At 65.6% G+C, this 57,671-nt stretch carries 49 protein-coding genes (2 of these 49 cut by a window edge); 15 read left to right on the top strand and 34 right to left on the bottom strand.

Going from position 1 to position 57,671, the window contains the following annotated elements; translation table 11 throughout:
• The 4 genes from ABIA70_RS09950 to ABIA70_RS09935 form a co-directional block, all read right to left on the bottom strand.
• Positions 1–375 carry the beginning of an RNA polymerase sigma factor gene (locus tag ABIA70_RS09950; RefSeq protein WP_354147447.1) on the bottom strand. The gene continues 945 nt to the left of window position 1, outside the view, so 375 of the gene's 1,320 nt are visible here — the first part of the coding sequence; the start codon lies at positions 373–375; its stop codon lies beyond the left edge, outside the window.
• Between the two features lie 238 nt (positions 376–613).
• Entirely contained in the window at positions 614–1,930 is a 1,317-nt protein-coding gene (locus ABIA70_RS09945) for a DUF4192 domain-containing protein (RefSeq protein WP_354147446.1), read from the bottom strand.
• 76 nt (positions 1,931–2,006) lie between these two features.
• Positions 2,007–3,365 carry an MFS transporter gene (locus ABIA70_RS09940; RefSeq protein WP_354147445.1) on the bottom strand — a complete coding sequence of 453 codons (1,359 nt, stop codon included), beginning with the start codon at positions 3,363–3,365 and terminating at the stop codon, positions 2,007–2,009.
• 84 nt (positions 3,366–3,449) lie between these two features.
• Positions 3,450–4,388, bottom strand: coding sequence for a proteasome assembly chaperone family protein (locus tag ABIA70_RS09935; RefSeq protein WP_354147444.1), 939 nt, complete (start codon positions 4,386–4,388; stop codon positions 3,450–3,452).
• A gap of 264 nt (positions 4,389–4,652) precedes the next feature.
• Here ABIA70_RS09935 and ABIA70_RS09930 point away from each other — a divergent pair, with 264 nt between their 5' ends.
• The 5 genes from ABIA70_RS09930 (at position 4,653) to ABIA70_RS09910 (ending at position 10,779) form a co-directional block, all read left to right on the top strand.
• Positions 4,653–6,170, top strand: coding sequence for a leucyl aminopeptidase (locus ABIA70_RS09930; protein WP_354147443.1), 1,518 nt, complete (start codon positions 4,653–4,655; stop codon positions 6,168–6,170).
• A 194-nt stretch (positions 6,171–6,364) separates the two neighbouring features.
• Positions 6,365–7,750, top strand: a complete 1,386-nt coding sequence (lpdA, locus tag ABIA70_RS09925; RefSeq protein WP_354147442.1) for a dihydrolipoyl dehydrogenase — start codon at positions 6,365–6,367, stop codon at positions 7,748–7,750.
• Between the two features lie 128 nt (positions 7,751–7,878).
• Positions 7,879–9,663: a 2-oxoglutarate dehydrogenase, E2 component, dihydrolipoamide succinyltransferase gene (sucB, locus tag ABIA70_RS09920; protein WP_354147441.1), complete on the top strand. Its 1,785-nt coding sequence runs from the start codon at positions 7,879–7,881 to the stop codon at positions 9,661–9,663.
• Positions 9,664–9,823: 160 nt separating this feature from the next.
• Positions 9,824–10,174, top strand: coding sequence for a hypothetical protein (locus ABIA70_RS09915; RefSeq protein WP_354147440.1), 351 nt, complete (start codon positions 9,824–9,826; stop codon positions 10,172–10,174).
• A 176-nt stretch (positions 10,175–10,350) separates the two neighbouring features.
• Positions 10,351–10,779: an OsmC family protein gene (locus ABIA70_RS09910; protein ID WP_354147439.1), complete on the top strand. Its 429-nt coding sequence runs from the start codon at positions 10,351–10,353 to the stop codon at positions 10,777–10,779.
• 66 nt (positions 10,780–10,845) lie between these two features.
• Here the strand turns inward: ABIA70_RS09910 and ABIA70_RS09905 are convergent, their stop codons facing one another.
• Positions 10,846–14,367, bottom strand: a complete 3,522-nt coding sequence (locus ABIA70_RS09905; RefSeq protein WP_354147438.1) for a S41 family peptidase — start codon at positions 14,365–14,367, stop codon at positions 10,846–10,848.
• A gap of 73 nt (positions 14,368–14,440) precedes the next feature.
• Here ABIA70_RS09905 and ABIA70_RS09900 point away from each other — a divergent pair, with 73 nt between their 5' ends.
• Positions 14,441–15,334: a TIGR01777 family oxidoreductase gene (locus ABIA70_RS09900; RefSeq protein WP_354147437.1), complete on the top strand. Its 894-nt coding sequence runs from the start codon at positions 14,441–14,443 to the stop codon at positions 15,332–15,334.
• An 85-nt stretch (positions 15,335–15,419) separates the two neighbouring features.
• On the opposite strand, the gene ABIA70_RS09895 is transcribed toward ABIA70_RS09900, so the two are convergent.
• Positions 15,420–17,369, bottom strand: a complete 1,950-nt coding sequence (locus tag ABIA70_RS09895) for a protein kinase domain-containing protein (RefSeq protein ID WP_354147436.1) — start codon at positions 17,367–17,369, stop codon at positions 15,420–15,422.
• A gap of 151 nt (positions 17,370–17,520) precedes the next feature.
• Between ABIA70_RS09895 and lipB the strand changes: the two genes are divergently transcribed.
• The 4 genes from lipB to ABIA70_RS09875 all read left to right on the top strand — a co-directional run bounded on the left by lipB (position 17,521) and on the right by ABIA70_RS09875 (position 20,523).
• Positions 17,521–18,189, top strand: a complete 669-nt coding sequence (gene lipB, locus ABIA70_RS09890; RefSeq protein ID WP_354147435.1) for a lipoyl(octanoyl) transferase LipB — start codon at positions 17,521–17,523, stop codon at positions 18,187–18,189.
• Complete coding sequence (gene lipA, locus ABIA70_RS09885; RefSeq protein ID WP_354147434.1) at positions 18,186–19,193, top strand: lipoyl synthase; 1,008 nt, start codon at positions 18,186–18,188, stop codon at positions 19,191–19,193. The genes lipB and lipA overlap by 4 nt, the downstream gene beginning before the upstream one ends.
• Positions 19,194–19,279: 86 nt before the next feature.
• Positions 19,280–20,050 carry a DUF4191 domain-containing protein gene (locus tag ABIA70_RS09880; RefSeq protein WP_354147433.1) on the top strand — a complete coding sequence of 257 codons (771 nt, stop codon included), beginning with the start codon at positions 19,280–19,282 and terminating at the stop codon, positions 20,048–20,050.
• Positions 20,051–20,154: 104 nt separating this feature from the next.
• The gene (locus tag ABIA70_RS09875; RefSeq protein ID WP_354147432.1) at positions 20,155–20,523 is read left to right on the top strand and encodes a DUF3817 domain-containing protein; all 369 of its coding nucleotides are present in this window, start codon (positions 20,155–20,157) and stop codon (positions 20,521–20,523) included.
• A 16-nt stretch (positions 20,524–20,539) separates the two neighbouring features.
• Here the strand turns inward: ABIA70_RS09875 and ABIA70_RS09870 are convergent, their stop codons facing one another.
• On the bottom strand, positions 20,540–20,977 hold the full coding sequence (locus tag ABIA70_RS09870; protein WP_354147431.1) for an RDD family protein: 438 nt from the start codon (positions 20,975–20,977) through the stop codon (positions 20,540–20,542).
• A 298-nt stretch (positions 20,978–21,275) separates the two neighbouring features.
• Here ABIA70_RS09870 and glnA (ABIA70_RS09865) point away from each other — a divergent pair, with 298 nt between their 5' ends.
• Complete coding sequence (gene glnA / locus ABIA70_RS09865) at positions 21,276–22,700, top strand: type I glutamate--ammonia ligase (protein WP_354147430.1); 1,425 nt, start codon at positions 21,276–21,278, stop codon at positions 22,698–22,700.
• 282 nt (positions 22,701–22,982) lie between these two features.
• Here the strand turns inward: glnA (ABIA70_RS09865) and ABIA70_RS09860 are convergent, their stop codons facing one another.
• From ABIA70_RS09860 to glnA (ABIA70_RS09845), 4 genes are all read right to left on the bottom strand, one after another.
• Entirely contained in the window at positions 22,983–23,528 is a 546-nt protein-coding gene (locus ABIA70_RS09860) for a GNAT family N-acetyltransferase (protein WP_354147429.1), read from the bottom strand.
• The gene (locus ABIA70_RS09855) at positions 23,515–23,952 is read right to left on the bottom strand and encodes a VOC family protein (RefSeq protein WP_354147428.1); all 438 of its coding nucleotides are present in this window, start codon (positions 23,950–23,952) and stop codon (positions 23,515–23,517) included. The genes ABIA70_RS09860 and ABIA70_RS09855 overlap by 14 nt, the downstream gene beginning before the upstream one ends.
• Before the next feature lie 69 nt (positions 23,953–24,021).
• Entirely contained in the window at positions 24,022–27,033 is a 3,012-nt protein-coding gene (locus ABIA70_RS09850; protein WP_354147427.1) for a bifunctional [glutamine synthetase] adenylyltransferase/[glutamine synthetase]-adenylyl-L-tyrosine phosphorylase, read from the bottom strand.
• Between the two features lie 8 nt (positions 27,034–27,041).
• Positions 27,042–28,382 carry a type I glutamate--ammonia ligase gene (gene glnA, locus ABIA70_RS09845; RefSeq protein WP_354147426.1) on the bottom strand — a complete coding sequence of 447 codons (1,341 nt, stop codon included), beginning with the start codon at positions 28,380–28,382 and terminating at the stop codon, positions 27,042–27,044.
• A 220-nt stretch (positions 28,383–28,602) separates the two neighbouring features.
• On the opposite strand from glnA (ABIA70_RS09845), the gene panB reads away from it, so the two are divergent.
• Entirely contained in the window at positions 28,603–29,508 is a 906-nt protein-coding gene (gene panB, locus ABIA70_RS09840; RefSeq protein ID WP_354147425.1) for a 3-methyl-2-oxobutanoate hydroxymethyltransferase, read from the top strand.
• Between the two features lie 43 nt (positions 29,509–29,551).
• On the opposite strand, the gene ABIA70_RS09835 is transcribed toward panB, so the two are convergent.
• The gene (locus tag ABIA70_RS09835; protein ID WP_111906938.1) at positions 29,552–29,716 is read right to left on the bottom strand and encodes an SPOR domain-containing protein; all 165 of its coding nucleotides are present in this window, start codon (positions 29,714–29,716) and stop codon (positions 29,552–29,554) included.
• 119 nt (positions 29,717–29,835) lie between these two features.
• On the opposite strand from ABIA70_RS09835, the gene map reads away from it, so the two are divergent.
• Both map and ppgK read left to right on the top strand, forming a co-directional pair.
• Positions 29,836–30,714, top strand: coding sequence for a type I methionyl aminopeptidase (gene map / locus ABIA70_RS09830; RefSeq protein WP_354147424.1), 879 nt, complete (start codon positions 29,836–29,838; stop codon positions 30,712–30,714).
• Between the two features lie 59 nt (positions 30,715–30,773).
• The gene (ppgK, locus tag ABIA70_RS09825; protein ID WP_354147423.1) at positions 30,774–31,577 is read left to right on the top strand and encodes a polyphosphate--glucose phosphotransferase; all 804 of its coding nucleotides are present in this window, start codon (positions 30,774–30,776) and stop codon (positions 31,575–31,577) included.
• A 67-nt stretch (positions 31,578–31,644) separates the two neighbouring features.
• Here the strand turns inward: ppgK and nrdR are convergent, their stop codons facing one another.
• The 3 genes from nrdR to ABIA70_RS09810 all read right to left on the bottom strand — a co-directional run bounded on the left by nrdR (position 31,645) and on the right by ABIA70_RS09810 (position 34,214).
• Positions 31,645–32,151 (bottom strand): transcriptional regulator NrdR, encoded by a 507-nt coding sequence (nrdR, locus tag ABIA70_RS09820; protein WP_354147422.1) that lies wholly within the window; start codon positions 32,149–32,151, stop codon positions 31,645–31,647.
• Positions 32,152–32,291: 140 nt separating this feature from the next.
• Positions 32,292–33,668, bottom strand: coding sequence for a histidinol dehydrogenase (hisD, locus tag ABIA70_RS09815; RefSeq protein WP_354147421.1), 1,377 nt, complete (start codon positions 33,666–33,668; stop codon positions 32,292–32,294).
• Positions 33,669–33,677: 9 nt separating this feature from the next.
• Entirely contained in the window at positions 33,678–34,214 is a 537-nt protein-coding gene (locus tag ABIA70_RS09810; protein ID WP_354147420.1) for a hypothetical protein, read from the bottom strand.
• Positions 34,215–34,351: 137 nt separating this feature from the next.
• On the opposite strand from ABIA70_RS09810, the gene ABIA70_RS09805 reads away from it, so the two are divergent.
• Complete coding sequence (locus ABIA70_RS09805; RefSeq protein WP_354147419.1) at positions 34,352–34,849, top strand: flavin reductase family protein; 498 nt, start codon at positions 34,352–34,354, stop codon at positions 34,847–34,849.
• Here the strand turns inward: ABIA70_RS09805 and dnaE are convergent.
• From dnaE to ftsL, 19 genes are all read right to left on the bottom strand, one after another.
• Positions 34,846–38,403 carry a DNA polymerase III subunit alpha gene (gene dnaE, locus ABIA70_RS09800; protein ID WP_354147418.1) on the bottom strand — a complete coding sequence of 1,186 codons (3,558 nt, stop codon included), beginning with the start codon at positions 38,401–38,403 and terminating at the stop codon, positions 34,846–34,848. The genes ABIA70_RS09805 and dnaE overlap by 4 nt on opposite strands.
• Before the next feature lie 50 nt (positions 38,404–38,453).
• Positions 38,454–39,380 (bottom strand): RluA family pseudouridine synthase, encoded by a 927-nt coding sequence (locus tag ABIA70_RS09795; RefSeq protein ID WP_354147417.1) that lies wholly within the window; start codon positions 39,378–39,380, stop codon positions 38,454–38,456.
• The gene (gene lspA, locus ABIA70_RS09790) at positions 39,373–39,951 is read right to left on the bottom strand and encodes a signal peptidase II (protein ID WP_354147416.1); all 579 of its coding nucleotides are present in this window, start codon (positions 39,949–39,951) and stop codon (positions 39,373–39,375) included. The genes ABIA70_RS09795 and lspA overlap by 8 nt, the downstream gene beginning before the upstream one ends.
• 93 nt (positions 39,952–40,044) lie before the next feature.
• On the bottom strand, positions 40,045–40,740 hold the full coding sequence (locus ABIA70_RS09785; RefSeq protein ID WP_354147415.1) for a DivIVA domain-containing protein: 696 nt from the start codon (positions 40,738–40,740) through the stop codon (positions 40,045–40,047).
• Between the two features lie 179 nt (positions 40,741–40,919).
• Positions 40,920–41,207, bottom strand: a complete 288-nt coding sequence (locus ABIA70_RS09780; protein WP_354147414.1) for a YggT family protein — start codon at positions 41,205–41,207, stop codon at positions 40,920–40,922.
• Between the two features lie 121 nt (positions 41,208–41,328).
• The gene (locus ABIA70_RS09775; RefSeq protein ID WP_354147413.1) at positions 41,329–41,859 is read right to left on the bottom strand and encodes a cell division protein SepF; all 531 of its coding nucleotides are present in this window, start codon (positions 41,857–41,859) and stop codon (positions 41,329–41,331) included.
• Between the two features lie 88 nt (positions 41,860–41,947).
• Positions 41,948–42,688 (bottom strand): YggS family pyridoxal phosphate-dependent enzyme, encoded by a 741-nt coding sequence (locus ABIA70_RS09770; protein ID WP_354147412.1) that lies wholly within the window; start codon positions 42,686–42,688, stop codon positions 41,948–41,950.
• Positions 42,681–43,370 (bottom strand): purine nucleoside phosphorylase YfiH/LACC1 family protein, encoded by a 690-nt coding sequence (locus ABIA70_RS09765; protein ID WP_354147411.1) that lies wholly within the window; start codon positions 43,368–43,370, stop codon positions 42,681–42,683. The genes ABIA70_RS09770 and ABIA70_RS09765 overlap by 8 nt, the downstream gene beginning before the upstream one ends.
• Before the next feature lie 8 nt (positions 43,371–43,378).
• A complete protein-coding gene (ftsZ, locus tag ABIA70_RS09760; protein ID WP_354147410.1) occupies positions 43,379–44,605 on the bottom strand; it encodes a cell division protein FtsZ in 1,227 nt (408 codons plus the stop codon).
• A gap of 186 nt (positions 44,606–44,791) precedes the next feature.
• Positions 44,792–45,724 carry a cell division protein FtsQ/DivIB gene (locus ABIA70_RS09755; RefSeq protein ID WP_354147409.1) on the bottom strand — a complete coding sequence of 311 codons (933 nt, stop codon included), beginning with the start codon at positions 45,722–45,724 and terminating at the stop codon, positions 44,792–44,794.
• Positions 45,717–47,093, bottom strand: a complete 1,377-nt coding sequence (murC, locus tag ABIA70_RS09750) for a UDP-N-acetylmuramate--L-alanine ligase (RefSeq protein ID WP_354147408.1) — start codon at positions 47,091–47,093, stop codon at positions 45,717–45,719. Before murC ends, ABIA70_RS09755 begins: the two co-directional genes overlap by 8 nt.
• Positions 47,090–48,190, bottom strand: coding sequence for an undecaprenyldiphospho-muramoylpentapeptide beta-N-acetylglucosaminyltransferase (murG, locus tag ABIA70_RS09745; protein ID WP_354147407.1), 1,101 nt, complete (start codon positions 48,188–48,190; stop codon positions 47,090–47,092). The genes murC and murG overlap by 4 nt, the downstream gene beginning before the upstream one ends.
• A 6-nt stretch (positions 48,191–48,196) precedes the next feature.
• Positions 48,197–49,486: a putative lipid II flippase FtsW gene (gene ftsW / locus ABIA70_RS09740; RefSeq protein WP_354147406.1), complete on the bottom strand. Its 1,290-nt coding sequence runs from the start codon at positions 49,484–49,486 to the stop codon at positions 48,197–48,199.
• A 2-nt stretch (positions 49,487–49,488) separates the two neighbouring features.
• Positions 49,489–51,066: a UDP-N-acetylmuramoyl-L-alanine--D-glutamate ligase gene (gene murD / locus ABIA70_RS09735; protein WP_354147405.1), complete on the bottom strand. Its 1,578-nt coding sequence runs from the start codon at positions 51,064–51,066 to the stop codon at positions 49,489–49,491.
• The gene (mraY, locus tag ABIA70_RS09730; RefSeq protein WP_354147404.1) at positions 51,048–52,157 is read right to left on the bottom strand and encodes a phospho-N-acetylmuramoyl-pentapeptide-transferase; all 1,110 of its coding nucleotides are present in this window, start codon (positions 52,155–52,157) and stop codon (positions 51,048–51,050) included. Before mraY ends, murD begins: the two co-directional genes overlap by 19 nt.
• Positions 52,154–53,620, bottom strand: coding sequence for a UDP-N-acetylmuramoyl-tripeptide--D-alanyl-D-alanine ligase (locus tag ABIA70_RS09725; RefSeq protein ID WP_354147403.1), 1,467 nt, complete (start codon positions 53,618–53,620; stop codon positions 52,154–52,156). The genes mraY and ABIA70_RS09725 overlap by 4 nt, the downstream gene beginning before the upstream one ends.
• A gap of 6 nt (positions 53,621–53,626) precedes the next feature.
• Positions 53,627–55,279: a UDP-N-acetylmuramoyl-L-alanyl-D-glutamate--2,6-diaminopimelate ligase gene (locus ABIA70_RS09720; RefSeq protein WP_354147402.1), complete on the bottom strand. Its 1,653-nt coding sequence runs from the start codon at positions 55,277–55,279 to the stop codon at positions 53,627–53,629.
• Positions 55,280–55,366: 87 nt separating this feature from the next.
• The gene (locus tag ABIA70_RS09715; RefSeq protein WP_354147401.1) at positions 55,367–57,091 is read right to left on the bottom strand and encodes a peptidoglycan D,D-transpeptidase FtsI family protein; all 1,725 of its coding nucleotides are present in this window, start codon (positions 57,089–57,091) and stop codon (positions 55,367–55,369) included.
• Positions 57,092–57,274: 183 nt separating this feature from the next.
• Positions 57,275–57,671, bottom strand: the 3' portion of a protein-coding gene (ftsL, locus tag ABIA70_RS09710; protein ID WP_354147400.1) for a cell division protein FtsL. Its footprint extends 305 nt past the window's final position; only the last 397 of its 702 coding nucleotides appear in the window; its start codon lies beyond the right edge, outside the window — the gene reads right to left on this strand; it ends in the stop codon at positions 57,275–57,277.

Below are 57,671 nucleotides of genomic sequence, written 5' to 3'. Positions count from 1 at the left end.
GTCATCATCGGCATCGGAGTAAACGAAGCCCTTGCCCGTGGCCGCGGAGGCAGCTTTGGCGGCATCGATCTCGCTGTCGTCGCCGGCACCTTCAATGATGATGTCGTCGAGATCCTCATCGGCGTCATCTTCGTCAGAGTCCGAGGCGCTGCGTCCCGACTTTCCGGCGGCTTCGGCCGCGGCTTTGGCGCCGGGCTTGGGCCCGCGCTTCTTGGGCTCAGGCTTACCGTCCGCGGCTGCATCACCGGCGGCATCCTTGACGGCTTTATTGGCTGCCCGCGTCGCTGCTCGCTTGGCGTTCGTTGCAGCCTGCTTCTCCTCAGGGGACAACTCGTCCTGAGTGGCGGGTTCCTTCTTCGCGGAAGACGGGGTCACAGAAAACCTTTCTAGCGGCGGTCTGTGGAATCACCATACGGGCAACACCACTATGACCCTGTCAAGTCCGTGATGAATATCAGGTGCAACCACGGCCAGCAGAGTCTACAAGTAGAACTGCCGGAGCGGCCGTAATGTTCCCGGAAAGGGCCAATTACAAGCACTTGATTCACGGACCCAACCGGGTCTCGGCAACCATTGTCTCACGGTTTTGCTGCCAGGACCTCAAGGACTGCGGCTAGGCCGCGTCCGGTTCGAACCTTTGCCAGGCTGCTTCCCTGCGTGCAGCCCAGCCGCAGAGCGTGCCCCGCCGGACCAGCTCGAGCATCAGTTCCGCCAGCCGGTAGCCCGGCTCTTCCTCCAGCGCTCTGGCGAGATATGCCGCCGCGTAGGAGCCCCGGCCCCTGCACCACGCGATCCACCCCTGGCCGGTCAGTGCGGCGGCACCGGCCTCGCCGCCGCAGGCCCAAAGCTGCTCGAGGGCCTGGTCCAGGCTGTTCAGCCTGGACCAGGCCGGAAGCACGGGCTCGCGCCCGAGCAGCACCTCGCCGTATCCCGGAACGTCGGGACCGTCGTCGGCATCAGCGCCAGGTTGCGGGCCCGGAAGCCAGGATCCAGGCAGCGGTGTGCCCGGAGGCTCCAGCCCAAGGGGTGCCGTTCCTGGTGGCTCCTGCTCAAGGGGTGCCGGTCCAAGGGGTGCCGGTCCAAGGGGTGCCGGCCCAAGGGGTGCCGGGCCCACGGGGTCCAGCGTGCAACCGGCGTCGAAGATGCCGAACGCAACAGCGCCCGCCAACGCTGCCGGTGTGCCCGCCGCTGCCATCACCAGGACGGCGTCCCGCCACGCGGGGACCGCCAGCGAGGCCCGAAGGTAGGCGACGTCACTTGGGGCCAGCGGTTCCGCGGGAAGGTTCGCCAGCAATGCCTCCCAGTGCACCATGAGCCTGCAGAACTGCGCCCTGCTCCCCCGGCGCCGGTCAAGCTGCGCGGCCCAGGTGGCTTCGGAGGCCAGGATGGCAGCCCGGTCCGCGTCCGACACCGTTGCCCGGTGGGAGCCGTCCGCAGGCGCGGGTCCCACGCTGCTTCCGCGGAAAACCATCTCTGCGTTGAGCATGCTGTCCCGGATCGTTTGGACGGGCCGGCCAGGCGACGGACAACAGGCCGGGCCGGTGCAGTGCGCGTCGCGCCAGTAGGCATCGCCGACGTACCACGCATCCCGAACGGGTATCCCCGCTGAGTCCAGGACGCTGCCCAGGGCTGCCAGAAGACCGTCATAGGTTCCGGGTGGTTCCATCCAGCCTTCGTTGGTGAAGAGTGCCAGGAGGGCGGCGTCGGCATGGTGGTCCGCCAGCAGGTAGTCGCGCACTGTTAGGGCGTAGTCGCGGGGGTCGGCGAGGGTTTCGGGACCGGGCAGGTCAAGCCTGAGGGTAGCTCCCAGCCGGCTCCCCTGCAGGGTCATGGCAACCAGGCTGTCCGCCGGCCAGTACCCCAGGGAATGCGGAATGAACCCGAGGATGTCTTCGGGGCCTCGGACGGTCAGGTGTTCTGGAGATGTCATGACTCCAGCTTTGGCCTACCGCAGGCACAGGCAAAGGGGCCGGTGCCGGTATGTGGAAAAGCCGCCCCGCGTTGTACTAGTTGTCCTCCGCGTCCCCCGGACGCGGCGGCTGGCGCCGGTTGGCGAGGTTCACCCGGCGCTGCTGCGCCATGGCTTGCAGTAGGGGCGCCACCACAACGCCCTGGGCTGCCATCTGGCGCCGGACCTTGCGGCGGCAGGCAAGCATCATGACCGAACCGAAGCCAAGGAGCAGGAACTGGACGCTGAGGGCGATACGGAACGGGTCCAGCCCGTAGAGGACGCCCTGCGAAAAACCGGTGGCCAGCAGCACATCGAGGACAAGCCCGATCAGGAAGATGGCCACGAGCGCGGCGATGAAGCCGCCCACGTTCACGATTCCCGTCGCGGTGCCGATTCTGTGTGCCGGATTGAAGGTCCTGGCAAAATCAAATCCGATCATCGACCCCGGCCCGCCGATGGCCAGGACCATCACCAGGCAGGCCAGGAGCCACAGCGGGGCGGGGCCGGGTGTCAGCAGGACCGCGGCCCAGGCCGAAGCCGTGGACCCGGCGATGAGCAGGACCATGGTGGACCGGCGAAGCGGGTGCCTGGACACAAACCGGCCGAAAAAGGGGCCCACGGCCATGGCCGACGCCACATACAGCGACATCAGGGCGGCCACGGTTGGGGCGTCCAGCCCCTGTCCCGAGATGAGGAAGGGATAGCCCCAGGTCATGGCGAACACGGTGCCGCTGAACTGGATGGTGAAGTGGCTCCACATCCCCAGCCGTGTTCCCGGCTGCCGCCAGGCCCTCGCGAGGGTCGCACCGGTTTCCCGCAGCCCCTGCTGCTTCCCGTGGACGGGCGCTCCGGGCGGGTGGTCCTGGAGGAGCACCACGACGAGCACCACAGCCAGTCCGGACAGGCCGGCGAGCATCAGGAAGCCCGGGGTCCAGCCGAAGGAGTGCAGCACAAACGCGAAGGGCACCACGCTGATGAGCTGCCCCAGCTGGCCGGACATGCCGGTCAGCTGCGTGACCAGGGGAACCCGCGCCGGAGCGAACCACAGGGGAATCAGGCGGATCACGGAGATGAAGGTCATGGCGTCGCCGGCGCCCACAAGGACGCGCCCTGCCACTCCCCCGGGGATGTTGTCGGCAAAGGCCAGCTGCAGCTGCCCGAGTCCCATCAGAACGGCCCCGCCGGCGATCATCCTCCGCGAACCGAACCTGTCCACCAGGAGGCCAACCGGAATCTGCAGGGCCGCGTAGACCAGCAGCTGCAGCACGGTAAAGAAGGAGATGGCGGAGGCCCCGGCGTGGAACCTCTCGGTGGCTTCAAGCCCCACCACACCGAATGACGTGCGCTGGGAGACGGCAACCAGATACGCAAAGATTCCGATGGTCCAAATCAGCCAGGCGCGGGGTGCAGTCACCCCCACATTATGCCCGGGCGGACGGATGCTGCGCCGCAGAGGTCTGCCAGGCGGACGCCGCAGGCAGACCTTCTGACGTGCAGATTACGTGCCGGGGTTCTCGCGGGCCAGGTAGGCCTCGACCGCAGCCCCGAGCTCGTCCCCGTTGGGCAGTTCGTCGTTTTCATCGGCGAGAAGTGAACGGCGGACTGTGCCTTCAGCCTTTTCGTCGTACCGGGCTTCGAGGCGGGCAACCACCTGCTGGACGTCCTCAGAGGCTTCGATCTGTTCAGCGATCTGGCGGCCCACTTCCCTGCCGGCTTCGCGCAGCCTGTCCGTGGGCATCATCAGCGACGTAGCCGCGCCGAGGAATTCAAGGCCGGCCACGGCAGCCGTTGGGTATTCCGCTTCAGCGAGGTAGTGCGGGACGTGGATCACGTATCCGGCAACATTCCGTCCGGCTTCCAGCAGCCGCAGCTCCAGGATGTGGCCCACCGCCGCCGGGACCTCCACGGTGGGTTTCCAGACCGAAATCCCCTCGATCAGTTCCGGCCGGTTGCCATGGACGGTCACGCCCACTGGGCGCGTGTGCGGCACAGGCATGGGAATGGAGTGGATCCACGTCACCAGGTTCACATCCAGTTTTTCCACAATGCCGACGACCGCGCGGGCAAAGCGCTCCCATTGCAGGTCAGGCTCGAAGCCGGCCAGCAGGAGGAACGGGCTGCCGAGGCCATCCGTCAGTTTGTAGAGCGCAAGCCTGGGCTCCTGGTAGTCCTGCAGATGGTCCTCCACAAAGGACACGTGGGGCCTGCGGGACCGGTAGTCGATGAGCTGGTCGGCGTCGAAAACAGCCACCGTCTCGGCGTCGAGCGTGTCCAGCAGCTCCGCGTTGATCTGCTTAACCACGTGGCCGGCATCGGCGAAGCCGGTGAAACCCATCACCAGGTTCAGCCCGCGGAGCGCCGGGCTGTGGAACAGTTCGATGTTGCTCGCATATAGCGCATCGGGGTCCAGCAGGGAGCCGGAAATCCGTTCAAGCACGGCGTCTTCCTTTCGTGGGTTCGGGTGGATATCTTCTACAACGCGGCCGGGCAGCCCCGCATTCCGCCCATCCCGGATGTGGCGCAGGTCTCCCGCAATACCGGCAGCGGGCGTCCACAGCGGCTACGATCGACAATGGCGTGCCGGACGGACTTAGCCGGCACCCGGTCCCGTCCCCGATCGGACGGCCGCCAGATTTCCATGGCCGGGCGCCTGGCACACCTCCAGCGCGGACAGCCTTTTCGAGAATTGAGGACTTGCACCATGGTCAAAAATACTGAAATCAACCTTAGTACCCTCTCGAAGGACCTGAGGAGGACCCCCAGTGACGCCGTCGTCATTGGTGTGGGACAAGGCACGGACGGCCCGGTGCTTCTCAGTAACCCCCTGACCGGAAAATCGGCCGAGGCCCTGGCCGATTCCCTTAAAGCCCTTGGTGTCACCGGCGCGGCGGACCAGATCGTCCGGCTCCCCGGCCTGCCGGAAACGGGAGCCGGGGTCCTTGTCCTCGCAGGTGTGGGCAAAATCTCCGCTGACCGTCCGCTGACCGCGGAGGCGCTCAGGCGTGCCGCGGGTTCCGCCGTTCGCCAGCTGGCCGGGCTGCCCACCGTTGTCCTGGCACTCCCGACGGCGGAAACGTCCGACGTCGCGGCGGTCGCCGAAGGTGCCGCACTCGGCGCCTACTCCTTCACCGAGTACCGGTCATCGGCCGACGGGCTGAAGGACCCGGTCCGCAGCGCTGTGATCTGGACCTCGGTTCCGGAAAGCCAGGAACTGGGTGCCGCACTGACCCGGGCAGGCCTGATCGGCAAAGCCGTCAACGCCACGCGTTCCCTGGTCAACCAGCCACCCAGCCACCTTTACCCGGAATCCTTCGCCGAGGCAGCGAAGGAGCTGTCCAAGGGCCTGCCGGTCAAGGTGACGGTCTGGGACGAGAAGCGCCTGGAGAAGGAAGGGTTCGGCGGCATCATGGGCGTGGGCAAGGGCTCCTCCCGCCAGCCGCGCCTGGTCAAGGTGGAGTACTCCCCCGCCAAGGCGGCCGCGAAGATCGCGCTCGTTGGCAAGGGCATCACCTTCGACACCGGCGGCATTTCCCTCAAGCCGGCCCTGGGCATGGGCGACATGAAGAGCGACATGGCCGGAGCCGCCGTCGTCCTTAATACTGTGTTGGCGATCGCCGGACTGGGCCTGCCCGTGAAGGCCACGGCCTGGCTCTGCATCGCCGAAAACATGCCCGGCGGTGCCGCGTCACGGCCCGCGGACGTCCTGACGATGTTCGGCGGAAAGACCGTCGAGGTCCTGAACACCGATGCCGAAGGCCGCCTGGTGATGGCCGACGGAATCACCGCCGCCAGCCGCGAATACCCGGATGCCATTATCGACGTCGCCACGCTGACCGGCGCACAGCTCATTGCGCTGGGGAACCGGACCGCAGGCCTGATGGGCTCGGAGAGCGTCACGGGTCCCCTCAAAGCCGCCGCAGACCGCGCGGGAGAACTTGTCTGGCCCATGCCGCTGCCGGAAGAACTGCGTCCGAGCATCGATTCCCAGGTCGCGGACCTGGCCAACATCGGCGAACGGCACGGCGGCATGATGACCGCCGCCGTTTTCCTCCGCGAGTTCGTGGGTAAGGGGAAAGACGGGGAACAGATTCCCTGGGCCCACATCGACATCGCCGGTCCGTCCTTCAACAACGGGAGCCCCTATGGCTACACCCACAAGCAGGGCACGGGCTGCACCGTCCGGACCCTGGTCGCCTATGTGGAGGACCTCCTGCCCTGAGGCCGCGTGAGACTGGACACAAGCGCTCCACAAACGCGGCAGCAAGGTGGAGCATGGATAAGTGGTTCGCTAAGGTGAACAACGGTAGTCACAAATGCAAGAGAACCTGCCTGCTGGCATAATCACGGCAGTACAAGTTCCAAGACCAGATGATGCGTACTCTCGCGTCATCATTCACGCGAGGGAGCGTCTAAGTGGCCGATCAGGCAACTGCGCAAGAATTCGACATCCTGGTACTCGGTGGCGGCAGCGGCGGATACGCCGCCGCCCTGCGTGCCGTACAGCTCGGCCTCACGGTCGGCCTCGTGGAGAAGGGCAAGCTGGGCGGCACGTGCCTCCACAACGGCTGCATTCCCACCAAGGCCCTCCTCCACTCGGCAGAACTGGCCGACCACGCCCGCGACTCCGCCAAATACGGCGTGAACGTGACACTGGACAGCATCGACATCACCGCCGTCAACGCTTACAAAGACGGCATCATCGCCGGCAAGTTCAAGGGCCTGCAGGGTCTGATCAAGGGCAAAAAGGGCATCACCGTCATCGAGGGTGAAGGCAAGCTGCAGGGCACGGACACCATCGTTGTGAACGGGACCGCCTACAAGGGCAAGAACATCATCCTCGCAACGGGTTCCTACTCCCGGACCCTGCCGGGCCTGGAAATCGGCGGCAAGGTCATCACCTCCGACGAAGCGCTCACCATGGACTTCATCCCCAAGAGCGCCATCATCCTCGGCGGCGGCGTCATCGGCGTCGAGTTCGCTTCCGTCTGGAAGTCCTTCGGCGTGGACGTCACCATTGTTGAGGGCCTGCCCTCGCTGGTTCCCAACGAGGACGCTGCGATTATCAAGAACTTTGAGCGCGCCTTCAAGAAGCGCGGCATCAAGTTCTCCACCGGCGTCTTCTTCCAGGGAGTCGAGCAGAACGACGACGGCGTCAAGGTCACCCTCGTTGACGGCAAGACCTTCGAAGCGGACCTTCTCCTCGTGGCAGTGGGCCGCGGGCCGGTCACCGCCAACCTTGGCTACGAAGAAGCCGGCGTCACCATCGACCGCGGCTTCGTCATCACCAACGAACGCCTGCACACCGGCGTCGGCAATGTCTACGCCGTGGGCGACATCGTCCCGGGTGTCCAGCTGGCACACCGCGGTTACCAGCAGGGCATCTTCGTCGCCGAGGAGATCGCCGGCCTGAAGCCGGTCGTCGTCGAGGACGTCAATATCCCCAAGGTCACTTACTCGGAACCTGAAATCGCGACCGTTGGCTACACCGAAAAGGGTGCCAGGGAGAAGTTCGGCGAGGACCAGGTGGAGATCCAGGAGTACAACCTCGCCGGCAACGGCAAGAGCTCCATTCTCGGCACCGGCGGGCTGGTCAAGCTGGTCCGCCAGAAGGACGGCCCCGTCGTAGGCGTCCACATGATCGGCTCCCGAATGGGCGAGCAGATCGGTGAGGCCCAGCTGATCGTGAACTGGGAAGCCTACCCGGAGGATGTGGCCCAGTTGCTGCACGCCCACCCGACCCAGAACGAAGCCCTGGGTGAGGCACACCTGGCGCTGGCCGGCAAGGCCCTGCACGGCTGATCAGCCCCGCCCGCACCACCGCAAGACCCTTGAGCCTTAGTGCGCCCGGCCCGAACTGCCGGGTGCACTAAGCTCAAAACAAGGCAGCAACCATCCGCACTAAGATCAATAAGGAGAACGGGGACGACATGTCTGAATCCGTTAACTTGCCCGCCCTCGGTGAGAGTGTCACCGAAGGAACCGTCACCCGCTGGCTCAAGCAGGTAGGTGACCGGGTAGAGGTGGACGAGCCGCTGCTCGAGGTCTCCACCGACAAAGTAGACACCGAAATCCCCTCTCCGATAGCCGGCATCATCGAAGAAATCCTCGTCGCCGAGGACGAGACCGCCGAGGTCGGCGCTCCCCTGGTCCGCATCGGCGACGGCTCCGGCGGTAGCGCAGCCCCTGAGGCAGCAGCCCCCGAAGCAGCCGCACCGGCCGAAGAGGCCCCGGCGGCTCCCGCAGAAGCAGCCCCGGCCGAGGCTCCCGCAGAGCAGGCACCCGCCGAAGAGGCCGCCCCTGCCCAGCAGGCACCCGCTGCTTCCGGTGGCGAAAGCCACGATGTCACCCTGCCTGCGCTCGGCGAAAGCGTTACCGAAGGCACCGTGACCCGCTGGCTCAAGGCCATCGGCGACACCGTCGAGGTCGACGAGCCGCTGCTGGAGGTATCCACCGACAAAGTGGACACCGAGATCCCCTCCCCGGTTGCTGGAACCCTGCAGGAAATCCGTGTCAACGAGGATGAAACCGCCGAAGTAGGCGCTGTCCTCGCGGTCATCGGCTCCGGTGCAGCTGCCCCCGCGGCAGCAGAGCCCGCCGCCCCGGCTCCCGCAGCCGAGGCTAAGCCGGAGGCGCCCGCCCCGGCCCCCGAGGCAGCAGCCGCCCCCGCTCCCGAAGCGCCCAAGGCTGAAGAGCGCAAGGCTGAGGCTGCCCCCGCTCCCGCGGCTGCGCCTGCCGCCGCTGCGGCTCCTGCCCCGGCCACGGAATCAGTTGCCGGCGGTGAGTCCGGCTACGTCACGCCTTTGGTCCGTAAGCTCGCGAACCAGCACGGCGTGGACGTCACCTCCCTCTCCGGCACCGGCGTGGGCGGCCGCATCCGCAAACAGGATGTCATCGCCGCCGCTGAAGCCAAGGCCGCCCCGGCTGCATCGGCTCCCGCGGCATCGGCACCGGCAGCATCCGCTGCCCCGGCCGGCCCGGCTGCCTCCTCGCTGCGTGGCACCACGCAGAAGGCCCCCCGCATCCGCCAGGTCATCGCCCGCCGCATGCGCGAGTCCCTCGAGGTCTCCACCCAGCTCACGCAGGTGCACGAAGTGGACATGACCAAGGTGGCCAAGCTCCGCCTCAAGGCCAAGAACTCCTTCCAGGCCCAGAACGGCACCAAGCTCACGTTCCTCCCCTTCATCGCCAAGGCTGTTGCCGAGGCACTGAAGCAGCACCCCAAGCTCAACGCTGCGTACGACGAAGGCAAGCAGGAGATCACGTACCACAACGCCGAGCACCTGGCGATCGCCGTGGACACGGACAAGGGCCTGCTGGTTCCGGTCATCACGGACGCCGGCAACCTGAACCTGGCAGGACTCGCCGGCAAGATCGCCGACGTCGCCGGCCGCACCCGCGACGGCAAGATCGGTCCGGACGAACTGTCCGGCGGCACGTTCAGCATCACCAACATCGGCTCCGTCGGCGCACTGTTCGACACCCCGATCATCAACCAGCCGCAGGTTGGCATCCTGGGTACCGGCGCGATCGTCAAGCGCCCGGTAGTGGTCTCGGATGAGAACGGTGACGACTCGATCGCCATCCGCTCCATGATGTACCTGTCACTCACGTACGACCACCGTCTGGTGGACGGCGCGGACGCAGGACGCTTCCTGCAGACCCTGAAGGCCCGCCTCGAAGAAGGCGCCTTCGAGGCAGACCTCGGGCTCTAGCCTCAAGGATTCCAGAAGCTCCAACGGCGACGGCGGCGCGGACACGGTGGGAAACCACCGGAGGCCGCGCCGCCGTCGCCGTTTTGTTCCCCGAGCAGGCAGGGTTGAAGCCGCGCGGGTCTTACTACGTTGCGTAGAAACTTCTGGCTAGACTGGGGCCATGCAAATTGTCTATAACATCGTGGTTTTCCTGCACATCGTCGGCGCCGCCATGATCGTGGGCATCTGGATCGGCCAGATGAAGAAGCCCACCGTCCATCCGCGCCAGTTTGACGGTGCGATGCTGCAGCTCCTGACCGGCATTGTGCTGATGGGCCTGATCCCGGCGCTGGACATGGATGCGAACTACTTCAAGCTCGGCGTCAAGTTTGCCATCGCCCTGGCCGTGGGTGTGCTCGCCTTCATCGGCCGCCGCAAGTACAAGAAGGGCGAGGACATCAGCAAGGGACTCGCCCATGGTGTCGGCGGGCTGGCGTTGCTCAACGTGGCCATCGCCACCCTCTGGAACTGACCGGCCACCGAACAACCGACGACGGCGCCGCACCCCGCATGTGGGGAGCGGCGCCGTCGTTGTTTATCCACTGAGAGCGGACACGCCGTGCGTAGCCGTCGGGGAATCCCTAGGATGGGAACCGGCGGGGCCAGGCAGCGGCCAGCCCCGGTTCGAACCGACATCAAGGAGTGGACATGGCAGCAACACGCACAGCGCACACAGTATGGAACGGCGACCTCATGGCAGGGTCGGGTCAGACCACGCTGGACAGCTCCGGCCTGGGCACTTTCGACGTTACCTGGAAGGCACGCACCGAAGCCGCCGAGGGTAAGACCAGCCCGGAAGAGCTCATTGCCGCGGCCCACGCCAGCTGCTTTTCGATGGCTTTCAGCAACATGCTCGCCCAGGCCGGCCACACGCCCGAAGAGGTGCGCACCAAGGCCGACGTGACATTCGTTCCCGGCACCGGCATCACCGGAAGCCACCTGACCGTCGGAGCACGGATCCCCGGGATCTCCGAAGAGGACTTCCAGCGGATCGCCGGCGAGGCCAAGACCGGCTGCCCGGTCTCCGGAGCCCTGGCAAGCATTGACATCACCATGGACGCCACGCTCGACGCCTAAAAGGCGACAGAGAAGGCCCTGTCCCTCCCGGATCATCCGGGCGGGGCAGGGCCTTCTGCGTTGGCGTCAGTGGCCCTCGGGTGCGTTGGCCCGCGCAGGAAGCGGCGCAGGCTTGAGGCGACGGTAACCTTCCCGTGCCGGCGGCATGTCCGTGGGCAGCTCCTGGATCATTTCCTTCAGGGCCCCGATGCCGTACTCCAGCTGGGGGTCCCGGCCTGCGGCGTAAGCGTGCGGCGGGTAGGCCACCTCGATGTCGGGGTCCACGCCGTAATTCTCCACTGACCACCCCACGCCGCCGCTGAACCAGTTGGCGTACCGCGGCTGGGTTACGCCCGTACCGTCGGCGAGGGAGAACCTGTTGTCAATGCCCACCACCCCGCCCCAGGTCCGCGTCCCGATGACCGGTCCGATGCCCCGGAGCTTGGAAACCTGGGTGATGATGTCGCCGTCGGACCCGGCAAATTCATCCGCGAGGATGACGACCGGTCCGCGCGGGGCATGGTGGGGATAGGTCCGGGGGCGTTCGCCACGCGGCATGCTCCAGCCGGTGACTTTTCTGCCGATCAGCTCTGCGACCAGCTGGGACGTATGGCCGCCACGGTTCCGGCGGACGTCCACGATCAGGCCGTCGAGTGCGGTTTCGGTATCGAGGTCCCGGTGCAGCTGCGCCCAGCCATTGGCCATCATGTCCGGGATGTGGAGGTAGCCGTAGCGGCCTCCGGACGCCTCACGGACGGTCCGGCGGTTCGCGGCGACCCACTCCTGGTAGCGGAGGCGTTCCTCATCCCTGGCCGGGATGACGGCAATCCGCCGCTGCCCGCCGGCTTTGTCCCCGTGACCAGGCCCGTTGCGGAGCGTCAGTTCGACTGCCCGTCCTGCGGCGCCCACAAGCTGCATGGCCGGCGTCAGGGTAGCTGACAGCGGCACCCCGTCGATGGCCAGCAGCACGTCCCCTGCCAGGGCCCCGGCACCGGGCCGCGTCAGCGGGGACGTGGCCAGCGGATCCGATGATTCGCCGGCAAGGACGCGGCTGATCTCCCAGCCGGCCGCAGTGAGCGTAAGGTCGGCCCCGAGCCGCCCCTGGCCGTTGCTGCCGTTTTCGGTCACAGCCGCAGGCTTGACGTAGGCATGGGAAGTACCCAGTTCACCGTGCAGCTCCCACAGCAGGTCCACCAGATCATCGTGGGACCCCAGGCGGTCCACCAGCGGACGGTACCTCTTGTGGATCGACGCCCAGTCCTGACCGGCCATATCCTCGGTCCAGAAGAAGTCGCGCTGCAGGCGCCAGGCTTCGTCAAAGGCCTGGCCCCAGACACTGACGGGGTCCATCATCACCCGTATCCTGCCCAGATCGACCTTGACCAGCTGGCCGGATTCTTCGTCCGCCTTGGCCGTAGAGGGGACCACGCTGACCTGTTTGTCGTTGATCAGCACCACCTTCCTGCCGTCACCCGAGAGCCGGTAGCTGTCCAGTGCCTCCACCAGCGTGGCGGACTTCCGCCGTGCCAGGTCGAACCGGACCAGGCTCGGACGCGAGTCCTTGTCATCCTTGCTCGCTTTGCCGTCGCCGGTAACGCCCGCAAGGGCCCAGTCCAGCCAAAGCAGCGAATCCTCAGTGGACGTCAGGGAGGTGTAGTTGCCCTGCGGAACGGGGACCCCGATGACCCGGTGGGCCAACCCTTCCGGATCCACCTGGACCCGGGCCGTGCCGGCGGCAGCGTCCGGGGCGTCCCCACCCTCCGGGGTCACGGCCGGCTCCAGGTCAACGGCCGGACCAAAGGGCGACGGCGTTGTGGCGGCCAGTGCCACGAGATAGGGCTTGATGGGGCTCGGGAAGGACAGGTCGAAGGAATGCCCGTCATAGACCGGGTCAAAGCTGCGGTTGGAAAGGAAGGCCAGGAACTTGCCGTCCGGGGTAAAGCTGGGTGACTCATCGCGGAAGCGGCCGTCAGTGACCTCCACGATGCCGTCGGCGAAGCCCGTGACGCCGGCCAGCCTCAGCCTGCTCCGGGAGCCGAACGAGGTGACAGGTTCGGACCAGGCCAGCCATTGAGAATCGGGCGACCACGCCAACTCCTCGATCGCACCCTCGCCGATGGTGGTGACCAGGGAAAGTACGCCCGAGGCCGTATCCGCCAGGTACACGTCGCCGAAGGAAGTGCCCAGCGCCAGCCACCGGCCGTCCGGACTCGCTTCCATGGCACTGGTGCGTGACGGCTTCGGGAAGTCGATGCGTGACCCTGGTGCCGTTGCTGCGGCATCCGCTGCAACCTGCGCCGGGCTGTCCCCCACGTCGGCCGCCGGCACCTCGGCACGTGGACCCTCGGCACCGGAATCACCGGCACCGGAGACGACGGCGGGGGTCGCCACGGGCGCGGACGTCGTGGCTGGAACCGGCCGGGGCAACTGTGCTTCCGCGGTGTCCGGCCCGGTGTCGGGCGTGGTGTCCGGACCGGGCGCCGGTGCTGCCTGCGGAGCCGGAACTGCCAGGCCGGGAAGCTGTGCGGCAATTTCCTTGATGTGGATTGCTTCGACGCCGTCGTGATCGGCAATGTATGCGAGGCGGCCGCCGTCGAGCACTCTGGGGAGCCGCGCACGGACGCCCGGGGTGGCCTCCACAATGCGGGAAGGCCCGTCCTTGTGCCGGATCCAGTGAATCGTGCCGTGGGCTTCCACGGCGCTGGCGGAGCCGCTGGAATCAGGCACGACCTCGCCCAGGTGTTTGGTGGTCTTCAAGAGGCCGGGCCGCCGCGACTGCGAGGCAGAGCCCAGGGAGATGTCCAGCCGGACCGCGTCCGAGGCCAGGTCATGCAGGATCCAGAGCTCACCGGCGGATTCGAAGATGACCCGCTCGCCGTCGGTTGCGGCGTGCCTGACGTAGAAATCCTCGTGGTCCGTGTGTCGACGGAGGTCCCCACCGCCCGGAAGCACGGAGTAAAGGTTGCCGTATCCCTCATGGTCGGAGAGGAAGGCGATCCGGCCTCCAACCCACAGGGGATCGGTGAGGTTTCCGTCAAGGTCCGGAAGCAGGCGTTCGAACTCGCCGTTCCCGTCAGCGTCGATCCAGAGCTTGCCGGCCGTGCCGCCGCGGTACCTCTTCCACCAGGCGGGCTCCCGCGAGAGCACACTGGCCAGGACCACCGGACGTTCGTCGCCGATCTCCGGGCCGAAGGCCACAGATTCCACCGGTCCGAACGGAAGTTCCTCGGCCCAGCCCCCGTCAACCGGAACGCGGTAGGCGTAGGTGTGCCGGCTTTCGGCCTGCCGGAAGGCGCTGGTCACCACAACCTCGCCACGTGCGGTGAAGCCCTTCACCCTGGTGGTGGCGTGGCCGAAGTACGTCAGCTGGCGGTAACCTCCGCCGTCCACCTCGGCCGAAACCACTTCGGGGGACGTCCCCTGGACGACGGTCCATACGAGCCGTTTGCCATCCGGGGTGAACCGCGGGTTACGGGCGGGCAACTGCAGGGACGAAACGCGCCACGCCCTGCCACCGCCCAGCGGAGCTATCCAGACATCGTCCTCAGCCACAAACGTGACCAGATCGCCGTGGACGTGCGGAAACCGGAGGTAGCTCGAAGAAGTCATCGTTCGATCATAGTCAAAGTCAGCAGGCCGGACGGGAGGTGCCGCCGCCGTGCCGGGCGTGGTGAGATGGATCATGCGAATCATCATGGCCGGAGCTTCAGGCCTCATCGGAAGCGATCTGGCCGCACACCTGAGTTCGAGCGGCCACGAGGTCATCCGCCTGGTGCGGCGTGCCCCGGCTTCGCCGCTGGAACGTCGCTGGGACCCGGACTCCGGAGAGCTTGATCCAGCCCATCTTGAGGGCGCGGACGCCGTGATCAACCTGTCCGGAGCCGGTATAGGGGACCGCCCCTGGACCCGCCGACGCATCGACGAACTGTTCAGTTCACGGCTGGACCCCACCCGGACCCTGGCCGCAGCGATGGCCAAGGTGGACAGCCCGCCCAGGGTTTTCGTCAGCCAGTCGGGCTCCAACTATTACGGCGATTGCGGGGCCGCCGCCCTTCGCGAGGATTCCCCGAACGGCAGAGGAATCATGGCGCAGATCTGCAGCGAGTGGGAAGCTGCCGCGCATGGCGCCCCGGCAGGAGTCCGGGTAGTCACGCCCCGGACGGGGGTCGTCCTCAGCAGGAAGGGCGGCGCGTTGGGCCGGCTCATGCCCTTGCTTCGTCTTGGCGTCGGCGGACCGCTGGGCAACGGCCGCCAGTACTGGCCATGGATCACGCAACCGGACGTGTCCTCAGCCTTCAGCTTCCTGCTCGAATCCCCGTTGTCAGGTCCGGTCAATGTTTGCGCTCCCGAGGCTGCGGATGTCAATGACCTCATCGCGCGCCTGGCGGGTGCACTCCACCGGCCCGCAGTGTTCCGGGTTCCGGCGCCGATCCTGCGGCTGGTGATGGGCAAGCTGGCCGACGAGCTCCTGCTGGGCAGCCAGCGGATGGAACCGGCGGCTCTGACCACGGCAGGCTTCACGTGGAGGCACCCGACCCTTGCCCAGGCTGCGGCCTGGGTTGCTGCCAAGGACTGACCCGCCCTCACCGATAACCGGTGGCGGCGGCGGCTCCAGCGGCGGCTGCATCCGGCGGGGGCTGCTTCGGGCCGGCGCGCCTGGCTCAGGACCCGGGCAGGACATCTGTGATCCGCCAACGCCCGTCAGCGGAAACCAGCACTAGCCGAAGTTGTTGCTCCGCACCGGGCGAGGCCGCGGCCACCACCGCCCCGGAACGGTCCTTTTCCTCATACGGGGATGTAGCGGAGGTGACCCGGACAACGGCCCGGACCGACGAACTCCCGGGCTGGACGGTCAGATCCGCTACGGTGCTGGTGAAACCGTCGAGGACATTGCCCGATGCCTGGAGCTGGTCTTTGAGGCGCGTGTCCGCTGCCGAGGCCGCAGAACCCGGGACGTTAACAATGTCAAGCAGCTCCAGCCGGCCGGAACTGAACGCCAGGGACCGCACCGCGGCCAGCCCGCGGACGGCTTCCAGCGGGTCTGCCGAGTCCAGCCGCGCCGAAACCTCGGCGGGGATCAGGGACTCAGCGGGTGTGCCGCTTCCCTGACCGGATCCGTTGCCGGCCGTGGCACCCGCGCCGTTGGTTGCCACGGAACTGGCTGGCGGCTCCCCGGTTCCGGCCTGCGCCGTCCATGGACCCGCTGGCCCGAAGGCCGCGGCGATCCAGATGCCCGCCGCCACCAGGGCGCCTGCCCCCGCCGCCAGCAGCAGGGTCCCCCGTCTTCGTCGGGTTCCTGCCGCAGTGGACGGGACACGCCCGCCGCTCTCTCCGGACGCAGGACCGGCTGCCTTCCGCTTCGCGCCGGGTTCTACTTCCCGTCGCTTCAGTACCGGGTCCCGCGCGTGCAGCCTCGGGACTGGTTCTGCGGTGTGCAGCCCGGGGCTTGGATCTTCGGTGTGCAGCCCGGGATGGGCTTCCAGGGAGTGTTTGCCGCGTGAGGCGTTTTTTGCCGGTTCGGCACCCGGGTCCGTTCCGGCCCGGACGATGGTCCCCGACGTCCGCGGCCGGGGAGGCAGCGCCCGTCCACCTTCCGGAAAGGGCAGCACCTGGCGTGCGCCGACCAGCCCGGACCAGCGCGAGGTCGAGATCCTTCGCCACCAGGCCCGGAGGCCCTTCCCGAAAGCGCTGCCGGGACCATCCGGGACGCGGCGCCTGGTCAGCAGCTGCGGAATGACCGTGGAATGGACCGACGAGGCAAGGTCCACCGGCAGCGGCGGTGCGCTCCGGTAGACCGCCGTCGCCAGTTCAAAGGCTGTGGGCCGCAGCCGCCGGTCCTCGTTGAGACCTGCTTCCAGGGCCGCTGCGAGGTCGGCCGGAACATCAGGGAGCAGGAGCGGCAATGGCGGCCGGTCCGCGGTCCGCCGGGGTGCCTCCCCCGTCAGGCAATACCACCCCAGCGCGGCCAGGGAGTAAACGTCACGCTCCGGCTGCAGCCCGGCCCTGACAGCATCCACCGGTGATGGGTCCATAAACCCCGCGGTGCCGTGGTCCGGCACAGGAGAGGCGTCACCCACCATCCTTGCAATGCCGACGTCGGAAAGCATTGGCTTGCCGTGTCCGGTAAACAGCACGTTGCCGGGCGACACGTCGCCGTGGGTGAATCCTTTGCCGTGCAGATAACCAAGCACCTGGGCAATGGGAGTCAGCACTGTCACTGTCTCCCCGATGCTGAGTTTCCCGCGGCTGCCTACCAGTTCCGCCAGCGAGCCGCCCGGCGCATAGTCCAGGAGCAGGCCGACTGCGCCGCGGGCCTTCTCCGCTGCGCCCTGCCAGTCACAGTGGAAGGCGTCGTGGGCCTTGATGAGATGCTGATGGTCCAGGACGGAAAGGATCCGGATTTCACGGCGGATGGCTTCCTCCCCGGCCGCACCGGAGAGTTCGGCTGCCGTGGCCCCCGCTTCGCTGCCACCCTGGCTTCCCAGACATTTCAGGGCGAAGTCCCGGCCGGTCTTTTCCTCCGTCACCAGCCACACTGTCGAGCTTCCGCCGCGGCCCAGCACGCGGCCCACCACGAAACCGGGAACCACCGGAGCCGCGAAATTTGTCATGACACATGTCTAGCGGAATCCTGAGGCATCTGCAGAAGTTATCCACAGGCCCAGGGCGGCAGTATGAAACCCCGCGGATCCTCCGTGGGGTTCCGTGAGAGGTTTGACACTTAAAGGGAGGCGCCGCCGCCCGGGGTCTAAGCTGGAAGGCATGACTCTTGAGTTTTCACAGGTGGGTCTTGCCCCGGACTTCGTTGAATACACGCGCGGCTGGGAACTCCAACGCGAAATCCACGACGCCGTCCTCGCAGGCACTTCCCCCAGCACTGTCCTGCTCTTGGAGCATGCCGCCGTCTACACCGCCGGCAAGCGCACTGAGGACCACGAGCGCCCCTTCGACGGAACTCCCGTGGTGGCTGTGGACCGCGGCGGCAAGCTGACCTGGCACGGACCCGGCCAGCTGGTGGGCTACCCCATCATCAAACTGAAAAACCCGGCCGGCATCCGCGATTACGTTGAACGCCTTGAAGCTGTGATTATCGCCGTCCTGGCGGACTACGGCATTGTGGCTGAGCGGATCAAGGGCAGGGCGGGGGTCTGGCTCAACGCAGATGCCAAAGGTCCGGCCCGCAAGATCGCGGCCATTGGCATCCGCGTCAGCGAAGGTGTCACCATGCACGGGTTCGCGATCAACTGCAACAACGATCTCGCCCCCTACGGCCAGATCATTGCCTGCGGAATCACCGACGCCGGTGTGACCACCATTGCCCAGGAGACCGGCCGCGACGTCACACCCGCGGACCTGGTTGCACGGGTCATCGAAGAACTGCAGAAAAATGAAGACGTATTAGTGGCCACCCCCGAAGGAGCTCTCCTATGACACTGGCACCAGAAGGCCGCAAGCTGCTCCGGGTTGAGCAGCGGAACTCGGCGGTTCCCGTGGAGCGGAAGCCGGAGTGGATCAAGGCGAAGGTCCAGATGGGTCCGGAATATGTCCAGCTGAAGAACCTGGTCAAGAAGGAAGGCCTGCACACGGTGTGTGAGGAGGCCGGCTGCCCCAACATTTTCGAGTGCTGGGAGGACAAGGAGGCCACGTTCCTGATCGGCGGGTCCGAGTGCACCCGGCGCTGTGACTTCTGCCAGATCGATACCGGCAAGCCCTCCCCGGTGGACAGGTTCGAACCCACCAAGGTGGCCCGCTCGGTCCAGGCCATGCAGCTGCGCTACGCCACCGTGACCGGGGTGGCCCGGGATGACCTCGCCGATGAGGGTGTCTGGCTGTACGCGGAGACGGTGCGGAAGATCCACGAGCTGAACCCCGGCACCGGTGTGGAGCTGCTGATCCCTGACTTCTCCGGCAAACCCGAGCACATCGCGGCGATCTGCGATTCCAAGCCCGAGGTCTTCGCGCACAACGTCGAGACGGTCCCGCGGATCTTCAAGCGGATCCGTCCGGCCTTCCGGTACGAGCGGTCCCTCGACGTCATCACCCAAGGACGCAACCTGGGCATGGTGACCAAGTCCAACCTGATCCTGGGCATGGGCGAGACCCGCGAGGAAATCTCCGAAGCCCTGAAGGACCTGCACGAGGCCGGGTGTGACCTGATCACCATAACCCAGTACCTGCGCCCGTCCGAACGGCACCTGCCGGTAGACCGCTGGGTCAAGCCGCAGGAATTCGTGGACCTCCAGGACGAGGCCACGGAGCTGGGCTTCCTCGGCGTCATGTCCGGCCCTTTGGTCCGTTCCTCCTACCGTGCCGGGCGGCTCTGGGCCACCGCGATGCGCAAGAAGGGCTGGGAAATCCCCGCCCACCTCGCCCACATCGAGTCCTCCGGCAGCACCCGCCAGGAAGCCAGCTCACTGCTCGCAGCCCGGGCCTAAGCCGCATTTTCTTATTCCTGAGGGCCGGCACCGGACTATTTCCGGCGTCCGGCCTTCAGGCTTAAATCACGTAGAATTGAGGCACTATGGCGAAATCCCCTGATTCCAGCAACACCACTCCGTCGGGCTCAAGCGCGGTAACGGGCTCAAGCGCCCCGAAGCGTGGCCTCTTCTCGCGTAAGCCCAAAGAAGCAAAGGTCAAAAAGCCCAGCCGGCTCAAGCAGATCGGCGAGGTCTTCAACATGACCCGCCGGCATGACCCCATGGTCCCGTGGCTGATGCTGCTGGTATTCCTGGGTGTTGTGGCACTCAGCTTCCTGGTGGGCTTCTGGCTGGAGAACTGGATCACCGGCCTGATCATCGGCATCCCGCTGGGCCTGCTTGGCGCAACCCTGATCCTCTCGCGGCGTGCCGAACGCGCAGCCTTCGCACAGATCGAGAACCAGCCCGGCGCCTCCGGTGCAGCCTTGGGTACGCTCAAGCGCGGCTGGATCACTGAGGATCAGCCGGTCGCCGTGAACCCGCGCACCCAGGACGCCGTATTCCGGGCAGTCGGGCGCCCCGGCGTCGTACTTGTCAGCGAAGGCCCCACCGTGCGCGTTAAGCCGATGCTCGACGCCGAACGCAAACGCCTGGCCCGCATCCTCCCCAACGTCACTGTCCATGTGATCGAAAGCGGCCGGGGCAAGGGGCAGGTGCCCATCAGCCAGGTTGCCAAAAAGATGACCAAGCTGAAGAACGAACTGACCAAGCTTGAGGTGAACGCGGTTTCCAAGCGGATTTCCTCGCTCGGCAAAGGCCTCCCGATTCCCAAGGGAATCGACCCCTACAAGGCGCGTCCCAACCGCGGACGCTAGAACCATTGGACCGCCCCGGTTCCGGCTCGGCTGGAACCGGGGCGGTTTTTTGTCCGGGTGGAAACACTGTGTGAACACAACCGCCTGAGATTGGAAGAATACGCGTGACGACTGACCCTAAGACCCTCGCTATCCGCGCCTTTCGCATTCTGGCCATTGCAGAAGCGTTCAGCTGGGCTGCGCTGCTGACGGGCATGTACTTCAAGTGGATTGCGCGAACCACCGAGATCGGGGTGGAAATAGCCGGTCCGGTACATGGTGCACTGTTTGTGGGCTACGGCGTCACCGCGCTGGTCCTGTGGCGGCTCCAGCGCTGGCCTTTTGCAGTGGCCCTCTTCGCCGGACTGTCGGCGGTCCTCCCCTTTGCCACCATCGCCTTTGAACGCTGGGCCGGTGGACGAGGATACCTCACTCCCCGCGCCGCTGATTCCGCTGCGGCACGGGCCGGTGCCCAGGCGAAGTCACCAGTCTGACCGGGGCGCTTGCCGCCTACCTGCGGACCAGGACCGTGTTCATGGCTTTGTCATGCAGGCCGCGGTGGTCCGGATCGAAAATCACCGCGGGAATCACCAGGCACAGAAGCAGCGCCCTCACCACCCCGGCGAGGGGGCCGGCAGGACCACCGCCCAGCCGGACAACATGGATTCCCGCAAGTCTGTGGCCGATGCTGTAACCGAGCGTGCCAACCAGAAGCATCTGTTCAGCAGCGAAGACAGCCAGCGTGGCCCAGGCGTCGCCGCCGAAGGCAAAGTTGCTGATCAGCAGCGCGATCCCCCAGTCCACCATGATCGCGGCAATGCGCCGGCCTGCCCGGGCAATGGAGCCGGAACCGGATTCCGGCAGCCCCAGCCGCTCCCCCGGGTACTTTGAAATGCCTGACGTGTCCGGCCCGGTGAGCCAGGAGCCTAAGTCTTTGCGATCTACCACGATCCCAGCTTACCGACCCGCCGTCGGACGTCCGCGCCACGCAAGCGGATCGGCGGTCTCACCGCCGTTCACAGAGTGGAACCGGCTAGACCACACTGTGGACACCCGGTAGCGTTGCCTGATCAGGGCATTCTGTAACCTGCCCGAAACAATGTGGACATGGACGGGAAATGCCGCGTCCATAGGCTAAGAGCAGTTTCAAGCGAACCCGAAGCAGGGAAACCCCGTCTCCCTGCCCTTCGGATTGCGCTGGATCAGTGGCTTGCAGCCAGCTATTACATATGCGTTAGGAGCATAGATGTTCAAGAATGCGGACGAAGTCCTCAAGTTCATCAAAGACGAAGATATCAAGTTCGTCGATATCCGCTTCACCGATCTCCCGGGTGTCCAGCAGCACTTCAACGTGCCGGCCAAGAGCGTTGACGCAGACTTCTTCGTCAACGGCCAGCTGTTCGACGGATCTTCCATCCGCGGCTTCCAGGGCATCGCCGAATCGGACATGCAGCTGATCCCGGACGTCACCACCGCATTCCTGGACACCTTCCGCATGGAGAAGACGCTTGCGCTGAACTTCTCCATCGTGAACCCCCGCACCGGAGATCCTTACCACCGCGACCCCCGCGGCGTGGCCGAAAAGGCTGAGGCCTACCTCGCCTCCACCGGCATCGCAGACACCGCGTTCTTCGCCCCGGAAGCCGAATTCTTCGTCTTCGACAACGTCCAGTACCAGTCCTCACCGGAGGGCAGCTTCTACAAGATCGACTCCGAAGAAGCCCACTGGAACACGGGCCGCGAAGAAGAAGGCGGAAACCTCGGTTACAAGACCCCCGTCAAGGGCGGCTACTTCCCGGTCTCCCCCACGGACAAGCAGGCCGACCTCCGCGACGCCATGTGCATCGCCCTGGATGAGGCCGGCCTTGAGGTCGAGCGCAGCCACCACGAGGTGGGCTCCGCCGGCCAGGCTGAGATCAACTACAAGTTCACCACCCTGACGCACGCCGCGGATGACCTGCAGAAGTTCAAGTACGTCATCAAGAACACGGCCGATGCCTGGGGCAAGTCCGTGACCTTCATGCCGAAGCCGGTCTTCGGTGACAATGGCTCGGGCATGCACTGCCACCAGTCGCTGTGGACCAACGGCGAGCCGCTGTTCTACGACGAAAAGGGCTACGCCGGCCTGTCCGACACCGCCCGCTGGTACATCGGCGGCCTGCTCAAGCACTCGTCCGCAGTGCTGGCCTTCACCAACCCGACGGTGAACTCCTACCGCCGCCTGGTCAAGGGCTTCGAAGCTCCGGTGAACATGGTTTACTCGCAGGGCAACCGCTCAGCCGGTATCCGTATCCCGATCACGGGTTCGAACCCCAAGGCCAAGCGCATCGAGTTCCGCGCGCCGGACCCCTCTTCGAACCCGTACCTGGCGTTCGCTGCCCAGCTGATGGCCGGCATTGACGGCATCCGCAACCGCATCGAACCGCCCGCACCGATCGACAAGGACCTCTACGAGCTCCCCGCCGAGGAAGCCAAGGACATCCCCAAGGCACCGGGTACCCTCGAGGAGGCCCTGGAGGCCCTGGCCGAGGACAACGAGTTCCTGCAGGCCGGCGGCGTCTTCACGCAGGACCTGATCGACACCTGGATCGAGTACAAGTACGAGTACGAGATCCGCCCGCTGTCCCTGCGCCCGAACCCCTACGAGTTCGAGCTCTACTACGGCGTCTAGCAAACCGCAGGGCTGAGCAGGTATTCAGTCCGTCAAAGTCCGCCCGCCGTGCAGCCAAGCTGCACGGCGGGCGGACTTTTTGTGTTCAGGCGGGGGCCGGCTCCAGACGTGCTGAGACCAAGAGCCGGCCCCCTGACGCGTGCCCCCGAGACGAAGACTGTTCAGGCCTTCCCCCCAACAAGGTATGAGAACACCGCCAATCCACATGATCTGCCAATGCCGGCCCCCAGGCAAATGAACCTTCGGTGCGCCGTCTGTGAAGATGCGCCCTGCGGCCGCACCCTATCCCGCGAAGCTCCGGAACATGGTCCGCTGCGGTCCGGAACTGCCGCCCAGGTACTGGCCGCGGTCCTCAAAACCCGCTCGCCGGTACGCGGACAGCCCTGCATGGTTTCCCTCATTGACGGAAAGTACGACGCCGGTTTCCGCCGTATTCAGCTTCGCGGTCAGTTTCGCGGCAGTTTCGACGGCGGACGCCGCGGCCAGCGGCCCGAGTCCTTTGCCCTGGTGCCGCCGGTCAATGAGGAACCCCCGCAGCAGCCAGGCCGAGTTCTCATCCGGCCAGCCGGCAAGGCCCGCGGCACCGGCCTGCAGTGTCAGAACCCCCACCGCATAACCGTCGGCTTCGATGACGTACGTGAACCGCGATTCCTCGGCCAGACCGGTCAGGGCCATGCGGAGCGGGTCCCCTACAAAGGTGCTTTGGCCCGGCGCCAGCTCCAGGCCGGCGACTTCACCAAGCTGAATGGCGAGGGAATCGGCGTCGAGCTCATCAAGGGCAATCAGCCAGACAGAAGCAAGGGGGCTTCTCAGGTCAGCGGCCCTCACTGGCTGCGGCAGTTCCGTCTTCGGCGGGCGGGCCTGCGGGGTCCATCCACAGGACTTCCCAAAGATGCCCGTCCGGGTCCTGGAAGCTGTGGTTGTACATAAAGCCGTAGTCCTGGACCTCCTGCGAGGGCCTGCCGCCCGCGGCAAGGGCCTTGCGCACTGTCTCGTCCACGGCCTCTTTGCTGTCCACGGAGAAGGCGGTGATGGCCTCGGTCGCACGGGTGGCATCCACCAGGTCCTTGGACGTGGTTGTCTTGAAGAAGTTTTCCACCAGGAGCATGACGAAGGCGTTGTCATTGATGATCATGCAGGTGGCATTCTCATCCGTGTAGTCCGGGTTGAAGGAGAAACCAAGGGCCGTGAAAAAGTCCACCGACCGCTTGAGGTCCTTGACGGGCAGGTTCAGATAGATTTGGGTAGCCATGGCCCCAAAGCTAGCACCGGACCACGCCAGGTGTCTCCAGTCAGCTGCGGGCTGTCAGCCGGCCCCTTGCTAGTGACCGTAGAAGAGACGTTCGAAAACAGCCCGGGCACGCCGGCTCAGGCGAAGGTAGTCCTCCTCCAACGCCGCCGCGTTACCTGGTTCGTAGCCGCACCAGCGCGCCACTGCCTCCAGGTCGCGCCGGGATGACGGCAGCAGGTCCGACGCTTTGCCGCTCCAGATGACATTGGCTGACCGGATCCGGCTGGCGAGCCGCCAGGCATCGGCGAGCAGCTCTGCGTCTGCCGCGGCGATCAGGTCCAGGGAAGCCGCAGCATCCAGTGCCTCAACAGTGGACGTCGTCCGCAGTTCGTGGTGTTTGCCGGCGTGCTGGAGCTGAAGGAGCTGCACCAGCCACTCGACGTCGCTCAACCCCCCGCGGCCGAGTTTCAGGTGACGGGCGGGATCGGCCCCGCGCGGCAGGCGCTCGGCTTCCACCCGGGCCTTGACCCGGCGCACCTCCCGCACGTCCTGCTCTGAAATCGATTCGGGGTATCTGATCGGGTCTATCAAGGCCAGGAAGTCCCGGGCCAGGTCATCGTCCCCCGCCATCGGCCTGGCCCGAAGCAGGGCCTGCGCCTCCCAGATCAGCGACCACCGGCGGTAGTATTCGGCGAACGAATCCAGGGACCGCACCATGGCGCCGTTCTTGCCCTCCGGCCGCAGGTCGGCATCCATCTGCAGGACCCGTTCGGCCATGATGGCCGGTTTGAGCGGCTGGGTGAGCAGCCCGGACACCAGGGAAACAATCCTCTGGGCCTGTTCCTGTGCCTCGTCCTCCGAGTTTCCGGGCAATGCACGGTGGACATACATGACGTCGGCGTCGGAGCCGTAGCCGATCTCCCGGCCGCCCTGCCGTCCCATGGCCACCACCAGCACGGCGGTCTTCAGCGGGCCCCCGGCGGAGACGGTGCCTTCCGCCACCCGCAGGGCACCCAGCACGGCGGCACGGTCGGTGTCCGCGAGCTCGGCACCCACCTGCTCCTGGCTAAGCAGCCCGGCGGAATCGGCGATCGCAATCCGCAGTATTTCCCGGCGCCGGATCAGCCGGATCAGCCGCATGGCGCTCTCAGGGTCCGAGTGGCGTGACATCTTGGAGGTGATTTCCTGCCACTGGGCTTCGAAGCCAAGCGGCGCAAGATCCTTGTCGTTGCCCAGCCATGCCACCGATTCCGGTGACACCTCCAGGAGGTCCGCAATCAGGCGGGAGTTGGAGAGCACATGGCACAGCCGCTCGGCGGCAGCAGTGGAATCACGGAGCATGCCAAGGTACCAGTGGGTGGTGCCCAGAGCCTCACTGACGCGTCGGAACGCGAGGAGGCCGGCGTCGGGGTCGACGCCTTCGGCGAGCCAGTCCAGGAGGATGGGCAGCAGCTGGCGTTGCAGGGCGGCCCGCCTGCTGACGCCTGCGGTCAGCGCTTCGATGTGCCTCATCGCCCCGCGCGGGTCCCCGTAGCCGAGCGCGGCAAGGCGGCCCTGGGCGGCCTCCGGCGTCAGTCTGGCATCTTCACTGCTGAGCTTGGCCGCAGTATTGAGCAGCGGCCGGTAGAAGATCCGTTCGTGCAGCTCACGGACTGAACGCTTCGTCTTCTGCCAGGCGGCCAGCAGTGCGTCCGCGGGTGGCCGGTCATTGGAAAAGGGGCCCAGGACCGCCTTCGCCAGGGCTCGCAGGGCAGATTCATTGACAGGCATCAGGTGCGTCCGGCGGAGCTGGAACAGCTGGATCCGGTGCTCAAGGAGCCGCAGGTACCGGTAGGCATGGTCGAAGGCAGCGGCGTCCGCCCGGCCGATGTAGCCGCCGGCGGACAGGGCGGCAATTGCCGAGGTGGTGTCCCGGCGGCGGAGCGATTCGTCGGATTTTCCGTGCACCAGCTGAAGCAGCTGGACGGTAAATTCGACGTCGCGCAGGCCGCCCCGGCCCAGCTTGATCTGGCGCTGTTCCTCAGCGGCCGGGATGTGTTCGGTCACCCTGCGGCGCATGGCCTGCACCGATTCGACGAATCCTTCGCGGCCGGCCGAACTCCAGATCAGGGGCGCCACCGCTTTTTCGTAGCGCTCACCAAGCTCCCTGTCTCCGGCTATGGTCCGGGCCTTGAGCAGGGCCTGGAACTCCCAGCTTTCGGCCCAGCGGGCGTAGTAGCTTTCGTGGGAGGCCAGGGTGCGGACCAGTGGTCCCGACTTGCCCTCCGGCCGGAGGTTGGCATCCACTTCCCATAGGCCCGGCTCGCGTGCCACGGAGAAGATGGCCCGCGAGATCCCCGTGGCCAGGGCCGTCCCCACAGTATTGGCACGGGCATCGTCCAGGTCCCCGGCGTCCATCACGTAAATGACGTCGACGTCGGAAATGTAGTTCAGTTCCCGCGCTCCGCATTTGCCCATTCCGATGACGGCAAGGCCGACGCCGGCCACCTCCCCTGCGGTGAACTGCCCGGCCGCCTCCGCCCGGGAGACGGCAAGCGCCGCCTCGATGGCGGCACCTGCGAGATCCGCGAGTTCGGCTCCCACCGCCGGCATGAAGTCCAGCGGGTCCACCGCGCACAGGTCCTTGACCGCAAGGTCCACCACTCCGCGCCGGTAAGCCGTTCGCAGTGCCGCGTATGCTTCGGCGCCGGTCATCCCCGCCACCGGCCGGGACGACCCCGGGTCGGCCCGGACGGATGTCAGCAGGGCAGCACGGAGCTGTTCGGGATCCGCCTGGCGCGGCTCGGGACTGGCCTTGACGTCGAAGGCGGCAAGGTGCTCCGGATGGCGGATGAGGAACTCCCCCAAAGCCTCAGAGGCCCCTAGTACCCGGTATAGCGGCTCACTGGTCTCCGGATCAGCGGCGGCCAACTCCCGGAGCGCCGGGTGTTTTTCAATCAGCCTGACCAGGGACTGCAGGGCGGTGTCCGGGTTTGCCGCCATCGCCAGGCCCGCGAAGATCCTGTCCTGGTCCAGTCCGTCCAGTTCGGCGGCAGCAAGGAACCGCTCGCCCTTCTCCAGGTCACTGAAGCCGGCCGAGATGAGGCGGCGGGCAAGACTCACCGCGCCGCCTAAAGAATGCCGAGGTTGCGCTGCAGTTCGTAGGGCGTGACCTGGAGCCGGTAATCCTGCCATTCGGCGCGCTTGTTGCGCAGGAAGTGCTCGAAGACCTGCTCGCCAAGGATCTGCGGCATCAGCTCAGAGTCCTCCATGGAGCGGATTGCATCGTGCAGGCTCGCAGGCAGGGGGTCATGCCCCATGGCGCGGCGCTCGGCTGAACTCAGCGACCAGACGTCGTCCTCGGCAGCGGCTGGAAGGTCGTAGCCTTCTTCGATGCCCTTCAGGCCCGCACCCAGCAGGACTGCGTATGCGAGGTAGGGGTTTGCCGCGGAGTCGATTCCGCGGTACTCGATGCGGGCCGACTGGCCCTTGCCGGGCTTGTAGAGCGGAACCCTTACCAGCGCCGACCGGTTGTTGTGCCCCCAGCTCAGGTAGCTGGGTGCTTCCCCGCCGCCCCAGAGCCGCTTGTAGGAGTTGACGAACTGGTTGGTCACGGCCGTGAACTCCGGTGCGTGCTTAAGGATTCCGGCGATGAACTGGCGTGCCGTCTTGGACAGCTGGAACTCAGTGCCGGCCTCGTAGAAGGCGTTGGTATCACCTTCGAACAGCGAGAAGTGGGTATGCATGCCGGACCCCGGGTGCGCGGTGAAGGGCTTGGGCATGAATGTTGCGTAGGTGCCCTGCTGCAGGGCGACCTCCTTGATGACCGTCCGGAACGTCATGATGTTGTCCGCAGTCTGGAGGGCGTCAGCGTAACGGAGGTCGATCTCGTTCTGGCCCGGGCCTGCTTCGTGATGGCTGAACTCCACGGAAATGCCTACGGACTCCAGCATGGTCACCGCCGTGCGCCGGAAGTCCTGGGCGACGCCGCCGGGCACGTGGTCAAAGTAGCCACCCTCGTCAACCGGAACCGGGGCGCCGTCCGGGCCCGGATCCTGGGACTTGAGCAGGTAGAACTCGATTTCGGGGTGCGTGTAGCACGTGAAGCCCATGTCCGCGGCCTTGGCCAGGGTGCGCTTGAGAACGTTGCGCGGGTCTGCGGCGGACGGTTCGCCGTCCGGGGTGAGGATGTCGCAGAACATGCGGGATGTCTGCTCGGTCTCGCCGCGCCAGGGCAGGATCTGGAAGGTGGAGGGATCCGGCTGCGCCAGCATGTCGGATTCAAAGACGCGGGCAAGGCCCTCGATGGCGGACCCGTCGAAGCCGAGGCCTTCCTCAAAGGCGCCCTCCACCTCGGCCGGGGCCAGTGCCACAGACTTGAGCGAACCTACGACGTCGGTGAACCACAGGCGTACGAACCGTACGTCGCGCTCCTCGATAGTGCGCAGGACAAACTCTTGCTGGCGGTCCATGAAGGCCTCTTCTCCGGTCAACGTTCTTGCCCCGGGTCCGCGGAAGCGGCAGCCGGCAGCAGCTCACCATCACTTTACTAAGCAATTGGCTCCAATGCGGGAGCCGGCCCCGCACGTAACACAGCGTTAACACCGCAGGCGGCCCGAATATGACGCGGATCACGGCGTTCCGGCCGCCCGGCGGTAGCTTGGAGCGCCGGTACAGCACTACGCTCTTGGCATGGCCACAACCAACAGCCCTGACTCAAGCGCGTCCGCCGAAGTACCCGCACCTTACGGAAACGGCCCTGCACAGGTGCCGGCGCCGTCGTCGGCAGGTCCCGCGAAGCCCGCTGCCAGGGTGCGGATCCACCACCTGCAGCAAGCCAAAAGGGACGGCACGCGGTTCGCGATGCTGACCGCCTATGAGCAGTACAGCGCGGAGATCTTCGACCAGGCGGGCATCGAAGTCCTCCTGGTGGGCGATTCCGCTTCCAACAATGTTTTCGGCAATGAGACCAGCCTGCCGGTCACTGTCGATGAGCTCCTCCCCCTCTGCCGCGCCGTGGCACGGTCCGCCAAGCGTGCGCTGGTGGTGGCCGACCTCCCGTTCGGCAGTTACGAAGTCTCAGCCCGGCAGGGCGTGGAAACCGGGGTCCGTTTCCTTAAGGAAGGCCTGGCCCACGCAGTCAAGATCGAGGGCGGCAAGTACTACGCCGAGACCGTCCGCGCCATGGTCCAGGCGGGCGTCCCGGTGATGGCCCACATCGGCTTCACCCCGCAGAGCGAGCACGCCCTTGGCGGCTACCGTGTCCAGGGCCGCGGCGATGACGCCCAGCGCCTGATCGACGACGCCGTGGCGCTGGCGGAGGCGGGGGCGTTCTGTGTCCTGATGGAAATGGTTCCCGCGGACACCGCCGCCGCAGTGGACGCGGCGGTCAGCGTGCCGACAGTAGGTATCGGTGCCGGCAACGCCACCACCGGCCAGGTTCTGGTATGGCAGGACATGGCGGGACTCCGCGGCGGGAAGATGGCCAAGTTCGTCAAACAGTATGCTGATCTGCGCACAACGCTCAGTGATGCGGCGAAAGCCTACGGCGACGAAGTCCGCTCAGGCCAGTTTCCAGGCCCCGAGCACTCCTTCTAGGACGGCATTCTCGGGCGGCCGTGGCGGATACTTCGAACGCTGTTCAGTCCTCGTCGCCCTTTTCCCAGGCCTCGTTGCGCGCCCGGACCTTTTCCAGGGCGTGTTCAGCTTCCTCGCGGGTCTTGTAGGGGCCGATCAGCTGGCTCCAGTCCGAAAGCGCATCCTCCTCCACCTCGTGGGTGTTCACGTTGTACCAGTACTCCGTCATCGGTGCTCCTCGTTCCGGCCTCAACGGCCTTTCTGTGATCCACGTAACTTATGCACGGATCGGGACAGGTTGGTCTTTGAAGTTACTTGGCGTTCTGCGGTCCCTTATATGATCAATCTATGCCTTCCCTAGCCTCGACTGCACCCACCGGAACCCTCACCCGGGGAACGGTCAGCCCGCAGCTCCCCGTACCGGCGTCCATCCCCCGCCCCGAGTACGTGGGCAAGCCCGCTCCGGCCAAGTTCACCGGATCAGAGATCAAGTCGGCCGAAACGATTGAGAAAATCCGGATCGCAAGCCGGATCGCCGCACAGGCCATCGTCGAGGTCGGCAAACACATCGAGCCTGGCGTGACCACCGACCAACTGGACAAGGTGGGCCACGAATTCCTCCTGGACCACAGGGCGTACCCGTCCACCCTGGGGTACCGCGGATTCCCCAAATCACTGTGCTCGTCCCTGAACGAAGTGATCTGCCACGGCATCCCGGACAGCACCGTGGTGCAGGACGGCGACATCATCAACATCGACATCACCGCCTTCATCAACGGCGTCCACGGCGACACCAACTACACGTTCCTGGTCGGCGACGTCGATGAAGAATCGCGGCTGCTCGTTGAGCGCACCCGGGAATCGCTCAACCGGGCCATCAAAGCGGTGGCACCCGGCCGGGAAATCAATGTGATCGGACGCGCCATCCAGTCGTACGCCAAGCGTTTCGGCTACGGTGTGGTGCGGGACTTCACCGGCCACGGCGTCGGGGAAGCCTTCCACACCGGGCTCATCATCCCGCACTACGACGCAGCCCCCGCTTACAACACCGTGATCGAGGCAGGCATGGTTTTCACCATCGAACCCATGCTGACACTCGGTACGGTTGAATGGGACATGTGGGAGGACGACTGGACGGTGGTCACCCGTGACCACAAACGGACAGCCCAGTTCGAGCACACCCTGCTGGTGACAGAGTCCGGCGCCGAAATCCTCACCCTGCCCTGAAATCCGTGCTGGTCAGCCACCCGGCCCGCCCCGCACGCCCTTCCAAGAACGGAACAACATTGGCCAAGAAGGACGAGAAGTCGCACAAGAACTCCCCGCTGATCGGAATCGACATCGGCGGAACGGGAATCAAGGGCGGCATCGTCGACCTGAAAAAGGGCAAGCTCCTCGGTGAGCGGTTCCGCGTTCCCACTCCACAGCCCGCAACCCCGGAGGCTGTTGCTGAAGTGGTTGCCCAGGTGGTGGCCGAGCTGTCCGCACGTCCCGAGGCACCGGCCGCCGATTCACCGGTTGGCGTGACGTTCCCCGGCATCATCCAGCATGGCGTGGTCCATTCGGCAGCCAACGTGGACAAGAGCTGGCTCAACACGGACATCGACGGTTTGCTGACCGCCCGGCTGGGCCGGCCCGTCGAGGTCATCAACGACGCCGACGCCGCCGGCCTGGCGGAGGCCCGCTACGGTGCCGGCGCCGGGATCGACGGTACTGTCCTGGTCATCACACTGGGCACCGGCATCGGTTCCGCTTTTATCTTCGACGGACGCCTGGTTCCCAACGCCGAGCTGGGCCACCTGGAGATTGACGGCTTCGACGCCGAAAGCAAGGCCTCGGCCGTGGCACGCGAGCGGGACGGGCTCAGCTGGGATGAGTACAGCGTGCTGCTGCAGCGCTACTTCTCCCACGTGGAATTCCTCTTCTCCCCGGAACTGTTCATCGTGGGCGGCGGCATCTCCAAGCGGGCCGACGAATACCTGCCCAACCTCAGGCTGCGCACACCCATCGTGCCCGCCAAGCTGAAGAATGAGGCGGGGATCGTCGGTGCCGCCGTCGAAATTGCAGTCAAGCACAAGCTGACTAAATAAGTCCGGAGTGCCGGTGGTGGCTGCGGCTTCCCCTCCGCTGCCACCACCGGAAGTTCTACGCCCGTGCCTACAGGGGGGTCTTCTCGGAGCTCTTGGCGCCCTTGGCGGTTTGTTGCGTGGCGTCTTCAGCTGACTCGTGACGGAGCAGTGCGATGGCAGTCTCGAAGTCCTCAAGCGACTCGAATGCCTGGTAGACGCTGGCGAAGCGAAGGTAGGCCACCTGGTCGAGTTTCTGCAGGGGCCCCAGGATGATCAGCCCCACCTCGTGGGCGTCGATTTCCGCAGCACCCGAGGCACGGATCTGCTCCTCGACCTCCTGGGCGAGGAGCGCCAGGTCATCTTCGCTGACAGGGCGTCCCTGGCAGGCCTTGCGTACGCCGTTGATGACCTTGCTCCGGCTGAACGGCTCGCCTACGCCGGAACGCTTGATGACCGAGAGGCTGGTTGTTTCCACTGTGGTGAACCTGCGGCCGCATTCCGGGCACTGCCGACGGCGCCGGATGGCTGAGCCGTCGTCGGCCATGCGGCTGTCCACAACACGGGAGTCCGGATTACGACAGAACGGACAGTACATGATGTCCCCTCCCTGTTGCTTCCTGTGACCTGTTGCTTCCTCTGGCCGTCTATCAGTCTACGACTACATGTAGCGGAATAACAATCCTGTAATTACTACATGTAGTGGATACTCCGGCATTCACGCCCGCGCGCAGGTGATCAGCGCGGCTGCTGGAACCGCGCAGTGACAGCTTCGCCGTGGGCCGGCAGATCCTCGGCGCCGGACAGGCTCACGATGTGGCCGCTGACTTCCTGCAGCGCCGCCCTGCTGTAATTCACCACCTGGATGGCACGCAGGAACGTGGTGACGTTCAGTCCGGAGGAGAACGCGGCCGTACCGCTGGTGGGCAGGACGTGGTTTGAGCCGGCGCAGTAGTCGCCCAGGCTGACCGGGCTGTAGTCACCCACAAAAATTGCACCGGCGTTACGGATCCGGGCGGCCACCGCCGGGGCGTCCGCGGTCATGATTTCAAGGTGTTCGGCCGCGTAGGCGTCACAGGCGGCGATGCCCTGCTCGAGGTCCTCCACCAGGACAACACCTGACTGCGGGCCGGAGAGCGCCTCCCGGACCCGCGCAGAGTGCTTGGTGCCGGCGGACTGCCTGTCCAGTTCCGCACGGACAGCGGCGGAAAGGTCTTCCGAATCGGTGATGAGTACGGAGGCGGCGTGCGGGTCGTGTTCGGCCTGGCTGATCAGGTCCGCAGCCACCAGGGCAGGCTGCGCGGAGGAATCGGCAAGAATCGCGATTTCGGTGGTGCCTGCCTCTGAATCGATTCCCACCACGCCTTTGACCAGGCGTTTGGCAGTGGCGACGAAGATGTTTCCCGGACCTGTGACTACGTCAACGGGTTCCAGGGCAGGTCCGGCGTCACCCGCCTCCACACCGTAGGCGAAGGCGGCGATGGCCTGCGCGCCGCCGATGGCGTAGACCTCGTCGATGCCCAGCAGGGCAGCCGCCGCAAGGATGGTGGGGTGCGGGAGTCCGTCGAAGTTTTTCTGCGGCGGCGATGCGAGGGCAATGGATTGGACGCCCGCAGCAAGGGCCGGCACCACGTTCATGATCACTGATGACGGGTAGACGGCCAGGCCGCCGGGGACATACAGGCCCACACGCCCCACAGGCACCCAGTTCTGGCTGACGAGGGCGCCTTCGCCGAGTTCGACGTCGATATTCCGGGGCCGCTGTCCGTCAGCGAACCGCCGTGCGCGGCTGATCGATTCTTCCAGCGCCCTGCGCACCGCCGGATCGAGGTCCGCCAGTGCTTTGGCCAGGGATTCAGCGGGGACCCGCGGGTGTTCCTGCCGGACGCCGTCAAACCTGAGCGAGAGCTCGCTGAGCGCGGCGAAGCCGCCTTCGCGGACTGCCCCGATGATGTCCCGGACCTTCTGTTCCGCGTCCGCCACCGTGTGCTGCCGGGCCCGGGGTACTGCGGCACGCATACCGGCGAGCGTCAGGCCCCGTCCCCGAAGATCGACCGTGCGGAAGCTGACGGCTGCGGCAGAAGGGGCGGCGGAAAACTCAGGAGTAATGGTCACCGGTCCATTTTACGCACCCGGGGCGGTCCCACCGGCTACCGGGGCGCTGCCGGCGTCGGGCCCGCGGTTGAGCAGGTTCAACAGGCTGAGCACAAAAACGGACGCTGCCGTGGCAGCCGGCCAAAGGAGCAGGACAGGCAGGGCCCGGAGCGAAAAGGCCACACTGGCGTTAACCGAGGTGTCGGCGGGCGCTCCCCAGAGCTGCCCTGCGAGTACACCGCTCAGCCACGCCAGGACGGCGCCGGCAAGGCCGCCGGCAAGGCTGGAGAGGAAGGCCGGCTGCGAAGCGCGGCCGTCTTTGTCCGTCAGGAAGACGGCCACCAGGCAACCGAGGAACACGAAGATGCCCGCGAGCGTAAGGTCCCGGGGCAGCCAGACCTCGGGATTGGTTCCGTTGGCAAGGGCAGGATCACGGGTGATCAGGTTCAGTCCGCCCGGGGCCAGCAGCCACCAGAGGAGGCCGCCCGGAACACCGCCGGCCGCTGCAACGGCAAACCACTTCCACGGTGGACGGGAAGACCGGCGGTGGGCGGCGTGTTGACTCATTAATAAACCTTAACAAAAGTTGGCACCACCCGATCAGATGACGTGGCGGGTCAGGCGATTCCGCCGGGCCGGGCAGGAGCAATACGCTTAATGCAGAGTCCGAATTAAGCCTGCGTTTCAGGGAGCCGGTTACCACCATGACAGACAAGACGGCGTACGAGAACACCTTCAAGGAGATGTTCCGCCGCCACGCGGCCGGCGTTGCCATCATCACCGTCAACTACCAGGGCGAGCCGTATGGCTTCACCGCAACGTCCGTTGCCTCGTTGTCGGCACAGCCTCCGCGGTTCACCTTCAACATGGCCCGGAGTTCGAGTTCCTGGCCCGCGGTGGCCAATACCACCCACCTCGGTGTCCACATGCTTGGTCTGGAAAACCAGGAGCTGGCAGACCGGTTCGCGCGCACCAAAGACCGTTTCGGCGGAGATCACTGGGAGCTTGGCCCGCACAACGTCCCGATCCTCAAGGGCGTCGCAGGCTGGCTCATCGGCGAAATCCAGATGCGGCTCTCGTTCGAGAACAACGCCGTGGTGGTCGTCGAAGTGGTGGACGGCGAAGTGGGCGGCGATGGTTCGCCGCTCCTCTACCACGGTGGCGCCTATGGCCAGCCGGTCCCGCTGGACTACGAAATCTAGTTGTCCAGGCAGGTCGGCCCGAGGAGGACTTTCAGGTCCCCGAACAGGGACGGACTCGGGTTGACCCGCAGGTGCACCGGCAGGCCCATGACTTCGGTCCGTGTGTCGCCCTGCAGGTGCAGGCGGACTTCGGAGTTTCCGCGGTGGTTGCGCAGGACATCCCCGAGTTCGGTGACCACAGCCTCTGTTGCCTTGTGCGTGGGCATGGAGATGAGTATGGGGCCGTTTGTGCCTTCGCTGAGGTCCGGTACGGACAGCTCCATGCAGTTCAGGGCCACGGCCCCGTCGTCGCGCCGCTGCAGGCGGCCCTTGACCACCACGATGAGGTCCTCCGCCAAGACGGATGCGATGGGGCCGTAGACCTGGCCGAAGAACATCACTTCCATGGAGCCGCCGAGGTCTTCGATTTCCGCGCGGGCGTAGGCGTTGCCGCTGGCCTTCGCTATCCTGCGGCTCAGCGAGGTGATCATGCCGGAGATGGTGATGATCGCGCCGTCGTGAGGCCCGTCCTCGGCGATCACCGACGTGATGCTCTGGTCCGCGTGCTGGCTGAGGAGTCCTTCGAGGCCCTGCAGCGGGTGGTCCGAGACGTACAGTCCCAGCATGTCCCGCTCGAACGAGAGCTTGTCCTTCTTCTCCCATTCCGGAAGGTCTGGAATCTCAATGCTCAAAGAAGCCTCGGATTCGGCCTCGTCGAAACCGGCGAAGAGGTCAAACTGGCCGATCGCCTCATTGCGCTTCAACGTGATGACGGAGTCGATGGCCTCTTCGTGGATCATCGCCAGCGCCCGCCGGTGGTGGTTCAGGGAGTCGAAGGCACCGGCCTTGATCAGTGATTCGATGGTCCGCTTGTTGCAGACAACGGCAGGGACCTTCACCAGGTAGTCCTTGAAGGACGTGTAGGCGCCTTCCTTTTCGCGGGCGGCCACCATGGCTTCGACGGCGTTGACGCCGACGTTGCGGATGGCCCCCATGCCGAAGCGGATGTCGTTGCCCACAGGCGTGAAGTTGAGGGCTGACTCGTTGACGTCCGGCGGCAGCACCGTGATCCCCATGCGGCGGCATTCGTTCAGGTAGATCGCGGACTTGTCCTTGTCGTCGCCCACCGAGGTCAGCAGGGCGGCCATGTACTCCGGCGCGTAGTGCGCCTTGAGGTAGGCGGTCCAATAGGAGATCACGCCGTAGGCGGCGGAGTGCGCCTTGTTAAACGCGTAGTCGGAGAAAGGAAGCAGGATGTCCCACAGGGTCTTGACGGCCTCCATGGAATATCCGTTGTCCTGCATGCCCTGGGAGAAGCCGGCGAACTGCTTGTCCAGTTCGGATTTCTTCTTCTTACCCATGGCGCGGCGCAGGATGTCTGCCTGTCCAAGGGAATAGCCCGCGAGCTTCTGCGCGACGGCCATAACCTGTTCCTGGTAGACAATCAGCCCGTAGGTCCCGCCGAGGATCTCGGCCAGCGGTTCCTTCAGCTCCGGGTGGATCGGGATGACTTCCTGGATCCCGTTCTTGCGCAGCGCGTAATCGGTGTGCGCGTTGGCGCCCATCGGACCCGGGCGGTAGAGGGCCAGCACGGCGGAGATGTCTTCGAAGTTGTCAGGCTTCATCAGCTTCAGGAGCGCACGCATGGGTCCGCCGTCGAGCTGGAACACGCCGAGGGTGTCGCCGCGGGCCATCAGCTCATAGGACGGGACGTCGTCCAAGGCAAGCGTGTCAAGGTCAAGGTCATGGCCCCGGTTGAGTTTGATGTTCTCCAGGGCGTCGGAAATGATCGTCAGGTTCCGCAACCCCAGGAAGTCCATCTTGATCAGGCCCAGGCCCTCACAGGTGGGGTAATCGAACTGCGTGATCACCTGGCCGTCCTGGATGCGGCGCATGACCGGGATGACGTCGATGATGGGGTCCGAGGACATGATGACGCCGGCCGCGTGGACGCCCCACTGGCGCTTCAGCCCCTCAATGCCCAGGGCGGTTTCGAAAACCTTTGCAGCTTCCGGATCGGTGCTGATGAGCTGGCGGAAATCGCCGGCCTCGCCGTAGCGCTTGGACTCAGGGTTCTGTATGTCTGCGAGCGGGATGTCCTTGGCCATGACGGCCGGCGGAAGGGCCTTGGTCAGCTGCTCCCCCATGCTGAAGGGGTAGCCGAGCACGCGGGACGAATCCTTGAGCGCCTGCTTGGTCTTGATGGTGCCGTAGGTGACGATCATGGCGACGCGCTCGTCACCGTACTTGCGGGTCACATAGTCGATGACTTCGGAGCGGCGCCGGTCATCGAAGTCGACGTCGAAGTCAGGCATGGAGACGCGGTCCGGGTTCAGGAAGCGCTCGAAGATCAGGCCGTGGTGCAGCGGGTCGAGGTCGGTGATCCGCATGGCGTAGGCCACCATGGAACCGGCACCGGAGCCACGGCCCGGCCCAACGCGGATGCCGTTGTTCTTCGCCCAGTTGATGAAGTCGGCCACCACCAGGAAGTACCCGGGGAAGCCCATGGAGGTGATGACTTCCAGCTCGTAGTCGGCCTGCGTGCGGACCTTGTCCGGAATCCCGCCCGGGTAGCGGTACTCAAGCCCGGCGGCCACTTCCTTGACCAGCCACGAGGTCTCATCCTCGCCCGGCGGGCAAGGGAACCGGGGCATGTAGTTGGCCCCCGTATTGAACGAAACTTCGCAGCGCTCGGCGATCAGGAGGGTGTTATCGCACGCGTCAGGGTGATCCCTGAAAAGCTCCCGCATTTCCTGGGGCGACTTGAGGTAGTAACCGCTGCCGGAGAATGCGAACCGGGAGCCGCCATTGTCATAGGTGGGCTCCAGCAGGGTCGAACCCGACTGGATGGCCAGCAGCGCCTCATGGGCCTTGGCGTCGTGCTCGTGGGTGTAGTGGAGGTCATTGGTGGCCACCAGGGGCAGGTTCAGGTCCTTGGCCAGGCGCAGCAGGTCCCCGGTGACGCGGCGTTCGATGTCCAGGCCGTGGTCCATCAGTTCGCAGAAGTAGTTCTCTGCACCGAAGATGTCGCGGAACTCCGAAGCAGCTTCCAGGGCCTCACGGTACTGGCCAAGGCGCAGACGGGTCTGGACCTCCCCCGACGGGCAGCCGGTGGTGGCGATCAGGCCTTCCGAGTACGTGTTCAGAAGCTCCCGGTCCAGCCGCGGCCACTTCCCGAACACGGCGTCCAGTGATGCGATGGACGATGCACGGAAGAGGTTGCGCATCCCGGCGTTGTTGTAGCTCAGGAGCGTCATGTGGGTGTATGAACCACCACCGGAGATGTCGTCTTTCCGCTGGTGTTCCTCGCCCCAGCGGACCCTGCTCTTGTCCGTCCGTGCGGTGCCGGGAGTGACATAGGCTTCGACGCCGATGATGGGCTTGATGCCCTGGTCCGTGGCGCGTTTCCAGAAGTCGAAGGCCCCGAACAGATACCCGTGGTCGGTGGTGGCCAGGGCCGGCATGCCGAGGCGTTCGGTCTCATCGAACAACTCCCCCAGGCGGGCAGCGCCGTCCAGCATGGAGTATTCGGTGTGGTTGTGAAGATGGACGAACGAGGCATTGCTGGAAGTCACCGCACTATTCTATGCGCTGGCCGGACGTCCCCGCCGCAGCGACCCAGCGCCTAGGCTTGACCCGATTCCAGGACTTCAAGGGCATAGGCGAGGTCCTGCGGATACTCGCTGGTGACCGTCACGCGCTCCCCTGTCACAGGGTGCTCAAATCCGAGCTGGCGGGCATGCAGCCACTGACGGGTCAGGCCCAGCGTGGCGGCGAGCCGCGGGTCCGCGCCGTAGGTGAGGTCCCCGGCGCAAGGGTGGCGAAGCGCGGAGAAGTGAACCCGGATCTGGTGCGTGCGGCCTGTCTCCAGGTGCACCTCCACCAGGGTGGCTTTGCCGAAAGCTTCGAGCACCTCGTAATGCGTGATGGACGGCCGGCCGTCCTCGATGACGGCAAACCGCCAGTCATGTCCCGGGTGCCGCCCGATGGGCGCATCAATGGTGCCTTCGAGGGGATCCGGAAGGCCCTGGACGACGGCGTGATACACCTTCTCCACTGTGCGCTCCTTGAACGCGCGCTTCAGGGCGGTGTAGGCACGCTCCGTCTTGGCCACCACCATCACGCCCGACGTGCCGACGTCGAGCCGGTGCACGATGCCGGCCCGCTCAGGGGAACCGGACGTCGAAATCCGGTACCCGGCGCCCGCAAGGCCACCCACGACGGTGGGTCCCACCCACCCTGGTGACGGGTGGGCCGCGACCCCCACGGGCTTGTCCACGACGACGAAGTCGTCGTCGTCCAACAGGATCTTCAGGCCTTCCACAACTTCCTCCACCACTTCGAGCGGGTCCCGTCGATCAGGCACCGTCACTTCAAGCACATCCCCGGCTGCCAGGCGCGCGGACTTGCTGAGCTTTTTGCCACGGTTCACTACATTGCCTTCGGCAATAAGCGTGGCGGCCAGGTTCCGGGAGATCCCCATCAGCCCCGCGAGCCCCGCATCGGCCCGTGTTCCGCCGAATTCCTCGGCCACTACGATGCGTTCAGGCATCATCGGCTTTCTTCTGTGGTGCCGTGACGTGCCTGGAACCATCCAGGGAGATCCCCTTCAGGGTCAGGATGCAGATGATGGCCACCGCGGAGACCACGGCGGAATCAGCAATATTGAAGATGGCAAAATTCGGCAGCTGGATGAAGTCAACAACATGCCCCATCCCGAAGGATGGCTCCCGGAGCAGCCGGTCCGTCAGGTTGCCCAGCGCCCCGCCCAAAAGGAGCCCCAGTGCCAACGCCCACCAGGCTGAACCCAGCTTCCGCACCTGGAACAGGATGGCAATGGAGACGCCGGCCATAATGATGGAAAACACCCACGTTACGTTTTCGCCGATGGAGAATGCCGCACCGGAGTTGCGGATGAAATACCAGTGCAGGAGTGGCGGCAGCACCGGAATACGTTCTCCCTCCACCATGGTGGAGGTCACCCAGAGTTTGGTCAGCTGGTCCAGCACGTAAGCAAAGACTGCAAAGCCTGCGAAGAGCGAAAGCAGGCGCGCCCGCGAGGGACGGGAGGAGGAAGATGAAGAAGCGGGGTGTGCAGCGTCCGCGGCGAGGTCGTCAGTCATGGTGCTTTCATTTGGTGAAACCGATGCTAATCACAAAAGCCGGCGGCCGAGGAAACCCCAGCCACCGGCTTTCAGAATACGTGCTTTGCGAAACTAGTGCGCTTCAACTTCCGGGGCGGCAACTGAGCCACGGGCGTCGAGGTCGCGGAGCTGGCCTTCGATGTAGGCCTTCAGGCGTGAACGGTAGTCACGCTCGAAGCCACGGAGCTGCTCAACCTTGCGTTCCAGGACGGAGCGCTGCTGCTCAAGGGCGCCAAGGATCTTTCGGGACTTCTCCTGGGCATCGTTGACCAGGCTGCTGGCTTCGATCTGCGCCTCGGCAATGATCTTGTCCTTTTGGGCCTGACCGTCAGCGACGTGGCGATCGTGCATCTGCTGGGCCATGGCAAGCAGGCCGGCCGCGGACTCGGCGGAAACCGTGCTGCCTGCAGCAGCTGCGGGCGCAGCGGCCGGAGCGGCTGAAACAGGTACTACCTGTTCGGCTTCCTTCTTCTTGGCGGCGTCAGCAGCCTTGGCCTCAGCTTCGGCCTTCGCGGCGGAGTCGTCCTTTTCGGCCTTGACGGGCGCGGGGACCTTCTCGACCACCGGGGCGGCTGCAGTTGCGCTGGCCGGCACGGCAGTGCCTGATTCGGCAAGCTTCTTGCGGAGCTCGTCGTTCTCCTGGTTCAGGCGCCTGAGTTCCACGACGATCTCGTCCAGGAAGTCGTCAACTTCGTCCTGGTCGTAGCCTTCGCGGAACTTGGTCGGCTGAAAGCGCTTGTTGACAACGTCTTCTGGCGTCAAAGCCATCTGGTCACCTCATTGGTCTAGTTAGTCAGTAGGCCTTCCGGCCGTCAAAACTACGGTACCTAAATATTGTCTGGTTCCTCTAATTCAACACTGGGTGTCAAACCGGAGATTTCTTCGCTTCGCAGAGTTGCCGTTCCCTGAGGGGAACTTCACCTGCGCCGCTAGGTCTTATCGAAAACTTACGCGAAACCCCGGGTGACCGCCATTGCGATGACGACGGCGATGAACAGGATCAGGAAACCCAGGTCCAGCGTCACACCCCCAAGCCGCAGCGGCGGGATCATCCGGCGCAGCACCTTCAGCGGAGGGTCGGTGGCGGAATACACCGCGTGGGCCACCACGAGGGCAACGCCGCGCGGCCGCCATTCCCTGGCGAACATCTGGACCCAGTCAAAGACCAGCCGGATGATGAGCCCCACAAAGAACAGCAACAGGACGATATAGACAAGTCCGAAAACAATTCCCATGACTTAACTCATATCTCCATGTCCATCCGGATACCGCAGTGCCCTGCCAACGTTTCGTGTCTATTTCAGCACAGATGCCAGACAGGTGTACCTGCCTGGCATCCGCTCGAAGCTTTTGTGGCTAGCTTTGGTTGAAGAAGCTGGCCTGGGTCTCGCTGACCTTCTTGTCATCACCGATGACCTCAACGTACGACGGCGAGAGCAGGAACACCTTGTTCGTGACCCGTTCAATGCTCCCCCGGAGCCCGAAAACCAGTCCGGCCGAGAAGTCCACGAGGCGCTTGGCGTCTGACTCACCCATGTCGGTGACGTTCATGATGACAGGGATGCCGTCCCGAAAACTCTCGCCAATGAGCTTGGCGTCGTTGTAGGACCGGGGGTGGATGGTGGTGATCTGGCGAAGCCCGGTGGTTTCTTCGCGGCTCGAGGCCGCACGCTTAATGGGGGTCACAGGTGCGCGGTATTCCTCTTCGGGGGCGTAGGACGACTCGCGGCTGACATCGCGGACCGGTGCCGGTGCACGGCGCTCCTCGCGGTCAACTTCCATTGATTCGTCCTCGTCCTTACGTGTTGTGGTGTGCTCGGACTCGTAATGTTCATCGCCATCGGCGAGCCCAAGATAGATCATTGTCTTGCGCAGAGCGCCGGCCATGGTCGACTCCTAATCGTGTCCGCAGACGGGCCGCCCAATGACTTGACAGCACTGGCATCCCCCGCCATTCACTTCCTATAGCTCGACGCTACCGCACGTCAGGACGCGATCCGAGAATATCGGAACCGATTCGCAGGTGTGTCGCCCCGAAGCGGATGGCCGCTTCAAGGTCCTGGCTCATACCCGCCGAGATGGACCGGGCGGAGGGATGGTCCGTCACCAGGGCCGCCGAGACGCCGGCAAGTTTCTCGAAGGCTGCCTCCGGGCTGCTGCCGAGAGGAGCCACGGCCATGACGCCCGCCAACTCCAGTCCAACAGCTGCCGCCAGCCTGTCCGCCAGGAAGGGCACCTCAGCCGGCGCCGCCCCGCCACGGTGGGTGCCGGCGTCGTCGTCGAGATTGACCTGGATAAAACAGTCAAGCGGTCCGCGCCCGGTCCTGGCCTGTTCCGCGGAAATGGCCCGCTCGAGGCTGTCCACCAGTGTCAGCCGGTCAACAGAGTGCAGTGCGCGGGCGTAGCGGACCACGGATTTTGCCTTCTTGCTCTGCAGCTGTCCGACGAAATGCCAGGTGAGGTCAAGATCGGCCAGTTCAGCTGCCTTCGACGAGGCTTCCTGGTCCTTGTTTTCGCCGATGTCGCGGACGCCGAGTTCCGCCAGCCGCCTGATATCCGCGGCCGGATGGAATTTGGTAACCACGATCAGGGTCGGCAGCTCCCCGGACCGGCCCGAGGCGGCGGCAGCGGCTTCGATGCGCCGCTGGACGGTGGCCAGCCGCCGGGACAGCTCAGCCGTCCGGCCTGCGCCGGCAGCAGCGTCGCTTTCACTCATGTGACCACACGAGTCCGGCAAACCTGCCAGTGGCGCTGGACCGGCGGTAGGAGAAAAGCTGATCAGTCTCAAGCGTGCAAGGCCCCGCGTAGTCGACAATGACGCCGTCGGCTTCCAGCTGGCTCCTCGCCCCGGCAGGCAGATCCAGGGACGGTGTGCCCCACGATGTGGAAGCCCACGCCGCAGGAACCCGGGCCGCGACTTCTGCACGCAGCCCAGCGGGGACCTCGTAGCAGGAACCACAGATGGAAGGACCAAGCCACGCATGGATACCGGCCGCTCCAGCTGACCTCATTTTCCGCACAGCGGCCGGAAGTATCGCGTTTGCGATGCCCGGACGGCCGGCGTGCACGGCCGCCAGGACCGGACCATCAGGCCCTTCTCCAACGAGCACCACGGGCACGCAGTCGGCCACCATCACGGCGAGCGGCAGGCCCTGCGACACCATGGCGTCCGCCGTCGGGGCAGCAGTATCCGGTTCCATCACTTGAACGGCGGTGCCGTGGACCTGCTCCATGAACCTGAGGGATCCGGAAACCAGGCCCGCGGCGTTCTCCAGGGCACGGCGGCGCTGGAGAACGTCAGCGGGGTTGTCCCCCACATGAAGGGCAAGGTTGCCTGCGTGGATGTCCGTGAAGGCCACACTCACGCCGGGACGGACGGCCGTCCGCCAGAAGAACAAGCCGTGCCCTATTTCAGGAAGTCGGGGACATCCAGGTCGTCCGCACGGCTTCCGGAGAGGTCGGGCTCCACCACGGAGGGGAGGTCGACGTCGAAACCTGAGTCGGCGGGGACCGAGGACTGCCGCTGCTGGCCCCAGTTGCTGAGTCCGGACGCACCGACACCGGCGTGGACAGGCTGGGCGTTCATCTGGTGGCTGCTTGCGGAGGCAGGGGCCTGGGTGGGCGCCGCAGCGGGCCGCTGGGGGGCCACCTGGGGCTGTGACTGGTCCATGGACGGCGAGGTGGCCTTGACGTCGTCGAACCCTGCGGCAATGACCGTGACGCGGGCTTCGTCACCAAGGGCGTCGTCGATGACGGCACCGAAGATGATGTTGGCTTCCGGGTGGGCCACTTCCTGGACAAGCCGCGCTGCTTCGTTGATTTCGAACAGACCGAGGTCTGAGCCGCCCTGGATGGACAGCAGAACGCCGTGGGCGCCGTCGATGGAGGCTTCCAGGAGCGGGGAAGCAATAGCCAGTTCCGCAGCCTTGACAGCACGGTCTTCGCCGCGGGCGGAGCCGATGCCCATCAACGCGGAGCCTGCACCCTGCATGACGGACTTGACGTCGGCGAAGTCAAGGTTGATCAGGCCGGGGGTGGTGATGAGGTCCGTGATGCCCTGGACACCGGACAGCAGGACCTGGTCAGCGGAGCGGAAAGCGTCCAGGACCGAAACGTTGCGGTCGCTGATGGACAGCAGACGGTCGTTGGGGATGACGATCAGGGTGTCGACTTCGTCGCGGAGGGCGTCAATGCCCGCCTCGGCGGAGCCTGCACGGCGGCGGCCTTCGAACGTGAAGGGACGGGTTACCACGCCGATGGTCAGTGCGCCGAGCGAGCGGGCAATGCGGGCGACGACGGGCGCGCCGCCGGTGCCGGTTCCACCACCTTCGCCCGCGGTGACGAAGACCATGTCCGCGCCGCGGATGACCTCTTCGATCTCTTCGGCGTGGTCCTCGGCAGCCTGCCGGCCCACTTCCGGGTTCGCACCCGCGCCAAGGCCGCGGGTCAACTCCCGCCCGATGTCGAGCTTGACGTCGGCATCGCTCATCAACAATGCCTGGGCATCGGTGTTGACGGCGATGAACTCGACGCCGCGAAGACCGACCTCGATCATGCGGTTGACTGCGTTCACGCCACCGCCGCCGATGCCGACGACCTTGATGACGGCCAAGTAGTTCTGCGGAGCTGCCACGTTACGTGTCCCTTGTTCGTGTTCTATTGCGAAAACTGTGGAGTCGGGCTTGAAGCTTGAAACCCTAACCTTCGAGTTGAAGGTTATAGTTATGTCAAGTAACTCATGTCTGGAACGCTATTTCCAATGCCCTGGACATTCAATAACCGGCGCCGCGTGTCGCGCATATACCGGGAAAATAAACGCTCAGCGCGTCACCGGGTGACGGGGCGCACTCACATCGTAGACACGCACCGGGTTCTTCGGATCCGCAGGAACCTTCAGCAGGGCTTCAAGCACCTTCGCTTTGAGTTCCTTCTCCCCCGCGTTGCCCCAGACGATCGTCTGGCCGTCCACCAGCTTCAGCTCAACAGCGTCCACGGACTGGGCTGATGCATTCGACAGTCGTGCCAGGATATCCAGCGGAAGGGCCCCCAGGACGGCTGCAGTGGCCTGGAAGAGCTCTTTGCCGATGGTTCCCGCCCCGCCGTCAATCACAGGCAGGGCGACCGACGCGGTGTCCGCGGTCGTGCCCAGCACCACACCGTCCACATCGACCAGCTGGTACTGCTCCCCCTGCTTCACCAACGCCACCGGGACCCGTTCGCGCACCTGCACCACCAGCTCGGACGGCGGCCGGGCCTGGGTGGAAACCGACTTGATCTGGACGAGTGGCTCCAGGAGGCGTGCCACCTCCTCGTCGCTGATCTGGGGCAGGGGCTTGCCCTTGAGCGGGTCAAGTGCAGTTCTGACCTGGTCAGCCGTGACCAGCCTCGTCCCGGACACCGAAACAGTTCCCACCGCCAGGAGGGGGGAAAAGACCGCGGCGGCCAGCAGGGCCGAGACCGCCACCAGCGCCGTGCACACGGCAACGAGGATGTGCCGTTTGCGGCGCTTTGCGGGCGGCTCGGGGAAGGCCAGCACATTCTCGCGGCCGGCCGGCCCATCGCTGCTGGAGCGCTTGCCCTCACGTTTCTTCGTCAGGGTTGGAGCGGAGTGGCTGTCCGGTTTTGTCGCGGTAGCTCCGGCGGGCTCCGGCGCGCTTTTGGAGGCCGAGATGACCGCCGGCTCTGCCCGCCCGGTTTCCGTCCGTTTCCGGCCGCCGGGCGACGCATAGGTGGGCCGGCGCGGACTACCCACCGAGGGCCTGCACAATCTTTGGTCCGAAGGCCGTGACATCCCCGGCGCCGACCGTCAGGACGACATCTCCGGGCCCGGCAGCCGCTGCCAGGGCATCCACTGCAGCTCCGGACTCCACGAGGCGTCCGCCGTGGGCCAGGTGTTCGGCGATGAGCTGGCTGGTGACCCCGGGGATGGGATCTTCCCGTGCCGGGTAGATGTCCAGGACCAGGGCGGTGTCGGCCAGGTTCAGCGCGTCGGCGAATTCACGCGCAAACTCCCGGGTCCTCGAGAAAAGATGGGGCTGGAACAGGACGTGGACCTTATGCCCGCCGGCTACGGAGCGGGCCGCGGTGAGGGCTGCCCGGACCTCCGTGGGATGGTGGGCGTAATCATCAAAAACGCGCACGCCGCGCGCCTCGCCCTTCAGTTCGAATCGGCGGGACGCGCCCGAAAAGTTCGCCAGGGCACGCGCGGCCGCGGCGGGGTCGACGCCGAGCTCCAGTGCCACGGCGACGGCGGCCGCTGCGTTCAGCGCGTTGTGCCGTCCCGGTACCTGGAGTTCCAGGGCGAAGCGTCCGGCAGGTGAGGAAACCGCGACGTCCCCGGGGCCGCCGTCGTGCAAGACAAGATCGGACCGGTCTGAGGTTCCGTACAGGACCACCCTGGTGTTGCCGCGCGCCAGCGTGCGTGCGGCCAGGGCCAGGGCACCGGCGTCGTCAGCGCAGGCGATCAGGACACCGTCCGCCGGGAGCAGCATGGTAAAGCGGTCAAAGGATTCATAGACGGCTTCGGCCGTGCCGTAGTAATCCAGGTGGTCAGGTTCAACGTTGGTGACCACGGCAATCCTGGGCCGGTAGTTCAGGAAGGACCCGTCCGATTCGTCGGCCTCGGCCACGAAGATTCCGGATTTCCCGTGGGCAGCGTTGACGCCCAAGGCAGGCACGTTGGCACCGATGGCGAACGACGGGTCCAGTCCGGCGCCTTGGAGGAGAACGGTGATCATGGACGTTGTTGTTGACTTGCCGTGGGTGCCCGCGACAGTGACCACGAGGTCCTCCCCCATGGTGGCCGCCAGTGCTTCCGAACGGTGCAGGACCGGCAGCCCGGCGGCGCGCGCGGCAACCAACTCGGGGTTGTCGGCGCGGATTGCCGAGCCGGCCACGACAGTCTGGGCGTCGCCGATGTTGGCCGCACCGTAGCCCACGGCGATCCTCGCGCCGGCGGCAGCGAGCTCGGCCATGACCGGAAGGTCCTTGGCATCGGACCCGCTCACGGGCACTCCGCGTGCCACCATGATGCGGGCCACGGCGGACATGCCCACGCCGCCGATGCCGATGAAGTGGACGCGGCCCAGGGATTGCTGGCTGCGGATGCCGGCGGGGCTCATGCGGACACCGCTTCCAGGACAAGGTCAGCCATCCGCTGATCGGCGTTTCGGATTCCCAGGCGGCGTGCGTTGGCGGCCATGAGGGCGAGCCGGCCGGGGTCGGTGACCAGGGGAATAAGTTCGCGCGCCACCCACTGCGAGGTGAAATCCCTGTCCGGAACGATCACTGCACCGCCGGCGTTCACGAGTCCTGCCGCGTTCAGCGCCTGTTCGCCGTTGCCGATGGGCAGCGGGACAAACACCGCCGGCACCCCCACTGCCGCCACTTCGCTGACAGTCGCCGCGCCCGACCGCGCAAGCAGAATGTCCGCAGCGGCGTAGACGAGCTCCATGCCGTCCACGTACTCGACCTGGCGGTAGCCCTCAGCGGTGAGGGGGCCGCCGTCGGCGCCCTGTACCGTTTTGCCGCGGCCGGTGATGTGGAGCGTCTGGATTCCGGCGGCGGAAAGGTCCTTCACCGAGGCAGCGACGGCGCGGTTGATGCTCTGGGCACCGGAAGAACCGCCCGTGACAATCAGCGTGGGCTTGTCAGCATCCAGGCCCAGGGCTTCGCGGGCAGCGGCCCGGGCGGAATCCCTGTCCAGTCCCGAAATTTCGCGCCGCATGGGCATGCCGACATGGCGGGCGTGGCGCAGGCGGGTGGTGTCGAACGCTGTGGCCACGTGGCGGGTGAGGAAAGAGCCCACGCGGTTCGCCAGGCCGGGCCGGGTGTTGGCTTCATGGATCACGATGGGGATCCCCCGCCGCCGGGCGGCCAGATACAGCGGCGTGCAGACGTAGCCTCCCACCCCCACGAGGACATCGGCCGATGCCTCGTCAAGGATGCGTCCGGACTGCCGCACGGCACCGGCCAGCCGGGCCGGCAGCCTGAGCAGGTCCATGGAGGGCTTCCGCGGAAACGGAACGCGGTCGATGGTGGCGAGCTGCACACCGGCTGCCGGAACAAGCCGGGTCTCCATGCCGGCGGGCGTACCCACGGCCAGCAGCCTGGCTCCCGGCATGGCGGAACGGAGCGCTGAGGCGATGGCCAGCAGCGGGCTGATGTGGCCGGCGGTTCCGCCGCCCGCAAGGACAATGGAGAGGTTCTGGGATGTCATGTGGTGCTAGGTACGCTTTCTGACGGTTTTTTTGCGGCGGGTGGATCCCCGCGCCCGTTTGGTGCCGAACTTCAGCAGCTTCTTGGGCCGCAGCGCCGGCGCCATCTGTTCGCGTGCGAGCGACAGGACAACGCCTACGGCACACAGCGACATGAGCAGAGCCGAGCCGCCGTAGGAAATGAACGGCAGGGGCACGCCGATGACCGGCATCAGGCCTGTCACCACTGCCATGTTGACGGTGGCCTGCCCCAGCAGCCACACCATGATGGTGCCGGCCAGCACGCGGTGGAACATGTCCTCCTGCGCCACCACCACGCGGTAGATGGCTGCACCGAGGATGGCAAACAGGACAAGCACGACGACGGTGCCCACCAGGCCCAGTTCCTCGCCGATGATGGCAAAAATGAAGTCGTTGTGGGCTTCCGGAATCCAGCTGTATTTCTGCCGGCTCTGGCCAAGGCCGACGCCGAACCAGCCTCCGGAGGCAAGCCCGTAGAGCCCGTTGGTTGCCTGGTAGTTTGCGTCAATGCCGTCGGCACAGGACTGCCCTGTCCACCAGGAGGTGATGCGGCACATCCGGTTTGAGCTGGTGATGGCCATGACTGCCGTCCCGGCAGCAGCCACCAGGGCGGCGAACCCGAAAAGGTAGAGGGGCACACCGGCAAAGAAGAGGGCGGCAGCCGTGATCATCATGATGATCATCGCCGTACCGAGGTCGTTGCCCAGCAGCACCAGCCCGATCACCCCGCCGGCCAGCGGCACCGCGGGAATCAGCACATGGGACAGCCGCTGGAGCAGCTTTCCTTTCCTGGCGAGGACCGTGGCCATCCAAAGCGCCAGGGCAAGCTTGGACGCCTCGGACGGCTGGAAAGTGATGCCGCCGAGGTCAATCCAGTTCTTGTTTCCGTTGACTTCGTCACCGATCAGCTGGACAAGCACCAGGAGGACCAATGCGCCGCCCAGCCCGGGCCAGGCCAGCCGCTTGAGCCAGACCACGTTGATGCGCGAGAGCACAAACATGGTGAAGATACCGATCGCGGCGAACATGCCCTGTTTGAGGGCATCACCATAGGGCGACTTTCCCGCGGCGATGGATTCAACGCTCGAGGCGGACAGCACCATCATGATGCCGATGGCCGTCAGTGCGAGGGTGGAGCCGAGGATGAGGTAGTAGGTCGACCCGTTCTTTGACGTTCCTGTTCCCTCGAGCGTGGACCAGAACCCCCGGTACCAGCCCCGGATGCGTGCGGGCAGCGCAGGTTTGGGTGCCGGCGGCCGGGTGGGCGTGCTGACCATTGTTACTCCTCGCCGGTCTTGGCCTGCCCTTCCACCAGCTCGCGGACAGCTTCGATAAAGGCGTCGCCGCGGTGAGCGTAGGAAGAGAACTGATCCATGGAAGCAGCTGCCGGGGCCATCAGGACGGTGTCCCCCGGCGCGGCAAGCTGCGCTGCTGACGCAACGGCCCGGGCCATCACCCTCTCTCCGGAAACCGGAGAGCTGACCTCGATGGCTCCGCCCGTTACGGCAGTCTGCATATTTTCAGTGTCGCCCGCCGGCGGCAGGATCACGGGGACATCGGGTGCGTGTCGTTCCAGGGCCTCGGCCAGCGGCGCGGTGTCGGAGCCGATGAGAACTACTGCCTTGAGCCGCGCCGCGTGTTCACGGACCAGGTCGTCGTAGCTGACGCCTTTGGACAGCCCGCCGGCAATCCAGATGACCTTGCTGAAGGTTGCCAGGGAGGCCGCGGCAGCGTGTGGATTGGTTGCCTTGGAGTCGTTGACCCAGAGCACGCCGTTTTCCCGGGAAACGGGCTGTATACGGTGGTTGCCCGGCACATAGTCCTGGATCCCCCGGCGCACGGCTTGGGGTTCAACGCCGTAGGCGCGGACCAGGGCGGCGGCGGCAAGGGCGTTGGCCACCATGTGGCGGGGAGCAAACTCTCCAAGGTCCCTGAGGGAAGCCAGTTCGGCCGCGCTGTCCTTCCGCTCCTCGATGAACGCACGGTCCACCAGGAGTCCTTCCACCACTCCGAGCATGCTGATCGCCGGCGTCACGGTGGTGAAACCTACGGCCCGGCAGCCCTCCACCACGTCGGCGTCTTCGACCATCCGTTCGGTTTCGATCTGCTCGGCGTTGAAGATGCACGCCTTTTGGGTGCGTTCGTAGACCTTCGCCTTGTCCGCGAGGTACGAGTTATAGGAACCGTGCCAGTCGACATGGTCTTCTGCCACGTTGAGGCAGACGCTGGCAACGGGGGACAACGATTCGGCCCAGTGCAGCTGGAAGCTGGAAAGCTCGACGGCGAACACGTCATATTCAACGGGGTCGCGGAGGGCGTCCAGAATAGGAGTCCCCACGTTCCCTACCGCGATTGCCTTCAGTCCGGCGGCCTGGAGCATTGACTCAGTCAGTCCCACCGTGGTGGTCTTGCCGTTTGTACCGGTAATGGTGAGCCAGTCCGCCGTTTTGTGGCCCTCCCGAACGCGCAGGCGCCAGGCAAGTTCGACGTCGCCCCACACCGGAATGTGGGCACGCGCGGCCGCCGCGAGGAGCGCCTGGTCCGGCCGCCAACCGGGGCTGGTGACGATGAGGTCAGGGAAGGCGCCGTCGATCCTGGGGACCTTGCTGACCGCTTCCTCACCAAGGAGCACATCGGCGGCGCCGACGATCTTCAGGGTGTCAGCCTGGGCTTTGGCCGTTTCGCTGGTGGCGGCGTCAACCACCACCACGCGGGCGCCGAGTTCAATGAGCGTATCTGCTGCGGCGAACCCGGAAACCCCGATGCCGGTCACTACAACACGCAGGCCGGCCCAGTCGGAATCCCAGCTGACGAGGTTCTGCAGTCGGGGTGAAACTGTCACAGGAGCACGACCCATTCAGCGTAGAAGACGCCCAGGCCCACGGCTACGAAGAGCCCGCCCAGGATCCAGAACCGGACAACGACGGTGACCTCGGCCCAGCCCTGCAGTTCGAAGTGGTGTTGCAGCGGTGCCATCTTGAACACCCGTTTGCCGCCGGTAGCTTTGAAGTAGCCCACCTGGATGATCACAGAGAGGGTGATCAGGACGAACAGGCCGCCGATGACTCCCAGGAGCAGTTCGGTCCGGGACAGGATGGCGAAGCCGGCGATGGCGCCGCCGATGGCCAGGGATCCGGTGTCACCCATGAATATCTTCGCCGGTGACGTGTTCCACCAAAGGAACCCCACCAGGGCTGCACTGATGATTGCCGCCAGCAGCGCCAGGTCCAGGGGGTCCCGGACCGAGTAGCAGCCGCTGCCGGCCTGGCGTGGCGAACCGCACGCCTGGTTGCTCTGCCAGAAGCCCATCAGCGTGTAGGCACCAAACACCATGATCGAGGCGCCGGCTGCCAGCCCGTCGAGGCCGTCGGTAAGGTTCACGCCGTTCGTTGCCGCAGTGACGATCAGGTTGGACCAAAGGACAAAGAGAATGGCCCCCACCACTGTGCCGGCGAAGGCCAGGTCGAGCCAAGGCACGTCCCGTACCAGGGAAATCTTGGTGGACGCGGGCGTGACACCGGCCGAGTTGGGGAAGTTCAGGGCCAGGATGGCGAACCCGATGCCTACCGCGGCCTGCAGGATGAGCTTGGCTTTCGCGTTAAGGCCAAGGCTGCGCTGGCGGGAGATCTTGATGAAGTCATCCAGGAAGCCCACCAGCCCCATCCCCACCATCAGGAAGAGCAGGATCAGGGCGGACGCCGAAGGGCCGGCCGAGTCCGGGTTCATCATCCACATGACCAGGTGGGTCAGTCCGTAGCTGAGCAGGACCGCGGCCACCACGACGGTTCCGCCCATGGTCGGGGTACCGCGCTTGGTGTGGTGCGAGGTGGGTCCGTCATCGCGGATGAATTGGCCGTAGCTCTTATGAACCAGCAGGCGGATAAACAACGGGGTCCCTGCAAGGGCGAGCAGCAGGGCCAGTCCCGAGCCGATCAGAAGTGCAATCACAGCAGGTTGCTCCCTCGGTCGGCAGGTTGGACGGATTGTGGGGGTAATGCTATCCGATCGCCCAGATGCCTCAGCCCCACACTGTTGGAGGACTTGAAGAGGACCAGGTCGCCGGGTTCAAGCTCCGCATCGAGGATTGTGTAAGCCTCCTCAGCCGTTTCGGCGAAGACACATTCGTCACCCCAGGAGCCTTCCTGGACGGCGGAAACATACAGGGCGCGGGCTTCACGGCCAACAACCACAAGCCGCGAAATGTTCAGGCGGACCACTTGGGTTCCCACTGCTGTGTGTTCGCGGATCGAATCGGATCCAAGTTCCAGCATGGCTCCGAGGACGGCCCATGTCCGGCGTCCCCGGCCAAGGTCGGCCAGGGTGCGCAGGGCAGCCCGCATGGATTCCGGATTCGCGTTGTAGGCGTCATTGATGACCGTTACGCCGTCCGGACGTTCAGTGCGTTCCATCCGCCACCGGCTGGCTGCGGTCTGTGTACTCAGCGAAGCAGCGATGTCCCGTCCGGGCACGCCTGCGGCAAAAGCAGCAGCTGCCGCAGCCAGGAGGTTGCCGGTGTGGTGTGATCCGATGAGGCGGCTGCTGACGTGCAGGCCGGCCTCTCCGCCGGGCAGCAGGAGGTCGAATTCAGGGTTTCCCTCAGCGTTGGTGTCCGGGTTGATCGCCTGGACCGCGGCGTCGGCGCGTCCTTCGGCGGAAAAGCCCAGCACGGCGGCGTCGGTGCGGCTGCGCATGGCGGCCACGCGTTCGTCGTCGAGGTTGATGATGGCGGTCCCGGCCGGCGCCAGGGCTTCGAGCAGCTCGCCCTTGGCCTGCGCGATGTTCTCCACGCCGCCGAACTCGCCGGCGTGGGCAGTGCCCACGCCAAGGACCACCCCGATGTCAGGCTTGACCATGTCCGCCAGGTAGCGGATATGCCCTATGCCGGTGGCACCCATCTCAATCACCAGGTAACGCGTGTCCGCATCAGCCCGGAAAACGGTGAGCGGGACGCCAACCTCGCCGTTATAGGATCCCTGCGGCGCAACGGTGGGGCCGTGCTGGGCGAGGATTCCTGCAAGGAGGTCTTTGGTCGTCGTTTTGCCGGCGGAACCGGTAATTCCAATGACGGTGAGAACGCCATCCGCGGCAGCCTTGGCTGAGCGGATCCGGCGGACTGCCTCGGCGGCGAGGGCCCCCATGGCCAGTACAGCATCCGGGACCATTACGGCGGGGTACTTTTCACCATCCGGCCCGGACACCGGGCGCTCCGCAAGAACAAGCACCGCCCCCCGGCTGAAGGCCGCAGCGACGAAGTCGTGGCCGTCGGCCTGCTCGCCCGGCTTGGCCACGTAAAGGGACCCGGGCGTGGCCTCGCGGGAATCGGTGACCACCGACAGGGGCGTGATCCCGGGATCGGCGTCAAGGCGGCCGTTGGTAATTTCGGCGATTTCCGCCGCAGTAAATGCAATCATCTCGGTCTAGGACTCTATCCGGTCGTCTTGGAGAACGGTGAATCCCCTGGCTGTCAAGGCGTTCCGCAGTTCCACGCGGTCATCGAGTGCGAGGTTGACGCCCTTGACTTCCTGCCAGACTTCGTGACCGCGGCCCGCCACAAGAATGGTGTCGCGCTGACCGGCAAGTTCAACCGCCCGCCCGATGGCCGCATCCCGGGGATAGACCTCCTCGATCATGCACTCCAGCCGGTCCTGCTCCCGGGCGGCCCTGGCACCCGCCATCACCTCGGCACGGATGGCTGCCGGGTCCTCATCATGGGGGTCGTCGTCGGTGATGATCACGACGTCCGCGAGCCGGGCGGCGATGGCCCCCATGGCCGGCCGCTTGCCTTGGTCCCGCTGCCCGGTGGCCCCGAAAACGACTATCACGCGGGAGCCGGGCAGTGGCGACCTGACGGCTTCCAGTGCCCGGGCAAGGGCGTCCGTATTGTGGGCAAAGTCGACGACGGCGGCCGGCGACTCCGAGATCAGCTGCATCCTTCCCGGTACTGCAACGGTGAAGGGGTCGTGCTCGTCCAGGGCCTTCTGCACCGCCGCGGGGTCCATGCCTCCGGCCAGGACCATCACGGTGGCCAGCGCCGCGTTAGCAACGTTGAAGGTGCCGGGCAGCCCGGTGTGGACCTTCAACACCAGGCCGTCAGGGCCCTGGAGGGTGAAATTGGAGCCCAGACCGCGGGGGGCCGTTTCCGTGACCTTCCAGTCGGCGTCTCCGGGCGCAGGATCTGCACCCGGGGTGGTCAGGACAGTGGTGACCGGGATCCCCGCCGACGCGGCAAGCCTGCGGCCCCATTCGTCGTCGACCGTTACGACGGCGGCACGGGCGCGCCGCGACGTGAACAGTTCCGCTTTGGTGGCGAAGTAGTCCTCCATGGTCCCGTGCAGGTCCAGGTGGTCCTGCGTCAGGTTGGTGAACCCCGCGACGTCGAACATCACACCGTCCACCCGCTGGAAGGATACGGCGTGGGACGAAACTTCCATTGAAGCGGCGTCCAGGCCTCTTTCCCGCATCAGGGCCAGCAGTCCATGGAGATCCGTTGATTCGGGCGTGGTCAAAAGGCTGGGGATCGGCTTCCCGCCGGCAAGGATCTCGATGGTTCCGATCAGGCCGGTCTTCTGCCCCAGCGAGCGGAGCAGGGCGTTGATGAAGTAGGTGGTGGTGGTCTTTCCGTTGGTGCCCGTCACGGCGTACAGGCGCGGTGCCGTCCCGGTGGGCGGCTGGCTCCGGTAGATCAGGGCTGAGAGCGGCCCCACGACATTGCGCGGGTCTGCCACCACCAGGACAGGGACATCGGTGTCCGCGGAGAGGGCCAGAATGCGGGCACCGGCGTCGTCCGTAAGAACTGCCACCGCTCCCCTGTCCACCGCCTGCGACACGAAATCAGCGCCATGGCGGGTGGCACCGGGCAGGGCCACGTAGAGGTCCCCGAGCTCCACGGTGCGGGAGTTCAGCGATATTCCGGTGACGCTGACCTCAGCGGACGAACCCCGGACCGGAACACCGATTGCCTCCCCGATGCTGTCCAGGTGGACTGCGGCAACGGCGGTTGGCCTGAACCGGTTGGCGGGGGTTTCCCCCTCCGGCGCGCTGCTGCTGCCTGGTGCGTTCTGGTGTGACAAGGGGATCTCCGATGGTGCTAGTGGATCATACGCCCGCCGGAAACTGCTTCCGGTGCGGGCACACTGGGACTGCTGCCTGGCGTGGTACTACTTGGCGAACTGCGGCAACCTGGCCGGTTCACCCGTGGACGGCTGGATGTTGTAGGTGCGCAGCGCCTGGCTCATCACCGAACGGAACACCGGCCCCTGGGTGATGCCGTAGATATTGCCCTTGGGACGCTGCAGCACCACCTCAACAATAAACCGCGGGTCATCCATCGGTGCCATTCCCACGATCGACGCGGTGAAGCCGCAGAATCCTGATTTGCCGTCGTCGCACGGTGATTCCGATGTTCCGGTCTTGGCACCCACACGGTACCCGTCGATCGCTGCGTCCTTGATCTGCCCCTCGGTGACCGCGCTTTCGAGGATGTCCTGGACCTGCTGGGCCGTGTTGTCGGAGACCACCTGGCGGGAGGGCTGGGCGGCCACCTTCTCCGCTTTGCCGTCGGCGGAGATGTAGGCATCGATGAGCCTGGGCTGGAGCATCACCCCGTTGTTGGCGATTGTCTGGAACGCCCGCACTGTCTGGAGTGTCGATTGTGAGACTCCCTGGCCGAAGAGCACCGTGTACTCCTGGCGCCCGTCCCACTGGTCGGCGGGGGTCAGGATGCCGGCTGCGACGGCGGGCAGGCCGATGTCCGGTGCCTCCCCGATGCCGAATTTTTTGAGCCAGTCGTACCTTTGTTCCTTGGTGAGGCGCTGGCCGGCCATCACCGTTCCCGTATTCATGGACCAACCCAGAACCCCGGCGAGCGTGCGGTCTTCGGTGCCGTGGGCGAAGGAGTCCGTGAACGTCTGGCCGTCCACGGTGTACGAGGGTCCGAGAGTAAAGGTGTCCAGGGGGCTGGACTTGCCTTCCTCGATCAGCGCGGCAGCCGTGATCATTTTCTGCACCGATCCGGGCTCATAGGCAGCAGTCACCGAACGCACCCCACGGTCCTTGGCCGCCACCCGTCCGGGATCGTTAGGGTCCGGGGAGTTGGTATCGGCCATGGCGACAATGTCACCGGTCTTGGCATCCATGACCGTGATGACGCCCCATTCGGCCCCCTGCTTGTCCGACTGGCTCTGGATTGCCTGCTGGGCGAAATACTGGAGATCGGAATTGAGGGTAAGCCTGACGTCCTTGCCGTTCTGCGGCGGAGTCAGTTCGTCCACTCCCACCGGGATGCGCAGGCCGTCCGCGCCAATTTCGAAAAGACGCTTCCCGTCTGTCCCGCGCAGCAGCTCATCCTGGGTCTGCTCAATGCCGGCCTGGCCCGTGCTTCCATCCTGGAGGAAGCCGATAATCCCGCCGGCCACGGACCCGTTCGGGTACACCCGCTTGCTGACACCCTCCGTGACGATGCCCGGAATCTGGAGGTTGGAGACCCTGTCCTCGACCTCGGGCTTAAGGTCCTTTGCCACAATGTAGTAGCGCTGGTTGCCCGTTACGGCCTCGCGGACGGCATCCTGGTCCATTCCCAGGGCGGCGGCAAGCTCCTGCAGGCCTTGGTCACGGCCCACTTCAACGAGCTTCTCCTTGCCGTCCACCATGTCCAGGCGTTTGAATGTCTCGGTTTTGGTGTTGACGGTCTGGTCCACCACCACGTTGTAGCGGATAACGCTGTTGGCCAGGACCGTTCCGTTGGCGTCGACAATACTGCCGCGCTCAGCAGGCAGCGACGTCTCCCGCATGCGGTAATCCAGCGCGGCAGCAGCCATCCCGCCCACGTCAAGCCCCTGGACCAGGAACAGTTTGCCGCCCACCACAAGAAGGAGCGTGAGCATGATCCCCAAGCCCAGACGCAACCGTTTCGTGGTGTTGGGCACCTTGCCGCTTTTTGCCTTGCCGGTCCTCTGCGCCACCGTGTTTCCCTTGCTGCTCGCCGTGTAGCCCGCTTCGTACTGGCTGGTTGTCCGCCTGGTGCCCTTGGCCGGTGGTCTGACGTGCTGCCTGGCGGCTGCGGCCAGTTACCGGCCGGGCACCTTCTGTTCAGGCGCCGGAACTGAACCGCCGTGGAGCTCGACGGCGGGTGCAGGCGGTGCGGGCGCTGCCGCCCGTGCCTGCGCTGCTGCTTCCGCTCCCGCCGCTGCGGCTGCTTCGGCCGGAGCAGGGACAGCCGGAACCGCTGCCGGCGCGTCGCTCACCGGCTTGCGGCTTGCCAGCGGTTCGCCGGACGTTGCCGGCGGAACCACTGTCAGCAGCCCGGCGACTGCAGGAGCCGGGATAACGGATCCAGGGGCGCCGCCCTTCACAGCCGGTGTTGCCTTGCCTGTGACAGCAAGGGTGGAGAGGTCGATCTGGCCTTTGACCGTGGAGGCTACCATCCCCAAGTCTGCAGCCTTGGCCGCCAGATTCTGGGGAGCC

It is taken from the genome of Arthrobacter sp. 754 (assembly GCF_040548695.1).
Classification (GTDB): Bacteria; Actinomycetota; Actinomycetes; order Actinomycetales; family Micrococcaceae; genus Arthrobacter.
The sequence above is the reverse complement of the archived record's forward strand: the minus strand, read 5'-3'. Positions and strand labels throughout refer to the sequence as shown.

Excerpts from the sequence above, each read along its gene's own strand:
- ABIA70_RS09785 (WP_354147415.1), bottom strand. The coding sequence starts at position 40,740 with ATGGCTTTGACGCCAGAAGACGTTGTCAACAAGCGCTTTCAGCCGACC.
- murD (WP_354147405.1), bottom strand. The coding sequence starts at position 51,066 with ATGGGTCGTGCTCCTGTGACAGTTTCACCCCGACTGCAGAACCTCGTC.
- ABIA70_RS09725 (WP_354147403.1), bottom strand. The coding sequence starts at position 53,620 with ATGATTGCATTTACTGCGGCGGAAATCGCCGAAATTACCAACGGCCGC.
- ABIA70_RS09810 (WP_354147420.1), bottom strand. The coding sequence starts at position 34,214 with ATGAGTCAACACGCCGCCCACCGCCGGTCTTCCCGTCCACCGTGGAAG.
- ABIA70_RS09780 (WP_354147414.1), bottom strand. The coding sequence starts at position 41,207 with ATGGGAATTGTTTTCGGACTTGTCTATATCGTCCTGTTGCTGTTCTTT.
- glnA (WP_354147426.1), bottom strand. The coding sequence starts at position 28,382 with ATGGACCGCCAGCAAGAGTTTGTCCTGCGCACTATCGAGGAGCGCGAC.
- ABIA70_RS09900 (WP_354147437.1), top strand. The coding sequence starts at position 14,441 with ATGCGAATCATCATGGCCGGAGCTTCAGGCCTCATCGGAAGCGATCTG.
- ABIA70_RS09835 (WP_111906938.1), bottom strand. The coding sequence starts at position 29,716 with ATGACGGAGTACTGGTACAACGTGAACACCCACGAGGTGGAGGAGGAT.
- ABIA70_RS09910 (WP_354147439.1), top strand. The coding sequence starts at position 10,351 with ATGGCAGCAACACGCACAGCGCACACAGTATGGAACGGCGACCTCATG.
- nrdR (WP_354147422.1), bottom strand. The coding sequence starts at position 32,151 with ATGTACTGTCCGTTCTGTCGTAATCCGGACTCCCGTGTTGTGGACAGC.
- ABIA70_RS09775 (WP_354147413.1), bottom strand. The coding sequence starts at position 41,859 with ATGGCCGGCGCTCTGCGCAAGACAATGATCTATCTTGGGCTCGCCGAT.
- lspA (WP_354147416.1), bottom strand. The coding sequence starts at position 39,951 with ATGACTGACGACCTCGCCGCGGACGCTGCACACCCCGCTTCTTCATCT.
- lipA (WP_354147434.1), top strand. The coding sequence starts at position 18,186 with ATGACACTGGCACCAGAAGGCCGCAAGCTGCTCCGGGTTGAGCAGCGG.
- murC (WP_354147408.1), bottom strand. The coding sequence starts at position 47,093 with ATGAGCCCCGCCGGCATCCGCAGCCAGCAATCCCTGGGCCGCGTCCAC.
- ABIA70_RS09855 (WP_354147428.1), bottom strand. The coding sequence starts at position 23,952 with ATGGCTACCCAAATCTATCTGAACCTGCCCGTCAAGGACCTCAAGCGG.
- ABIA70_RS09770 (WP_354147412.1), bottom strand. The coding sequence starts at position 42,688 with ATGAGTGAAAGCGACGCTGCTGCCGGCGCAGGCCGGACGGCTGAGCTG.
- panB (WP_354147425.1), top strand. The coding sequence starts at position 28,603 with ATGGCCACAACCAACAGCCCTGACTCAAGCGCGTCCGCCGAAGTACCC.
- ABIA70_RS09880 (WP_354147433.1), top strand. The coding sequence starts at position 19,280 with ATGGCGAAATCCCCTGATTCCAGCAACACCACTCCGTCGGGCTCAAGC.
- sucB (WP_354147441.1), top strand. The coding sequence starts at position 7,879 with ATGTCTGAATCCGTTAACTTGCCCGCCCTCGGTGAGAGTGTCACCGAA.
- ABIA70_RS09805 (WP_354147419.1), top strand. The coding sequence starts at position 34,352 with ATGACAGACAAGACGGCGTACGAGAACACCTTCAAGGAGATGTTCCGC.
- ftsW (WP_354147406.1), bottom strand. The coding sequence starts at position 49,486 with ATGGTCAGCACGCCCACCCGGCCGCCGGCACCCAAACCTGCGCTGCCC.
- lipB (WP_354147435.1), top strand. The coding sequence starts at position 17,521 with ATGACTCTTGAGTTTTCACAGGTGGGTCTTGCCCCGGACTTCGTTGAA.
- ABIA70_RS09930 (WP_354147443.1), top strand. The coding sequence starts at position 4,653 with ATGGTCAAAAATACTGAAATCAACCTTAGTACCCTCTCGAAGGACCTG.
- ABIA70_RS09905 (WP_354147438.1), bottom strand. The coding sequence starts at position 14,367 with ATGACTTCTTCGAGCTACCTCCGGTTTCCGCACGTCCACGGCGATCTG.
- glnA (WP_354147430.1), top strand. The coding sequence starts at position 21,276 with ATGTTCAAGAATGCGGACGAAGTCCTCAAGTTCATCAAAGACGAAGAT.
- ABIA70_RS09895 (WP_354147436.1), bottom strand. The coding sequence starts at position 17,369 with ATGACAAATTTCGCGGCTCCGGTGGTTCCCGGTTTCGTGGTGGGCCGC.
- ABIA70_RS09795 (WP_354147417.1), bottom strand. The coding sequence starts at position 39,380 with ATGCCTGAACGCATCGTAGTGGCCGAGGAATTCGGCGGAACACGGGCC.
- ABIA70_RS09945 (WP_354147446.1), bottom strand. The coding sequence starts at position 1,930 with ATGACATCTCCAGAACACCTGACCGTCCGAGGCCCCGAAGACATCCTC.
- ABIA70_RS09715 (WP_354147401.1), bottom strand. The coding sequence starts at position 57,091 with ATGCTCACGCTCCTTCTTGTGGTGGGCGGCAAACTGTTCCTGGTCCAG.
- ABIA70_RS09915 (WP_354147440.1), top strand. The coding sequence starts at position 9,824 with ATGCAAATTGTCTATAACATCGTGGTTTTCCTGCACATCGTCGGCGCC.
- map (WP_354147424.1), top strand. The coding sequence starts at position 29,836 with ATGCCTTCCCTAGCCTCGACTGCACCCACCGGAACCCTCACCCGGGGA.
- murG (WP_354147407.1), bottom strand. The coding sequence starts at position 48,190 with ATGACATCCCAGAACCTCTCCATTGTCCTTGCGGGCGGCGGAACCGCC.